The 56,574-nt window shown below is 68.9% G+C and carries 51 protein-coding genes, 1 tRNA gene and 4 pseudogenes; 29 read left to right on the top strand and 27 right to left on the bottom strand.

Features of this window, described 5'->3' with window-relative positions; translation table 11 throughout:
- Nucleotides 1-51 precede the first annotated feature (51 nt).
- On the bottom strand, nucleotides 52-696 hold the full coding sequence (locus tag QQM67_RS28250; protein ID WP_314177850.1) for an RraA family protein: 645 nt from the start codon (nucleotides 694-696) through the stop codon (nucleotides 52-54).
- Between the two features lie 452 nt (nucleotides 697-1,148).
- On the opposite strand from QQM67_RS28250, the gene QQM67_RS28245 reads away from it, so the two are divergent.
- Both QQM67_RS28245 and QQM67_RS28240 read left to right on the top strand, forming a co-directional pair.
- Nucleotides 1,149-1,991, top strand: coding sequence for a class I SAM-dependent methyltransferase (locus QQM67_RS28245; protein ID WP_314177848.1), 843 nt, complete (start codon nucleotides 1,149-1,151; stop codon nucleotides 1,989-1,991).
- A 105-nt stretch (nucleotides 1,992-2,096) separates the two neighbouring features.
- Nucleotides 2,097-3,377 carry an MFS transporter gene (locus tag QQM67_RS28240; protein ID WP_314177846.1) on the top strand — a complete coding sequence of 427 codons (1,281 nt, stop codon included), beginning with the start codon at nucleotides 2,097-2,099 and terminating at the stop codon, nucleotides 3,375-3,377.
- 10 nt (nucleotides 3,378-3,387) lie between these two features.
- Here the strand turns inward: QQM67_RS28240 and QQM67_RS28235 are convergent, their stop codons facing one another.
- On the bottom strand, nucleotides 3,388-3,798 hold the full coding sequence (locus tag QQM67_RS28235; protein ID WP_314177844.1) for a cytidine deaminase family protein: 411 nt from the start codon (nucleotides 3,796-3,798) through the stop codon (nucleotides 3,388-3,390).
- Between the two features lie 195 nt (nucleotides 3,799-3,993).
- Here QQM67_RS28235 and QQM67_RS28230 point away from each other — a divergent pair, with 195 nt between their 5' ends.
- From QQM67_RS28230 to QQM67_RS28220, 3 genes and pseudogenes are all read left to right on the top strand, one after another.
- On the top strand, nucleotides 3,994-4,380 hold the full coding sequence (locus QQM67_RS28230) for a GntR family transcriptional regulator (protein ID WP_314177842.1): 387 nt from the start codon (nucleotides 3,994-3,996) through the stop codon (nucleotides 4,378-4,380).
- 230 nt (nucleotides 4,381-4,610) lie between these two features.
- Nucleotides 4,611-5,381 (top strand): annotated as a pseudogene (locus QQM67_RS28225) (ABC transporter ATP-binding protein); the annotation flags it as partial.
- A gap of 281 nt (nucleotides 5,382-5,662) precedes the next feature.
- The gene (locus QQM67_RS28220) at nucleotides 5,663-6,661 is read left to right on the top strand and encodes a hypothetical protein (protein ID WP_314177841.1); all 999 of its coding nucleotides are present in this window, start codon (nucleotides 5,663-5,665) and stop codon (nucleotides 6,659-6,661) included.
- A gap of 99 nt (nucleotides 6,662-6,760) precedes the next feature.
- On the opposite strand, the gene QQM67_RS28215 is transcribed toward QQM67_RS28220, so the two are convergent.
- From QQM67_RS28215 to QQM67_RS28205, 3 genes are all read right to left on the bottom strand, one after another.
- Entirely contained in the window at nucleotides 6,761-8,191 is a 1,431-nt protein-coding gene (locus QQM67_RS28215) for a hypothetical protein (RefSeq protein WP_314177838.1), read from the bottom strand.
- Between the two features lie 136 nt (nucleotides 8,192-8,327).
- Nucleotides 8,328-8,948: a hypothetical protein gene (locus tag QQM67_RS28210; RefSeq protein WP_314177836.1), complete on the bottom strand. Its 621-nt coding sequence runs from the start codon at nucleotides 8,946-8,948 to the stop codon at nucleotides 8,328-8,330.
- A 65-nt stretch (nucleotides 8,949-9,013) separates the two neighbouring features.
- A complete protein-coding gene (locus QQM67_RS28205) occupies nucleotides 9,014-9,649 on the bottom strand; it encodes a hypothetical protein (RefSeq protein ID WP_314177835.1) in 636 nt (211 codons plus the stop codon).
- Nucleotides 9,650-11,363: 1,714 nt separating this feature from the next.
- On the opposite strand from QQM67_RS28205, the gene QQM67_RS28200 reads away from it, so the two are divergent.
- Together QQM67_RS28200 and QQM67_RS28195 are read left to right on the top strand one after the other, a co-directional pair.
- On the top strand, nucleotides 11,364-12,800 hold the full coding sequence (locus tag QQM67_RS28200) for an FAD-dependent oxidoreductase (protein ID WP_314177834.1): 1,437 nt from the start codon (nucleotides 11,364-11,366) through the stop codon (nucleotides 12,798-12,800).
- 102 nt (nucleotides 12,801-12,902) lie between these two features.
- Nucleotides 12,903-13,214 (top strand): hypothetical protein, encoded by a 312-nt coding sequence (locus QQM67_RS28195; RefSeq protein WP_314177832.1) that lies wholly within the window; start codon nucleotides 12,903-12,905, stop codon nucleotides 13,212-13,214.
- Between the two features lie 102 nt (nucleotides 13,215-13,316).
- Here the strand turns inward: QQM67_RS28195 and QQM67_RS28190 are convergent, their stop codons facing one another.
- On the bottom strand, nucleotides 13,317-14,030 hold the full coding sequence (locus QQM67_RS28190) for a cation transporter (RefSeq protein WP_314177831.1): 714 nt from the start codon (nucleotides 14,028-14,030) through the stop codon (nucleotides 13,317-13,319).
- Nucleotides 14,031-14,366 carry an ArsR/SmtB family transcription factor gene (locus QQM67_RS28185; RefSeq protein WP_314177830.1) on the bottom strand — a complete coding sequence of 112 codons (336 nt, stop codon included), beginning with the start codon at nucleotides 14,364-14,366 and terminating at the stop codon, nucleotides 14,031-14,033.
- Nucleotides 14,367-14,574: 208 nt separating this feature from the next.
- Here QQM67_RS28185 and QQM67_RS28180 point away from each other — a divergent pair, with 208 nt between their 5' ends.
- From QQM67_RS28180 to QQM67_RS28155, 6 genes are all read left to right on the top strand, one after another.
- Nucleotides 14,575-15,822: a PP2C family protein-serine/threonine phosphatase gene (locus QQM67_RS28180; protein WP_314177828.1), complete on the top strand. Its 1,248-nt coding sequence runs from the start codon at nucleotides 14,575-14,577 to the stop codon at nucleotides 15,820-15,822.
- A gap of 834 nt (nucleotides 15,823-16,656) precedes the next feature.
- Nucleotides 16,657-17,256, top strand: coding sequence for a sulfite oxidase-like oxidoreductase (locus QQM67_RS28175; RefSeq protein WP_314177826.1), 600 nt, complete (start codon nucleotides 16,657-16,659; stop codon nucleotides 17,254-17,256).
- Entirely contained in the window at nucleotides 17,226-17,987 is a 762-nt protein-coding gene (locus QQM67_RS28170) for a ferredoxin reductase (RefSeq protein WP_314177824.1), read from the top strand. Before QQM67_RS28175 ends, QQM67_RS28170 begins: the two co-directional genes overlap by 31 nt.
- A 1-nt stretch (nucleotide 17,988) precedes the next feature.
- Nucleotides 17,989-18,294 (top strand): DUF6510 family protein, encoded by a 306-nt coding sequence (locus QQM67_RS28165; RefSeq protein ID WP_314177822.1) that lies wholly within the window; start codon nucleotides 17,989-17,991, stop codon nucleotides 18,292-18,294.
- Nucleotides 18,295-18,485: 191 nt separating this feature from the next.
- On the top strand, nucleotides 18,486-19,403 hold the full coding sequence (locus QQM67_RS28160; protein WP_314177821.1) for an NADP-dependent oxidoreductase: 918 nt from the start codon (nucleotides 18,486-18,488) through the stop codon (nucleotides 19,401-19,403).
- A gap of 352 nt (nucleotides 19,404-19,755) precedes the next feature.
- The gene (locus QQM67_RS28155; protein ID WP_314177819.1) at nucleotides 19,756-19,938 is read left to right on the top strand and encodes a hypothetical protein; all 183 of its coding nucleotides are present in this window, start codon (nucleotides 19,756-19,758) and stop codon (nucleotides 19,936-19,938) included.
- 382 nt (nucleotides 19,939-20,320) lie between these two features.
- On the opposite strand, the gene QQM67_RS28150 is transcribed toward QQM67_RS28155, so the two are convergent.
- Complete coding sequence (locus QQM67_RS28150) at nucleotides 20,321-21,163, bottom strand: alpha/beta fold hydrolase (RefSeq protein ID WP_314177816.1); 843 nt, start codon at nucleotides 21,161-21,163, stop codon at nucleotides 20,321-20,323.
- 14 nt (nucleotides 21,164-21,177) lie between these two features.
- A pseudogene (locus tag QQM67_RS28145) lies at nucleotides 21,178-21,305 on the bottom strand (dihydrofolate reductase family protein); the annotation flags it as partial.
- A gap of 580 nt (nucleotides 21,306-21,885) precedes the next feature.
- On the opposite strand from QQM67_RS28145, the gene QQM67_RS28140 reads away from it, so the two are divergent.
- The gene (locus QQM67_RS28140) at nucleotides 21,886-22,290 is read left to right on the top strand and encodes an MmcQ/YjbR family DNA-binding protein (RefSeq protein ID WP_314177814.1); all 405 of its coding nucleotides are present in this window, start codon (nucleotides 21,886-21,888) and stop codon (nucleotides 22,288-22,290) included.
- Nucleotides 22,291-22,409: 119 nt separating this feature from the next.
- On the opposite strand, the gene QQM67_RS28135 is transcribed toward QQM67_RS28140, so the two are convergent.
- From QQM67_RS28135 to QQM67_RS28125, 3 genes are read right to left on the bottom strand one after another with little or no spacing between them, the layout of a single operon-like run.
- On the bottom strand, nucleotides 22,410-25,556 hold the full coding sequence (locus QQM67_RS28135; RefSeq protein WP_314177812.1) for an error-prone DNA polymerase: 3,147 nt from the start codon (nucleotides 25,554-25,556) through the stop codon (nucleotides 22,410-22,412).
- Entirely contained in the window at nucleotides 25,549-27,090 is a 1,542-nt protein-coding gene (locus tag QQM67_RS28130; protein WP_314177810.1) for a DNA polymerase Y family protein, read from the bottom strand. Before QQM67_RS28130 ends, QQM67_RS28135 begins: the two co-directional genes overlap by 8 nt.
- A 5-nt stretch (nucleotides 27,091-27,095) precedes the next feature.
- A complete protein-coding gene (locus QQM67_RS28125; RefSeq protein ID WP_314177809.1) occupies nucleotides 27,096-27,779 on the bottom strand; it encodes a hypothetical protein in 684 nt (227 codons plus the stop codon).
- 132 nt (nucleotides 27,780-27,911) lie between these two features.
- Here QQM67_RS28125 and QQM67_RS28120 point away from each other — a divergent pair, with 132 nt between their 5' ends.
- The 4 genes from QQM67_RS28120 to QQM67_RS28105 all read left to right on the top strand — a co-directional run bounded on the left by QQM67_RS28120 (nucleotide 27,912) and on the right by QQM67_RS28105 (nucleotide 30,244).
- On the top strand, nucleotides 27,912-28,061 hold the full coding sequence (locus tag QQM67_RS28120) for a hypothetical protein (RefSeq protein WP_314177807.1): 150 nt from the start codon (nucleotides 27,912-27,914) through the stop codon (nucleotides 28,059-28,061).
- 3 nt (nucleotides 28,062-28,064) lie between these two features.
- On the top strand, nucleotides 28,065-28,310 hold the full coding sequence (locus tag QQM67_RS28115; RefSeq protein WP_314177805.1) for a hypothetical protein: 246 nt from the start codon (nucleotides 28,065-28,067) through the stop codon (nucleotides 28,308-28,310).
- Nucleotides 28,311-28,442: 132 nt separating this feature from the next.
- Nucleotides 28,443-28,853 (top strand): RidA family protein, encoded by a 411-nt coding sequence (locus QQM67_RS28110; protein ID WP_314177803.1) that lies wholly within the window; start codon nucleotides 28,443-28,445, stop codon nucleotides 28,851-28,853.
- A gap of 458 nt (nucleotides 28,854-29,311) precedes the next feature.
- Nucleotides 29,312-30,244: an MBL fold metallo-hydrolase gene (locus QQM67_RS28105; RefSeq protein WP_314177802.1), complete on the top strand. Its 933-nt coding sequence runs from the start codon at nucleotides 29,312-29,314 to the stop codon at nucleotides 30,242-30,244.
- A gap of 187 nt (nucleotides 30,245-30,431) precedes the next feature.
- On the opposite strand, the gene QQM67_RS28100 is transcribed toward QQM67_RS28105, so the two are convergent.
- The 3 genes and pseudogenes from QQM67_RS28100 to QQM67_RS28090 form a co-directional block, all read right to left on the bottom strand.
- On the bottom strand, nucleotides 30,432-30,980 hold the full coding sequence (locus QQM67_RS28100; RefSeq protein ID WP_314177800.1) for a GNAT family N-acetyltransferase: 549 nt from the start codon (nucleotides 30,978-30,980) through the stop codon (nucleotides 30,432-30,434).
- A 172-nt stretch (nucleotides 30,981-31,152) separates the two neighbouring features.
- Nucleotides 31,153-31,818, bottom strand: coding sequence for a class I SAM-dependent methyltransferase (locus tag QQM67_RS28095; RefSeq protein WP_314177799.1), 666 nt, complete (start codon nucleotides 31,816-31,818; stop codon nucleotides 31,153-31,155).
- Nucleotides 31,819-31,914: 96 nt separating this feature from the next.
- Nucleotides 31,915-32,028, bottom strand: a pseudogene (locus tag QQM67_RS28090) (IS630 family transposase); the annotation flags it as partial.
- A gap of 1,007 nt (nucleotides 32,029-33,035) precedes the next feature.
- On the opposite strand from QQM67_RS28090, the gene QQM67_RS28085 reads away from it, so the two are divergent.
- On the top strand, nucleotides 33,036-33,908 hold the full coding sequence (locus QQM67_RS28085) for a LysR family transcriptional regulator (protein WP_314177798.1): 873 nt from the start codon (nucleotides 33,036-33,038) through the stop codon (nucleotides 33,906-33,908).
- A 7-nt stretch (nucleotides 33,909-33,915) separates the two neighbouring features.
- On the opposite strand, the gene QQM67_RS28080 is transcribed toward QQM67_RS28085, so the two are convergent.
- From QQM67_RS28080 to QQM67_RS28050, 7 genes are all read right to left on the bottom strand, one after another.
- On the bottom strand, nucleotides 33,916-34,500 hold the full coding sequence (locus QQM67_RS28080) for a CGNR zinc finger domain-containing protein (RefSeq protein ID WP_314177797.1): 585 nt from the start codon (nucleotides 34,498-34,500) through the stop codon (nucleotides 33,916-33,918).
- A 3-nt stretch (nucleotides 34,501-34,503) separates the two neighbouring features.
- The gene (locus QQM67_RS28075) at nucleotides 34,504-35,766 is read right to left on the bottom strand and encodes an MFS transporter (protein WP_314177795.1); all 1,263 of its coding nucleotides are present in this window, start codon (nucleotides 35,764-35,766) and stop codon (nucleotides 34,504-34,506) included.
- Between the two features lie 168 nt (nucleotides 35,767-35,934).
- Entirely contained in the window at nucleotides 35,935-36,324 is a 390-nt protein-coding gene (locus tag QQM67_RS28070) for a cupin domain-containing protein (RefSeq protein ID WP_314177794.1), read from the bottom strand.
- Nucleotides 36,325-36,334: 10 nt separating this feature from the next.
- A complete protein-coding gene (locus QQM67_RS28065) occupies nucleotides 36,335-37,981 on the bottom strand; it encodes an acyl-CoA synthetase (protein ID WP_314177793.1) in 1,647 nt (548 codons plus the stop codon).
- The gene (locus QQM67_RS28060) at nucleotides 37,981-41,166 is read right to left on the bottom strand and encodes an FAD/NAD(P)-binding protein (protein ID WP_314177791.1); all 3,186 of its coding nucleotides are present in this window, start codon (nucleotides 41,164-41,166) and stop codon (nucleotides 37,981-37,983) included. The genes QQM67_RS28065 and QQM67_RS28060 overlap by 1 nt, the downstream gene beginning before the upstream one ends.
- Nucleotides 41,163-41,630 (bottom strand): cobalamin B12-binding domain-containing protein, encoded by a 468-nt coding sequence (locus QQM67_RS28055; RefSeq protein ID WP_314177789.1) that lies wholly within the window; start codon nucleotides 41,628-41,630, stop codon nucleotides 41,163-41,165. The genes QQM67_RS28060 and QQM67_RS28055 overlap by 4 nt, the downstream gene beginning before the upstream one ends.
- A 757-nt stretch (nucleotides 41,631-42,387) precedes the next feature.
- Entirely contained in the window at nucleotides 42,388-43,119 is a 732-nt protein-coding gene (locus QQM67_RS28050) for a MerR family transcriptional regulator (RefSeq protein WP_314177788.1), read from the bottom strand.
- A gap of 54 nt (nucleotides 43,120-43,173) precedes the next feature.
- On the opposite strand from QQM67_RS28050, the gene QQM67_RS28045 reads away from it, so the two are divergent.
- Nucleotides 43,174-43,461: a hypothetical protein gene (locus tag QQM67_RS28045; RefSeq protein WP_314177787.1), complete on the top strand. Its 288-nt coding sequence runs from the start codon at nucleotides 43,174-43,176 to the stop codon at nucleotides 43,459-43,461.
- 530 nt (nucleotides 43,462-43,991) lie between these two features.
- Here the strand turns inward: QQM67_RS28045 and QQM67_RS28040 are convergent.
- A tRNA-Ile gene (locus QQM67_RS28040) sits at nucleotides 43,992-44,106 on the bottom strand.
- 497 nt (nucleotides 44,107-44,603) lie between these two features.
- On the opposite strand from QQM67_RS28040, the gene QQM67_RS28035 reads away from it, so the two are divergent.
- Nucleotides 44,604-45,800 (top strand): IS110 family RNA-guided transposase, encoded by a 1,197-nt coding sequence (locus QQM67_RS28035; protein ID WP_314177785.1) that lies wholly within the window; start codon nucleotides 44,604-44,606, stop codon nucleotides 45,798-45,800.
- A gap of 191 nt (nucleotides 45,801-45,991) precedes the next feature.
- On the opposite strand, the gene QQM67_RS28030 is transcribed toward QQM67_RS28035, so the two are convergent.
- From QQM67_RS28030 to QQM67_RS28020, 3 genes are all read right to left on the bottom strand, one after another.
- Nucleotides 45,992-46,222, bottom strand: coding sequence for a hypothetical protein (locus QQM67_RS28030; RefSeq protein ID WP_314177783.1), 231 nt, complete (start codon nucleotides 46,220-46,222; stop codon nucleotides 45,992-45,994).
- The gene (locus QQM67_RS28025; RefSeq protein ID WP_314177780.1) at nucleotides 46,219-47,058 is read right to left on the bottom strand and encodes a nucleotidyltransferase family protein; all 840 of its coding nucleotides are present in this window, start codon (nucleotides 47,056-47,058) and stop codon (nucleotides 46,219-46,221) included. The genes QQM67_RS28030 and QQM67_RS28025 overlap by 4 nt, the downstream gene beginning before the upstream one ends.
- Nucleotides 47,059-47,300: 242 nt before the next feature.
- Nucleotides 47,301-47,777 (bottom strand): GNAT family N-acetyltransferase, encoded by a 477-nt coding sequence (locus QQM67_RS28020; RefSeq protein WP_314177778.1) that lies wholly within the window; start codon nucleotides 47,775-47,777, stop codon nucleotides 47,301-47,303.
- A gap of 482 nt (nucleotides 47,778-48,259) precedes the next feature.
- Between QQM67_RS28020 and istB the strand changes: the two genes are divergently transcribed.
- The 8 genes and pseudogenes from istB to QQM67_RS27980 all read left to right on the top strand — a co-directional run bounded on the left by istB (nucleotide 48,260) and on the right by QQM67_RS27980 (nucleotide 55,262).
- Entirely contained in the window at nucleotides 48,260-49,075 is an 816-nt protein-coding gene (istB, locus tag QQM67_RS28015; RefSeq protein ID WP_314177775.1) for an IS21-like element helper ATPase IstB, read from the top strand.
- 72 nt (nucleotides 49,076-49,147) lie between these two features.
- The gene (locus QQM67_RS28010) at nucleotides 49,148-49,660 is read left to right on the top strand and encodes a MarR family winged helix-turn-helix transcriptional regulator (protein WP_314177773.1); all 513 of its coding nucleotides are present in this window, start codon (nucleotides 49,148-49,150) and stop codon (nucleotides 49,658-49,660) included.
- The gene (locus tag QQM67_RS28005; protein ID WP_314177771.1) at nucleotides 49,657-50,919 is read left to right on the top strand and encodes a multidrug effflux MFS transporter; all 1,263 of its coding nucleotides are present in this window, start codon (nucleotides 49,657-49,659) and stop codon (nucleotides 50,917-50,919) included. The genes QQM67_RS28010 and QQM67_RS28005 overlap by 4 nt, the downstream gene beginning before the upstream one ends.
- Before the next feature lie 294 nt (nucleotides 50,920-51,213).
- Nucleotides 51,214-51,881: pseudogene (locus tag QQM67_RS28000) on the top strand (TnsA-like heteromeric transposase endonuclease subunit); the annotation flags it as partial.
- Between the two features lie 80 nt (nucleotides 51,882-51,961).
- Entirely contained in the window at nucleotides 51,962-52,996 is a 1,035-nt protein-coding gene (locus QQM67_RS27995; protein WP_314177769.1) for a hypothetical protein, read from the top strand.
- Nucleotides 52,997-53,010: 14 nt separating this feature from the next.
- Complete coding sequence (locus tag QQM67_RS27990) at nucleotides 53,011-53,277, top strand: hypothetical protein (RefSeq protein ID WP_314177767.1); 267 nt, start codon at nucleotides 53,011-53,013, stop codon at nucleotides 53,275-53,277.
- A 347-nt stretch (nucleotides 53,278-53,624) separates the two neighbouring features.
- Nucleotides 53,625-53,813: a helix-turn-helix transcriptional regulator gene (locus tag QQM67_RS27985; RefSeq protein WP_314171476.1), complete on the top strand. Its 189-nt coding sequence runs from the start codon at nucleotides 53,625-53,627 to the stop codon at nucleotides 53,811-53,813.
- A 60-nt stretch (nucleotides 53,814-53,873) separates the two neighbouring features.
- Entirely contained in the window at nucleotides 53,874-55,262 is a 1,389-nt protein-coding gene (locus QQM67_RS27980; protein WP_314177765.1) for a tyrosine-type recombinase/integrase, read from the top strand.
- A gap of 124 nt (nucleotides 55,263-55,386) precedes the next feature.
- Here the strand turns inward: QQM67_RS27980 and QQM67_RS27975 are convergent.
- On the bottom strand, nucleotides 55,387-56,574 hold a 1,188-nt coding region (locus tag QQM67_RS27975), incomplete at its 5' end, for a WD40 repeat domain-containing protein (protein ID WP_314177763.1).

The following is a 56,574-nucleotide window of genomic DNA, read 5'->3' as shown; positions in this document are numbered from 1 at the left end:
GCGAGCACGCCTCAGCGCGCCAGCGCGCCAGCGCGCCAGCGCGCCAACGCCTCAGCGCGGCAGCCGCTCCTCGCGGATTCGCGACGCCGACTCCGCGTCCTCCGCCTCGATTTCGGCCGCGACCCGGAGCACCCGGTCCAGGCTCGCCTTCGGGATCACCACGGCTCCGGCCGCGTCGGCGAAGACGTAGTCGCCGGGGATCACGCACACCCCCGCGACCTCGACGGCGACGCCGGCCGCGTAGGGCATCACCGTGTCGCCGCCCCAGCGGGTCGCCTCTCCCCGGCACCATGTCGCGAACCCGTGGTCGCGCAGTTCGCCGAAGTCGCGCAGGCGCCCGTCCGCGAGCACACCGGCCAGGCCGTGGTGCGCCACCCGGGACAGCTTCGTACCGCCCCCATGCGACGCGTCGGGGTAGCCGCCGCTGGAGAGCACCAGCACGTGACCGGACGGCGACGGCCCGATCGCCTCGTAGAACAGCTCCGTGAAGCCCTCCGTGGACTGCGGCAGATCGTCCCGGTAGGGCAGATACGCGAGCGTGACCGCAGGACCGAAGAGCGGCCGGGCGGGGTCGGGGCTGGCCAGAGCCAGCACGTGGGCGCGGTGACCGTGGACGCGGCCCATCGCGTCGACGAGGTTCGCGGAGCCCAGCCGAGCAGCCCTCGCCGCGAGGTCCACGTCGTTCTCGCTGCTCATCTCTCCTCCAGAGGCCTGACTGCCCCGCATTGTGCCCGCCGCCCCGGCCGCACGCGCGGAAAGCGGCGAGCCGCGGGTCGGCTCGACGGCCCCCTCCGTACGGCGCCGTGCGCGCGGGCCGGCCCCGCGCCACGCGCCCCCCGTGTCCCCGTTGTCCCCCGTGTCCCCCGTCACAAGTAGCGATTGCTCAAGGCGCCGGATGACGGCGCGGCTAGCGTCGGACCGCCGGAACCGGCCGAAGCCCATGAGCCAGCCCGCTCCCCGCGCACCCCCACCTGTGCCGACGTGCCTGGCCGGGGAGCGGGCCTCCCTGAACCCGAACGCTCACCGCGCGCCGAAAAACGGCTCCCTCGCCGAGAGGACCGCTCCCTAAGCTGTCGTCCGGCCGCCGGCCGACCGCGCGCCGACCGGCCGACGGACCGAGTGGGACCGAGTTGGACAGGTAGGTACGGGTGGACGCCGACTGGGAGTGGGACGACAGCCTGTTCTCGGGTACGGCCGCCTACTACGAGCGCGGCAGGCTCCCTTACGCCCCCGGCCTCGCCGACGTCCTCGCCGGAATACTCCGCCTCGACGGGCGCGGGCGCCTCCTGGACGTGGGCTGCGGACCGGGCACCCTCGCCCTGAGGCTCGCGCACGTCTTCGGGGAGGTCGTCGGCGTGGACCCCGACGCGGGGATGATCGCCGAAGCCGGGCGCCGGGCCACCGAGGCAGGCGTGACAGGCAAAGCGCGGTGGGTGCGGGCCCGGGCGGAGGAACTGCCGCTCGGTCTCGGCACGTTCACCACGGCGACCTTCGGCCAGTCCTTCCACTGGATGGACCGCGACCTGGTGGCCGCCACCGTGCGGGGCATGCTCCGGCCCGGCGGCGCGCTCGTACACATCTCGGATCTGAAGGACGAGGACCTCTCGGTCGACGGCCTTCCGCACCCCGCGGTCCCCTACGTGGCGATCGACGAGCTGGTCAAGCGCCGGCTGGGCGCCGTCCGGCGGGCGGGCCGGCGAGTGCTGCCGCAGGGGACGCCCGGCGGCGAGGCCGCGGTGCTCGCCCGGACGGGGTTCTCCGGTCCCGAGCGCTTCGTCGTGCCCGCGGGGCAGGCACTGGAGCGCACATGTGACGACGTCGTCGCGTGGGTGTTCTCGATGTCGTACTCGGCGCCACATCTGTTCGGCGAGCACCGTGACGACTTCGAGTCGGACCTGCGCCGCCTGCTCGCCGAGGTCTCCCCCTCGGGCCGCTTCTCCGAACGGCGCCCGAGCACCGAGGGTTTCGTCTGGTGGACGGACCCCCGCTGACCCGCGCAGTGTGCGGACGGCGCGGGCATCGGGCACGTCACGTACGGGAACCGAAGAGGACCACCGCGGACCTGTTCGCTTCCCCCGGAGCGAAGGGTGGTCGAGTTGTCCGCAGCGGCGTCCCGCCACCGCTACCGCGACCTGATGACCCGTGACGTGCGGCTGTGGGGCCTCGTCGCGCTCGGCGCCAAGGTCCCGGTGGCGATGGCACCGCTGGCCCTGGTGTTTCTGAGCCGGGGGAGCCCGTCCGGATACGCGCTGGGGGCGAGTTCGGCCTCCGCGTATGTACTGGGAGAGGTGGCCGGTGCGTCCGTGCTCGGGGCACGGCTCGGCCGCGGCCGGACGAGGCCGCAGCTGGCGGTCGGGCTGGCGGTGGGCGCGCTCGCCTTCTGCGCCCTGCCGCTCGCCGCGTCCGCCCCCTCCGCCGTACTGATCGGCCTCGCCTTCGTCGCCGGTGCGGCACCGGGCGCCTGTCCCGGCGGCATCCGCGCCATGCTGACCGGGATGGTGGGCGAGGACGCGGTCCCCCGCGCCCTGAGCGCCGAGGCCACCCTGACCCAGATCGTCTGGGCCGCGGCTCCCGGCCTGGTGGTCACGCTGGCTCTCCAGATCCACCCTGGAGCGCCGCTGATGCTGGGCGCGTTGCTCGCGGCCGCCGCGTCGGTCCTGATTCTCAGGCTCCCTGAACCCCCGGAACTCCGGGAACCCCGGGAACTCCTTGAACTCCGGGAACCCCGCTCCGCCTCGCCCTCCGAGGCGTCCCTGACCCGGACCCTGCTCTCCGGCTGGCCCGTCTACCTCACCAGCGCCGCCGCCATGGCGATGCTGGCCACGGCGGAGCTGGTTCTTCCCGCCCTCCTCGACGAGCGGCGCATCGCCGTCGGGTGGTCGGGGCCGCTGCTTGCCGGATTCGCGCTCGCCGGCGCCGCCGGCGCGTTCTGCTACGGCCTGCGGACGTGGCCCGGCTCCGTACGGGTCCAGAGCCTGTCGCTCCTGGCCGTCACCGCCGGGTGCCTCTGCCTGGTCGCCGTCTCACCCGGAGTCCCGGGCGTCGCCGCCGGCCTGCTGCTCGCGGGCGTCTTCCAGTCCGGCGTCATGGTCACCCGCAACCTCAGCCTCCGCGAGCGCCTGCCCCGGCACGCCCACGCCGCCGCGTACTCGGTGATGTACGCGACCGGGGCCGTGGGCTACAGCCTCACCGCGTCCCTGTCCGCCGCCGCGCTGGAACTGGCCGGCCCCTCGGCCGCGATTCTCGGCGGTGTCGCCGTCACCCTTCTCGTCACCGCCGTGAGCGCCATGGCCGAGACGCGCTCGACGATGCGAACTCGGTCCGGTCTTCCGGCTGTTGCCGACGCGGACCACGGCCGGCCCTCGGCGGGTCACTGATCCTCGCGGGTCAATCCAGCGGATCGGGCCACTCGTTGGCGGGCAGCAGGTCGCGCAGCCTGGCCGACCGGTCGCGGCCCAGCACGACTTCGGTGCCCAGGTTCGCCGGATCGATCTGGCGCATGAACTCCCGGCACCGGCCGCACGGCGGCAGTACGTACAGAACGCCACGCTCGTCGCGCCACACGGCGACCACCTTCGCGATCCTGTACTCGCGGGCGGTGACCATGGCGGCTATGGCGGCGTGCTCGGCGCAGAAGCCCGTGCCCGAACCGGTGTCGATGCACACCCCCGAGTACAGGTTGCCCGCATCGGTCACCAGCGTGGACCCCACGTCGCCGAACAGCCGATCGCCCACCCGCCTCGGGTTCACGACCGCCTCGGCGGCGGCGATCAGTTCATCGCTGGACGTGGTGGTCACCCGGCGGACTGTATCGGCGCGACCTCACCGGGGCCATCCATTACCTGGCTGCCCGCGTACGTACGAGGCCCCGCCGACGGGTCCGGTTGAGCCTTCCGCGGGCTCCAAATGGCGTGCGGCGTCAGGTGGTTGACACCGGCCCCATGTCCAACCACCCTTTCACTACTTGATTGGTGAAAGGGTGGTGGAGGTTGCGTGCTCACGTTCCGGATCGACCGGCGCAGCGGAGTCGCCACGTACCTCCAGATCGTCCAGCAGACCAAGCAGGCACTGCGGCTCGGTCTGCTGGATCCCGGCGACCGGCTGCCCACCGCCCGCGAGGTCGTCGAGGCGACGGCCGTCAATCCGAACACCGTCCTCAAGGCGTACCGCGAGCTGGAACGCGAGGGGCTCGTCGAGGCGCGCCGCGGCCTCGGCACATTCGTACGGAAGTCACTGGACGGCGCACCGGCCGGCTCACCGCTCGGCACGGAGCTGGCCGAATGGCTGCGGCGGGCGCACGAGGCGGGACTCGACCGCGACGTCGTGACGGCGCTGTTCAACTCTGCACTCGACCAGGAGTTTCCCGAGGGGGATCGATGACCGAGGCCGAAGACGCCGAAGAGAACGGGAACACCGGAGCCCGGCGGCCCGCCGAAGGCGATGCCGAACCGGCCGCCGGAGAGCGGGAGTTCGACGAGACCGGCGGGATCGACCGGTTCGACGAGACCGACCGGTTCGACGGGTTCGACGAGGCCGACGGGATCGACGAGGCCGGTGAGTCGGACGAGGCCGGGACGGAGACAGCCGCGCTCGAAGCGGTCGGCCTCGGCATGGGGTACGCGAGCACCCGCGAACACGTACTGCGCGACTGCACGTTCCGGCTGCCCGCGGGCCGCATCTGCGGACTCGTCGGGCCGAACGGTGCGGGCAAGTCGACCCTGCTCGCCATCGCGGCCGGGCTGATGCGGCCGACCGACGGGACCGTACGGCTGCTGGGCACGACCCCGGCGGCGGCACGCGAGCGCGTCGCGTACGTCGCCCAGCACAAGCCGCTCTATCCGCAGTTGACCGTCGAGGCGACGCTGCGGCTCGGCGCGGAGCTCAACCCCGGCCGCTGGGACCAGGACGCCGCCGAGCGCATCGCGTACGGCGGCGGGCTCGATCCCCGCGCGAAGATCCGGACGCTCTCGGGCGGCCTGCGCACCCGGGTCTCGCTCGCCCTCGCCTTCGGCAAGCGCGCCGAACTGCTGCTGCTGGACGAGCCGATGGCCGACATCGACCCGGTGGCACGGCACGAGCTGAGCGGAGCCCTGATGGCGGAAGCGGCCGAGCGTGACACCACGATCGTGATGTCCTCGCACGTCGTCGCGGAGCTGGAGGGCGCCTGCGACTACCTGCTGCTGCTCGGCTCCGGGCGGATACGGCTGGCGGGCGACTGCGACGGCATTCTGGCCGCCCACCGCCTGCTCACCGGGCTCCGTGGGGACTTCGGCCCCTATCCGGTGGTCGAGGAGTACGAAGCGGGGCGCGGGCGTATGGCGCTGGTCCGTACGGACGGCGAACTCCCCGCCGCGGCGCATGCGGACGAGCCCGGCGCCGAGTACGACGCCGAGTACGACGTCGACACCGACGCCGAGTACGACGTCGACACCGAAGCCGAACCTGGTGACGAACCCGGAGCCGAGTCCGCGCCCAAGTCCGAGGCCGGGCCCGGTGACCGGCCGGAGGCCGAGACGCACGCCACGGACGAGTGGGCCGTGGACGAGCCGAGCCTGGAGCACCTGCTCCTTGCGTATCTGCGCAACCCGGACGTCCCGGATCTCCTGCTCCCCGAAGGCCTGCCCGTCGGCGCCGGGTCCGCCGCCCACGGGGAGGTGGCCGCGTGACCACCCCGGACGCCACCCTTCACGGCACCTCGGACGAGATCTCGCACGACGCCTTGCACGGCGCCTCCCCCGAACCCGCGGGCCGCCTCCGGCCCCGTGGCACCGTCTGGGCGGTGCTGCGAGTGCACCGCGCCGCGCTGTGGGTGTGGACGGCGTTCGTGGCCGTCACCCTCGCCGGGATCGTCCGACTCCACATCAGGGGCCTGGAGATACGCGAGGCCGCCGCGGAGTGCGCGAACCCGGCGCCGGGGAGGGAGTGCGTCGAGAGTTCCTACCTCCTGACCCCGGACTGGGACTACACGGGCCTCGTCGATCTGGCGGCCTTCTTCGTCGCGGCCGTGCCGTTCGCCGTCGCGGCCTACGCCGGCGGCGTGCTCATCGGGCGCGAGTTCGAGACGGGCACCGTCGACCTCGTATGGACCCAGTCGGTCAGCCCTCTGCGCTGGCTCGCCGTCAAGCTCGGCGTCGCCGCGCTGCTGGTCACGGCTGGCACGGCGGCGATGGCGATCGCCTTCCGCCTGATGTGGCTCGCGGGCGAGAAGAGGCTGCTCGACCCCTGGTACGCATCCGACGCCTTCAACGCCATGGGGCCGGCCGTTCTCGCCTACGCCCTCTTCGGACTGGCCGTCGGCACGCTCGCGGCCCTGCTCACCGGCCGCGCGCTGCCGGGCCTCGCCGCGGGGTTCGGCATCACTCTGCTCGTACGGCTGCTGGGCGACGTCTTCCGCTCCGAGCTGTGGCCGAAGGTCCGCTGGGACTGGAGCGGCCAAATGCCTCCGGACGCCGAGCAGTTCCGGTACGAGGTGCCGAGCGTCGCGGGCCGGTTGCCCGACGGGCGGTCATCCGACGCCACGGACGCCACACGCGAGATCATGGACATCCATCCCGCCTCGCACTTCTGGCCCATCCAGCTCGTCGAGACCGCGCTCGTACTCGGCATGGCAGGACTCGCGGTCGCCGCCACATTCTGGGCGCTGCGAAGCCGCATGCCATGACCGCGGTCTGCGCACAACGGTCCCCAACCGCCTGGCGGGGCCCGCCGGTTGGGGACACCGGCGGGGGCACCCGTGGGCACAGGGTGTCAGGACCGGGTCTCAGGACCGGGCCGGAACCCTGCCTTCGGCGACAGGCCACTCACGGGTGTGGACCGGGAAGACGAGGCGCTTCGACGGGCGGATGCCGATGATCGCGAACGGCAGCCGTGCGAAGAGGGAGTTCTCCAGGGTCACGCCGCGGTACAGCTTCCAGGCGCCGCGCTTCCGGTCGCCGCTCTCCGTGGCCGCATCCGGGTGCCGGGCGGTCGCCCGCAGATACGGGCCGAAGAACGCGTCGACGCCCACCGTGTCGTAGAGGCCGATGCTCGCCTCGGGGCCGAGCATGGTGCGCAGTTGACCGTCGCCCGCGACCTCTGCCCGGCCTCCCGGAAGCCTCCGGCCGTCGGCGTGGGAGTCGGACTTCCAGCCCGACGCCTCGGCGTACCGCGTGCCGATCTTCATCGTCCCGCCCTGGGCCTGCTCGATGTCGGCCTTCATCCGGCCGTCCGCCCGCACCTCCAGGACCAGCGTGAGCTTCAGCGAGACCACGACCGGCACCGGACCGACCATGATCACGGGATACGCCGCGATCTCGGCGAGGGGGATGCGGGGCGCGATGCGGGGAGTCGCGACGGGTCCCTTGATGCGCCAGCCCGTCTTGTAGTCGCCTTCGACTCCGATGGAGGCGGTCGCGTTCGCGGGGCGGTCCGAGCCACGCCCGTCGTAGGAGAAGGTCACCTCGGGTGCCATCTCCAGGAACCCGCCCACCTCGGTCTCGCGCTTCAGGCCCGACTTGCCCTTGAACATGGGCAGTTCGGTGTCGAAGTCGAAGCGCAGGCTCCTGTCCCGGGCCCTGTCCCCGGTCTTGTCCCCGGCCTCGCGCCCTGCCTTGCCGGAGGCGGCCGCGCCGCCCGCGACGCCCCTGGCCACGTCGAGCCCCTCGACCAGCGGGTGGACCTTCCACGCGGAGGGCGAGACCGGGATCCTCCCCCGGGCCTTCGCGCCGCCGAAGACCTCCGCGAGGCTGGCGCGGGACGTACGTACCTCGGTGGTCGGGCCGTCGCCGGACCGCACCTCCCTGACCTTGACGAGCGCGCCCGCGGGAGCCGTCTTCGTGGGCGGGCTGGTGATCAGGTCGCCCTTGCGGACGTCGGCGCCGCCCTTCTTGCCGTCCCGGTCTCCGAGGCTGAGGACGGCACGGCCCGCCGCTGCGTCATAGGAGGAGAGTGTGATGGCCCGGTCCGTCAGAGTGCCGGGGCCGCCGCCGTCCGACGGACGGCTGATCCTCGCGGACTCGGACCGGCCGGGGGTGACGGAGAGCCGGGGCCCGCTCGTGCCGCCGTCCCCACCCGGACCGCTGCTCTCCCGCCCTTCGCTTCCGGGCTCCGCGGTGCTGCCGGCCGCGTGCCAGGACGCGGTGCCGAGGGCCCCGGCCAGGATCGCGGATATGCAGACCACGGAGAGCCAGGCAGGGCTCGTAACCCGCTTCACGTAGAACCTCTTCAGTCACGCGGGCACGCGGCCCGTGGGTGTGTGGCGGATCGGCCCGGCCTCGCATGCACGGGAGGCGGGGCCGGGCCGATCCTGTGGGGGGTGGCCCGGAGAAACCGGAGAGCCGCGGCCCGGATCAGCCGCAGTGCTCCTTCTTCTCCTTCTTGGTCATCTTCCGCGTGTGCTGCGTCTTGGTGCTGGGCGCGTCGGCCTTCGGGCCCTTCGCGGTGAAGGGGACATACCAGATCTCGCGGCCGTGGAACTCGCCGTCGAAGTGCATCTCGTAGATGCCGTTGATCTCCTGCATGGCGGCCTCGCGCGTGATCCAGCCGACCTCGCCGGGCTTGACCTCGACGTTGGTCTGCTGCTCCTCGGTGTGCGAGCTCTCCCAGGAGTGCTGGTAGCTCGTCTGGACGGTCGTCTTGAACTTCTTGGTGAAGCCGTAGTCGGCACCCATGGAGACGCCGACGGTGTTGGACTCCCCGGTGGTGTCCGACCAGCCGACCGCCGAACGCTGAAGGTCCTGGGTGCAGTTGAAGGCGCTGTCACCGACCTGGTGCGCCTTGCCCATGGAGGCGACGGGCGAACCGGAAGGGTGGAATACGCACTTCTCCGTCCCGTTGTCGCACTGCTCCAGCAACTCTCTTGTGGTGGGCTGCCCTTCGTCGTCGGCCTGCGCGGCGGACGGGATCATCACGGTGGCGCTCATGGTCGCGATCGCGATCACGAGCATGGACAGCTTCTTGCGGCGGGTCATCATGCCTCCGACGGGCGGTGGGGGTAAGGGGGTCGGACCGGCGTGGTCTCTGTCTGCACTGCTGCTCAGCTGAAGCTGACGGACTGGGTGCGGTTGTCCATCACGTCGCCGATGTCAGGCGTGAGTTGGTCGAAGGGCCCGTCGCGTTCGCCCTTCTCTCCCGGCTTCGAGTAGAGGTTGAGCGTGCAGTCGCCCCAGGGCTGGACGGAGGAGATCTTGTTCGTCCAGGACTTGCCGAGGTCGATGGCGAAGTCCACGTCTTCGGCGTCGTCCGCGTCGCCGTCGCAGAGCTCGGTGTTCTTGATCGTCAGCGAGGCGCCGCCGTACCTGGTCTTGTCGAAGAGGGTCGCGCTGATGATGCCGCCCTCGCCCTGAGAGGGCTCTCCGGACGAGGCGATCGGCTCATCGCCGGGACGCGTCTCGCCGGTGGCCTTCGCCTTGCCGGCCGAGGCGTCGAGGAGGCGCTCGCTGCCCGGGATGCCGGTCGCGGCGTCCAGGCTCTTGAAGCAACGGGTCTCGCCGCTCTCGGCGTTGAGCGTGCAGTGCTTCCCCTGCCCCTGGGCGCCCGCCTCCCCTCCGGAGACCGCGCCGTTCGCCACCGGTACGGCGATGACGCCTGCCAGCAGCAGCACAGCGGTGACGGTGATGCGGGTGCGCCGTCGTGTGTCGGTGGCCATATGGAATTCCAGCTCCTCGTTCACGACTGGCCTTTTCGGTCCAGTCCGCTTCCGTCGGAAAGGATGTTACTCGCGGAAAACAGAGCGTTCCTTCGCAAGCCGCCGCCGGCGCGGAAAACCCGAGGTCGCCGCCTGCGAATGTGGCAGACATCTCACCGAAGCGGAGGCGGGACGGGGACGGAATTGCAGTACGTCCGAATTCGGTCAGTGCGTCCGCACGTCGGAGGTTTGCAGAGACTGTCGCGGCGACGAGGTTTGCGCGATTCACATTCACGCTCACTCGTCTGACCTGGTGTTTCGTCATGTGACTCCCGAGCCTGTCGAGGCATTCACCGAGAAAGCTCAGGGGAACCTCAAATGAATCCTGAGACCTCGCGAGGGCAGGGCCGTGCCGCGCGGACACGGAAAAGAAAGGGCTTCCGCGAAAGATCAGAAACGGTCCGTGCTTTCGGATTCGCGAGTACGCGCGCGAGCGGGACCGCGGAATGCGGGAAAGAAACCGGACCGGCCGCCGGTGCCGTCTCATCTGGTGGACCGGCGATGCGGGCAGGCAGAATTCGACGACCCGACGGACAAGCGTCCGGGCGCCTTACGGGCTCGGCCTCCGGGCCTTTATGCCCTCACGCAGCCGCCGCGGCGCTTGCAGCGCGACGAGCACGGCGTCTACAAGCTCGGAGCGGCCGCACTCAACCTCGGGGTGTCCTACCTGGACTCACTCGACCTTCGGCGTACGTCGCTGCCGCGACTCGGCGCGATCCTCGAAGCCCCGATCGGCTTCGCCTCGCTCGCGGTCCTCAGCGGCCGGCGACGCGACCATCCTGGGAGCCGAGGCGTCGGAGACTTCACCCCGCGGCGGCTGACGTCTCCACCTCCGGCCGGTGCACGGTGCGCGTGCGGCTAATCCCGCTCGTACGGCCGCCCCTTGCCGCGGGGTTCGGGACCGGTGGCGTAGTGCAGCTGCCCGGTCCCTCTGCAACCCTGGCACCGCTCGACGTACACGCCCTTGCCCGTCACGACGATCTGACCCTGACCCGATCCTCCACACACGCGACATCGTCGAGGCAGTGGTCTGCCGTACAACACGAGGGGCACCTCCCGGTGTGAGCACTTCTGCTTCGCACGGCTGCACCCGGATCGATCCGGGCCAAGGGACCGGTGACCGGCCTCAGATGACTGCCGCGCCTAGGGACCGTCCTGGGCACCGCATGTGCACGCCGGTATGCCGGAAGGATTGCTCGCGGCATCCACCCAGCGCCGCCTGAGGCGCTCGTACTGGGCGAGATCCGCTGTATCCCACGCGCTCCGTCCCCGTAGGAAGCTGCGGAGCGACTCGTTCACGGCCGCGGCCGTGTCACCGCAGATGCACGGTTTGTCTGGCATGGACACAGCTTGAGCCTACTGCCCGACTCCGCCCGCTACCGGCTAACCGCGGGGCGTCATCCGTCGGGGGACCCACGAAGGTCATCACATTCGGTGTACGACGCCTCAGGTGTGCCCTCGGGTGTTGCCCTGATGTCTCTGTGGGGGACTCGTCGAACCCAAGACCCCATGCCGTACGGCAAGTTGCGCGTGCGGTCGGGCCCTCGCGCGGACGCCCGTTCCATTGACGTCCAAGTCCCTTCCCCGGCAAGGCATTCGGGGCTGTCCGTGTCGCGGCCCGTCCCGTGCCAGTAGCATGAGCCGCCTTAAAAGTCCGTACCAATCTTGAGGAGGGGTCATGCTGGGCGCGGAGCATCCCTTGAGGCGTCGATCGGTCCTGCGGAACGGAGTTCTGGGGATCGCCTCCCTGGGGCTGCTCAAGCCCGGAATCCTTCCCGCGAGCCGGCCGGAACGGAAGAAAGGGGGCGCGCCGGGCAAGCGGCTCGCGGTCGTCGGTGCGGGCGCATCGGGCATCGCCTCCGCCTACTTCTGCGATTCGGCATGGCAGGTCGACCTCTTCGAGTCGCGCGACAAGATCGGCGGCCACGCCGACACCGTGTCAGTCACGGAAGGGGACAAGCGCTACGCCGTCGACATCGGGGCCGAGTTCTTCCACCCCGACACCCATCCGCTGTACTGGTCGTTCCTGGCCGAGATCGGCGCACGTACCGACGACCCCGCGACGAACAAGGTGATCGAGGGACCGGCGAGCCTCACGATCTTCGACGCCGCCACCGGCAAGGCCCGCTTCGGCTCGGACCACGTGCTGGACGACCTCCCCGGAGCGCTCCGCTTCCTCACCTTCACCGGGGAGGCCCGGAAGATGACCGAGCCCGACGCCCCGTGGGAGACCTCCATGGGCGAGTGGCTCGACGGGCTCGACATCGACGCCGACTACAAGCGCGACATCCTCACCCCCTGGCTGTCCTCACTGACCTGCGGTGACACCGAACTCGTCCGCACCCAGTCGGCGCGTGCCCATCTGTCGTCCTTCGCGAAGACCTTTCCCGCGACGATCTTCGAGCCCGTCCACACCTACAACTCCACGGTGGGCCTTGAGGGTTATCTGCGGATGCTCCTCGACACCTGCGAGAACACGACCGTCCTCACCCGTGCCGCGGTAGAGGGTCTGGAGGAGCGGTCCGGCACATGGCACGTACGCACCGCCTCCGGCCGCCACGGGCCGTACGACGCCGTCGTCGTGAGCGCCCCGCCGCCCGTCTCCAAGGGCTTCTTCGCCGACGTCCCCGACCTCGGGCACATCGCCGAGTACCTCGGGCAGCACGAGTACCACCCCGCGCGTCTCGTCATCCACCGCGATCCCCACTACATGCCCGCCGACAAGGGCTACTGGTCCGTCCAGAACGCCGCCGCGGCCGGCCGGCACTGTGAGACCTCGATCTGGATCGGCGCCTACCACGGCTCCCAGGACCCCGCCTCCAAACCCAGCATCTTCAAGAGCTGGGCCGCGCACCGCGACACCGACCCGGCCGACGTCCTGGCCGAACGCCGCTTCCGGCACCCCCTGTCCACGCCGCGCAGCCTCCGCGCGGCACGCGACATGATGGCCCACCAGGGCGAGCGGAACCTCTACTTCGCGGGCAGCTTCACCACGATCACCGACCTCCAGGAGAGCTCCCTGTACTCCGGGCTGAAGGTCGCCGAGAGCCTCAACCCCGAGGGACCACAGCTCACTTCCTTCAAGCAGCGCCTCGCAGACGACGATCTCCTCGACACCTCGTACGACATCCCCTGACCGGCCGGACCCCGCCGGATCAAATCCCGGAGCCGGCGAACCTCCGGCACCGGCGCCCGCGTCCTCCCCGGCGAACGTCACTCCACGCACAGGAGAACGGCCATGACCGACAAGAACGTTGAGCAGACCGGCGAGCAGCACCCCCAGGCTCCCTGGTGGGCGGGGCTCGGCACGGGAGGAGCCGTCACGCTGATCGTCCTCGGCGCGGTCGCGGCAGCCTGGACGTTCCTCGCCCCCGCCGCAGGGCTGTCGTGGCTGCCCTTCACCCCGGAGGAACCGGCGACCGGCTACTACCAGGCCGCCAAGGTCGTCGCCATCGGCCTGGTCATCCTGGGCACCACCCTGCTCGGCCGCCGCGGCCGGACGGCGGCCGCCGAGGAGGGCGGCTCCCAGGGCCGGCCTCAACGCGACTGACACGCAGCGCAGTCGGCGACTCCGGTGACCGCACGCACAGACAGAGTGCGGTCCCGGAGGAGCCGTCCAGTGGCGCAGGGCGTCATGGCGCGTAGCGCCGCTTCAAGGGCAGCACGCACAGCCGGGACCGCAGCCGCGGGCATCGACCTCCGCGGCGGTGGCCGGCGCCGCGGAGGGGATCACGGGCGCACAGCAGCTCCTGCCTTGCCAGGCGTCCCGGCCTTCCTTGAGCGCGACGGCAGCGATGACCACGGCCGCGACGGGGTCGGCCCAGCCCCAGCCGAGCAGCCAGTTGGCCAGCAGCCCCGACAGCAGAACCCCGGAGAGACAGGTGCACAGCAGGGTCTGCTTGGAGTCGGCGACCGCTGTGGCGGAGCCGAGCTCGCGCCCCGCCCGGCGCTGGGCGGCGGAGAGAAACGGCATGACCGCCAGGGAGAGGGCGGCGAGCACGACGCCGGGCATCGAGTGATCGGCCTCGCCGCTGCCGGCCAGCGTACGGACGGAGTCGGCGGTGACGTACAGCGCGAGGGCGAAGAACGACAACGCGATGATCCGCAGCGCCGTCTTCTCACGGGCCTCGCGGACGGCGTGGTCACGGGCGGAGAACTGCCAGGCGACCGCGGCGGCGGAGGAGACCTCGACCACCGAGTCGAGACCGAAACCGATCAGTGCCGTGGAGGAGGCGCGGGTGCCGGCAGTGATCGCGACGACGGCCTCGATGACGTTGTAGGTGATGGTGGCGGCGACCAGCAGACGTACGCGGCGGGTCAGCACTTCGCGCCGCACACGGCTGGGACCGAGGGATACCGCGGTCATTCAGCAGCATCCCTTCCCGTCGGCCTCGGCGCAGGTGCGATCGGCCGTGACGGCGACCACCGCGGTGCGCAGGTCGTCCAGGGCGTGGCCGAGGCGTTCGTCGGCCAACTCGTAGCGGGTGCGGCGGCCTTGGGGGGCGGTGACGACCAGACCGCAGTCGCGCAGACAGGCCAGATGATTCGACAGCCGGGTACGCGAGACGCCGAGGGTCTCGGCGAGATCGGCGGGGTAGGCCGGGGACTCGCGCAGGGCGAGCAGGACGCGGCAGCGAATCGGGTCGGCGAGAGCGTGCCCGAACCGGGCCAGCACTTCGATGTCAGCGGCGAGTGTCAGCACGCCACAAAAGTACAGGGGACGCTGAATTCACGAAACCGTGGATAGTCTGACGCGGGCAGCAGGCCCATCTGCGGCGTGCTGCTCAGATGTACGTACATGCGGGCTGGCCATGGCTGTGCCAGGGGCTGTCCGCTTACGCCGGTCGGCTGCCTGCCGTGGCCCCCACAGGCGCGTTGTCCGAGGCTTGAGGCCGTGGGAGAGGAGCGCGATGAGTGATGCCCGGCGCCGGGACCCTCGCAGAGTTGCGGTGAACCTGTCGGAGGGCTTCGGCGAACGTCTGCTGGGAAAGCTCCTGGACCGCGCCCACGAGATGCCGCCGCAACTGATCGCCCCGCTGGTCGCGGAGGAGATCCAGAGGGTCGGTGGCCGGGATGTCTCGATCTTTCTTCAGGACTATGAGCAGGCCGAACTGGTGCCGCTGCCCGGCCGGGGGCTGGTCGTCGGCCAAGCCTTGCCGATCGACGGCTCGATGGCGGGTGACGCCTTTCTCCGGAAGACCGCGGTCGAGGACGTGCAGCCCGGTGGCGTACGGATATACCTGCCGCTTCTGGACGGCAGCGACGAGGTCGGCGTCATGACCGTCACCCTCGATTCCGTGGACGACGACGACCGGCGGCTGTTGCGGCGGCTGGCCGGCCTGGTGGCAGACATGCTGGTCACGAAGAACGCCTACACCGACCAGTTCTTTCAAGCGCGCAGGCGCATGCCCATGTCGCTGTCGGCGGAGGTCCAGTGGGCTCTACTGCCCCCGCTGTCGATGGAGACTCCGCAAGTCGCACTCGCCGGAGCCCTGGAGCCGGCCTACGACGTCGCCGGTGACAGCCTGGACTACGCCCTCAACGACGACCTCCTGAACATGGCCGTCATCGACGCGATGGGCCACGGTCTGAACGCCTCCCTGCTGGCGACCCTGGCTGTCACTGCCTACAGGCACGCCCGGCGCCAGAACGTCGGGCTCGACGGACTGTATGCGTTCATGGACCGGGCGATCGACGAGCAGTTCGGCCCCGACCAGTTCGTCACGGCACAGATGATGCAATTGCACATCGGAACCGGGCACTTGGAGTGGGTCAACGCCGGTCACCCCACACCCCTGTTGATCCGGGGTCACCGGGTGATCGAGGAACTGCACAGCCCGGGCACCCTGCCCGTCGGCTTCGGAGGCGCGACCCCCCTGGTCTCCTCAACACGACTCCGTCCCGGCGACAGGGTGCTGTTCTACACCGACGGACTCGTGGAGGAGCACAAGGTGGGCGGAGCCCAGTTCGGCGAGGAGCGCCTGATCGAAATCGTGGAGCGCGTGGGCCCTCTCAACGGCGGCGTGCAGTCGATGGTGCGCCACCTCTCCCAGACGCTGAAGCTGGAACGCGAGGGAATCACCAGCGACGACGCGACGCTCCTCCTCATGGAATGGCGCGGCGGCAGTGCCGACCACCTGGCCACCGTGGACTTCTGACGCCGCTCGCTCGCCGCGGCGGGCCCTGGGCAACGGTTGCCCCTGTGGGTCCGGGAGGCCATTCCGACAGAGCCACAGGAGCGTGTCAGTTCGCAGACTGACACCCGGGCCGGAGGCTCGCGCCCGGTCAAGCACGTACGTCAAGCAGGCTGAGTCTTCGGGACACCGGTACCGCTCGGGGAACCGCCGTTCCCTTCTACGGATGCTAGTCCCCAACTTGACCCAGTAGTCGTGGAGTTGACGGGTTCACGCATATGAGTGGTTTTGAGCGCACACTCTGGCACATGTAGGCGAAGAGGCGACGTAAGCGGTAGGGCAAGGCATCCAAGGCGCAGGATGACGATCAACCGTCCCGCACCCTTGCACAAGCCGCAGGGCTCGATGTACTTGCGCAGGCCCGTCATGACGGTCTGGCCGTCACCGCTACCGAGGCATGCGGGACAACGGATCGGGGCCGAGCCTTGGTGCATGAGCCAACACCTCCTGGCAAACCCGTGTCGCGGGTGAGGTGTTCAACGACTGCCGGGTAACCTTGGTTACGGGTGTATCGCGTCTGGTTGCCCTGTCGTACCCCGAAATGCCCGGCACGGAGCGCTGACCACAGCGACGACAGAGGGCTGGAGCCCGCCGGCTTACGGGCACGCGTGGCCGGAGTCGGCCGGTGCTGAGCCTGGTGCTGAGCCTTGTGGTTGCGCCGAACGGCTCCTCCGGTCGCGTCCTTGATCGCCGGGCCGTACGTTCCTGGAAGCTCGACGATTCGTCCCCGCCCGTAGCAGGCGCCGCGGGGCACGCTGCGTCCCGTTCCCTTCGGGGACAGAGGAGAAGGAGTCGCGGATGGGTGTGGTCTCCCCCGGTTTCCGGGGCCGGCCGCGGGAGTCCTCCCGCCGGCTGCCGCCGGGGCAGTACGAGACGCACGACTTCCCCGTGCTTTCGGCCGGTCCGACGCCGCGGATCGCCCGGGAGGACTGGGAGTTCACCGTGGAGACGGAGACGGGGGACCGCCGTTCCTGGAGCTGGGCCGAGTTGACGTCGCTGCCCAGTGAGAGCCCCACGCTCGACCTGCACTGCGTGACCAAGTGGTCGAAATTCGACACCTCGTGGCAGGGCGTCTCCCTGGACGTGCTCCTGGCGGACGTGGAGACGGCCGCGGACTTCGCCTTGGTCAGCTCCTACGGCGGCTACACGACGAACGTGCCGCTGGAGGACCTGATGGAGGGCCAGGCGTGGATCGCCTACGGCTACGAAGGCGACGACATTCCTCCAGAGCACGGCGGCCCGGCCCGGCTGCTCGTCCCCCACCTCTACTTCTGGAAGTCGGCGAAGTGGGTGCACGGCATGCGCCTGCTCACCCGGGACGAGCCCGGCTTCTGGGAGAGCCTCGGCTACCACGACTACGGAGACCCATGGCGCGAACAGCGGTATCAGGGCGACTAGGCACCCGCCCCCGCCTGCGCTGGCGGGTCGCCACGCTCATCGAAAGGCGCACGGAGAACGCGACCGCGAGCACTCTCGTACTGGACGTGCCGGACTGGCCCGGTCACCTGGCCGGACAGCACGTGGACGTGCGGCTGACCGCTCAGGACGGTTACAGCGCCCAGCGCAGCTACTCGCTCGCGTCGGCGCCGGGCGGGCAGCACGTCGAGATCACCGTGCAGAAGGTCGCCGACGGCGAGGTCTCCCCGTACCTGATCGATCAACTCGCGGCGGGAGACCCCGTGGAGCTGCGCGGACCGGTCGGCGGCTGGTTCGTGTGGTCGCCGGACGGAACCCGCCCGGTGCTGCTGATCGGCGGCGGCTCCGGCGTCGTACCCCTCATGGCGATGATCCGCGCCCGCCGCGAGACCGCCGACCCCACACCCTTCCGGCTGCTGCACTCGGTCCGCAGCCCGGCCGAGGGCTACTACGGCGCAGAACTGATGCGCGGCGACCCCGGCCTGGAGACGGAACTCCTCTACACGCGGACCTCTCCCGACGGCTGGCCACGTCCACCCGGCCGGATCACCAGGCAGGACATGACCTCCTTCGCCTGGCCGCCGGAAACCTCACCGATGTGCTACGTCTGCGGCCCCACCGGATTCGTCGAGACCGCGGCGGACCTGCTCGTCGACCTGGGTTACGGCCCCGACCGCATCCGAACCGAACGATTCGGCCCCAGTGGAGGCTGAGATGGCTGACATGAACCAACCCGACGGCTACAGACAGAACGGCGACGAGTACGAGGACGGCAACGCCCTCGCCGGTCCCCTCTCCGAGATCTTCGCCGTCGACCTCACCGGCGCCCTCGGCCGCTGCGCGAACTGCGGCGTCACCGAACCGGTGGCCCGGCTGCACGTCTACACCCGAGCACCCGGCCTGGTCGGGCGCTGCCCGCACTGCGGCCACGTGACGCTCCGCCTGATGCGCTCCCCGGACAACGCATGGCTCGACCTGCGCGGCACCATGACCCTGCGCATCCCACTGACAACCACCTGACCCGACTGCCGAACAGAACCGCGTCGCACAGGGCCCCGCCAGCGGCGGGAGCGTGCGGGCGCGAACGGCCCCGGTCTGCTGGGCCGCCACGATGTCGGTGCCTCGCCCGCCGGCCGTCAGTGGTCTGGATGACCGTCCACAGAACCGTGCACAGGGTGCGGGGGCGAGGACTGGATACAGGGAGGTGCCTGATGAGAGCGATTGTGGTGACGGACCAGGCCGCGGGAACGGCCGGGATGACGCTGGTGGAGCGGCCCGAGCCCGAACCGGCGACAAACGACGCCGTCGTCGAGGTTCATGCGTCGGGATTCGTCCCGACTGAGCTGGCGTGGCCCTCGACCTGGACCGATCGCGCCAACCGTGACCGAACACCGTCGATCCCGGGGCACGAGCTGGCCGGAGTGGTCACCGCCCTCGGCTATGGCACGACGGGCGTGTCAGTGGGACAGCGGGTGTTCGGCCTCACGGACTGGCATCGCGACGGCACCCTGGCGGAGTATGTGGCCGTCGAGGCACGCAACCTCGCGCCGCTCCCGGGCGACGTCGACTTCACGGTGGGCGCGAGCCTGCCGATTTCGGGGCTGACCGCGTGGCAGGGACTGTTCGAGCACGGCCGCCTTCAGTCGGGGCAGAGCGTGCTCGTGCACGGCGCGGCCGGCTCAGTCGGCTCGATGGTGACGCAGCTGGCACGTGAGTTCGGCGCGTACGTCATCGGCACCGGACGCGCTGCGGACCGCCAGAAGACGCTTGATTTCGGCGCGCGGGAGTTCGTCGACCTTGAGAACGGCGCGCTGGAGGACGTCGGCGGCGTCGACCTTGTCTTCGATGTCATCGGCGGCGACGTTCAGAAGCGGTCCGCGAGCCTGGTTCGGGCCGGAGGAACCCTGGTGTCCATCGTCGGGCCGCCCGAGGCGCGGCCTGCGAACGGCCTGGCGGTCGACTTCGTTGTCGAGGCCGATCGTGCCCAACTGCGTGAGGTCGTCCGTCGTGTGCGTGACGGACGGCTGCGGACCAACATCGGCAACGTCTCGGCCCTCGATCAGGCCGTCGCCGCCTTCAACCCGACCGAGCGGATCAAAGGGAAGACCATCATCAACGTTCATCCGTAAGGACTCGGGAACAGCGACGGGCACGTCGTTTACGCAGTCGATTTCGGGGTTTGCACCCGCTTCGTCGTCGGGATGGCCAGAGCCTCCACCAGCAATTGACCGCCGCAGCAATCCGGTTGATCACGGGCACGCACAGTTCGGCTCGGCTCGCCGCCCCCGCTTGAGCATTGAAGCCTCGCTGAACACCTGCTGATGCAAGCCGAGTTGGGCGTCAGGGCCACGGCCACTCTTTCCAGAGATGCCGAGGCGTCTCCCACCAAGGGATGACTGAGTACCCGTCCGTCGACGGATTGTCAGAGTCGTGTGCACAGCGTGTACTTGGGCTGCTTGAACGACGAAAGGGAAAAGAATGATGCGCAAGGTCAAGAAGATTGCCGTCGCGGCGGCTGTCGCGGTAATCGCCGTTGCCGGGGCTGGTACGGCAACGGCTGGAGAAGTGGGCACCAAGTCTTCTGCAGCTGATGTGAGCGCCAAGAGCAAGTGCTCCGCAAAGCCCTGGGACTGGGACGACTGCGCCAAGGACTGGGTCTTCTGATCAGCGGAACTGCCCCGCTGCTGCCGATCGTGGTCAATTCGGCCACTGCACGGCCGCCGGCCCCTCACTCACCCCTGTCCTGACCGCGATCGGCGGCCTGCTCCGGCAGTTGGTGCCGATGGTGAGCAGTTCGCAACCGCGATGGGGAGCACGCCCCAGCATCAAGTCCGCAGCGCCGGCCACAGGTTGGCCACACCGCCATTGTCAACGACCCCGGCGGCCCCGTGATATCGGAGCCAGCCCGTTCTCCGGCAACGTTCTACTCGAAGGGGGCGTCCAGGATGTCGCGGGGACTACGGGTGCTGCCGTCCAGTAGGTCCTTCTTCCGTGTCTCCGACGGCACTGCTGAGCAGAGGCCAGACCCGCGCGGCACCGCCGCCGTCTATCCGAGCGTGAGCATCGCCTCGGTGACCTCGCCGATCGCCGCATCGGGGATCGCAGTGGCGGCCTCCTTGAGGACGAGCAGCCGTGCCCCGGGGATCTCGCGCGCGATCGCCTCGCCGTTGCCGACGGGGAAGAACCGGTCGCGGCGGCCGTGGACGACGAGCGTGGGGACCTCGATCTCGGGCAGCCGCTCGCGCCAGCGGGGTTGGCAGTCGAGCCTGGAGAACACCATGCCCATCTGGTTGGCCATCTGGACCGCGGGGGCGGTGCCGGGAGTGCGGTCCCAGATGCGCGCTGCGGTTGCGCGCGCGGCGACGGGATCGTCTCCGAGGATCTCCGCGCCTCCGGCGGCGAACTCCGCAACCGCCTCGCGGTCCGTCCAATCGGGCATCGGACGCGCGAAGAGCCGGCTCATCGCCGCCTGGTCATGGTCGGGGAGGTCATCGTCGGGCGGGCCAGGGGCAACAGCGCGGGTGCCGACCAGGGTGAGTGCCGAGAACGCGCCCGGATGGTCGAGCACGGCCACCTGGGCGACCATCCCGCCGACGCCGATCCCCGCGAGGTGCGCAGGCCCCCCGCCGAGCGCGTCAGCAAGAGCTGCCGCGTCGGCGGCGAGGCTGCGCAGGGTGTAGGCGGGCGCCTCCGGATCCGCCGTCGTCGACTCCCCGCTATCGCGCAGGTCGTAGCGCACCACCCGGCGCCCGCCGGCGGCGAGGCGCTCGCACAGCGCGTCGGGCCAGGAGAGCATCGTCGTGCCGCCCGCGAGCAGGACGAGTGGCGCGTCGTCGTCACCGAACGACTCGATACCCAAGGCGATCTCATTGGCGTTGACAGTGGTCATCGGATCACCGGGGAACGTCGTAGGTCAGGTGCGTCGCGGTCGACGTCCTCGCGGCCGGTACCCAGACCGTTGCCCGGGCTGGGGGCGGCCCGGTGACGAAGCCGTCGAGAGAGACCGAGATGTCAGCGAAGATTCGAGTCATGCCAGGGCAGACCCGGCCCGCCGCCCAGACTCATCGCTCACGGCATGAAGCGTGTCGCGGATGCGAACTCGACCGCACGACGCGCGAAGCGGCACGTCGGACGTACAGCGACGATCGCCCCCGAGCACGTTAGAGGCGCATTCTCGTGATGCCTACGACGTTCCACCTGGAGCGCTGCCACAACCACTTGGAGCGCTCGATGCAAGCGCCCGGCGACAGAGGGCCACCGATGCGTGTGGCCCGCCGTCCTCCGTAGAACTACGAGAGAACTACGAGCCGCCCCACGCGTGTTTGAAGTCCCGAACACGGTCCGCAACTTGCCCGCACCGGAGATCTCAGCCGTCCCGACTCTGCTGCCTGCGCGGCCAGTTCCTCCACGCGTCGTCCCGCGCGGGCGGGGCGTCGTACAGTTCCGTCAGGGCGGCCGCGCCGCGGTGGAGCCCGGGGCGGCATGCCGGGAGCGATCGGTATGGCCGCCCGGTTCCGGGGAGCCGTGGAGACGTCGCTGTCGGGCCGGGCGGCAGCCAGGGCAGAAGGTGCCGCTCCCGTCAGGTGGGCCGGGTGAGCGAGAGGCAGGCGCATGAACTCCCCTCCGCAGACCGAGGATCTGCTCGTCCACGTGCGGGCGCTCTGCATGAAGCTGCCCGAGGTGACGGAGAATCTGACCCACGGTGCGCCGACCTGGTTCGTGCGTGGCAGGCGGTCCTTCCTCAAGTTCGTCGACCCCGCTGCCCACAACCTCGACGAGACCCACGTCGCCTTCTGGGCGGCGGCTGCGCCGGGCGTGCGCCACGAACTGGCCGCCGCCGACCCGTACACCTTCTTCACACCGCGGTTCGGCGGCAGCGACTGGGTCGGCATGCGGCTGGATCTGGAGGCGGACGGTCCCGACTGGGAGGAGGTGCGCGAGATCGTGCTGGACGCCTACCGCTGCGTCGCCCCCAAGACCCTCGTCGCACGCCTCGACGCGGACCCGGGACTCTGAAGCGGCTGGACACGGCTGCGGTCTCCAATACCGCTTTCCCTGCCGCTGAGCTGCCTGCCACCGCCGGTGACCTCGGCGACGCGGAGGTGCCGGGTGACAGGTGGCACCGTTCGCTCTGGCTATCGGCGGTGCGTGGGTGTGTCGACGGTGAGGGGTTCGAGGTGGCGGGCGATGACGTTGACGGCGCTGCCGGTGCGTTCGATGCGGCCGTGGATGAGGAGTGCGGCGTGGTCGACGGCGGTCTTCATGTGGGTGTCCGCGACGGGTGGGGGGACGATGACGTTGATCATGCCGGTCTCGTCCTCGATGTTGAGGAAGCAGGTGCCCTTGGCGGTGGGCGGGCGCTGCCGGTGGGTGACGAGGCCGCCCAGGAGCAGCGCGGTGCCGTCCGGCAGTTCGCGTACGGCGGCGGCGGGGAGCACTCCCCGGGCGTCCAGCTGAGCCCGGAGGTGCTGGACGGGGTGGCTGTCGGGACTGGCGCCGGTGGCCCACAGGTCGGCGAAGGTCTCCTCGATGACGGTCATGGCGGGAAGCGCGGGCGGGGCGGGTGCCGCGGTGGTGCCGGGCAGCAGGGTCTCGTCGACAGGGGCGAGGGCCCCGGCGGCCCACAGGGCATCGCGGCGGCTGATGCCGAAGCCGGCGAAGGCGCCCGCGGTGGCGAGGTTCTCCAGCACTTTCGTCGGCAGCCGGGTGCGCCGGGCGAAGTCCTCGAGGCCGGTGTAGGGGCGGCCGTCGGCGACGGCCTGCGCGGTCTCGCTCGACAGACCGCGGACGCCGGTCAGGCCCAGCCTGATGGCCCGGCCGCCCGTTGAGGCCTCGTCAGGTTCGAGGTCGGCGTACGGGCCGGAGTGGGTGACGTCGATGCCGCGGACGGTGATGCCGCGGCGGCGGGCGTCGCCGATCAGGGTCAACGGGCTGTAGAAGCCCATGGGTTGGTTGGCCAGGATGCCGGCGATGTAGGCGGCCGGGTAGTGCAGCTTGATCCAGGCGGAGGCGTAGACGATGTAGGCCAGGGACTGGGAGTGGCTCTCGGGGAAGCCGTATCCGGAGAAGGCCTGGATCATCGTGTAGAGCTCCTCGGCTGCTTCGGGCGGGATGCCGCGGGCGGCCATGCCTGTCATCAGCCGCTCGCGCATCTTCGCGACCCGCTCGGGGGCGTGCTTGGCGGCCAGGGCTTTGCGCAGCTGGTCGGCCTCGCCGGGGCCGAAGCCGGCGCAGTCCATGGCGAGCCGCATCATCTGCTCCTGGTAGAGCGGCACGCCGAGGGTGCGCTCCAGGGCGGGCTGGGCGAGCGGGTGGGGGTAGGTGACCTTCTCGCGCCCGGCGCGGCGGCGCAGGTAGGGGTGGACGGAGCCGCCCTGGATCGGACCTGGCCGGATCAGCGAGACCGCCACCACCAAGTCCTGGAATGTCGCCGGACGCAGGCGGGGCAGGGTGGACATCTGGGCGCGGGATTCGACCTGGAAGAGGCCCACGGTGTCCGCGTCGGAGATCATGGCGTACACGCCCGGGTCGTCGGGCGGTATGGACGTCAGGTCCAAGGTGCGGCCGTGGTGGCGGGCGATGAGGTCACAGGCGGTGTGCAGGGCGGAGAGCATGCCCAGCCCGAGCAGGTCGATCTTGACCAGTCCGGCTTCCTCGACGTCGTCCTTGTCGCCCTGGAGGACGCTGCGTCCCTCGGCGGTGGCCCATTCGACGGGCATGATCTCGCCAACCGGTTGCCGGGTGAGGACCATGCCTCCGACGTGTACGCCCAAATGCCGGGGCAGACCGTCCAGTTGGGCGGCGAGTTCGCGTACGTCGTGCGGTGTGCCGGCGTCTTCGCCCGGGGGTTGGTGGTGCTGGATGTGCCGGGTCATCTCGTCGATGTGGCCGGTGGCGTAGCCGAGCGCGCGGGCGGCGTCGCGCACGGCGAGCCGGGGCCGGTAGGTGATGACGTTGGCGACCTGTGCCGCGTGGGTGCGGCCCCAGCGCCGGTAGACGTACTGGATGACCTCCTCGCGGCGGGCGTTCTCGAAGTCGATGTCGATGTCGGGGGCTTCGGCCCGCTCGACGGACAGGAAGCGTTCGAAGAGCAGCTTGTGCTTGATCGGGTCGACGGCGGTGATGCCGAGTACGTAGCAGATGACGGAGTTGGCGGCCGAGCCGCGGCCCTGGCACCAGATGCCGGTGGCGGTGGAGAACTGCACGATGTCGTGGACGATGAGGAAGTAGCCGGCCATGTCGAGCTGTTCGATGACGTCGAGCTCGCGGTCCAGCTGCCGCCACGCCACCTGCGCCGCGGAGGTCTCGCGGGGGCCGTAGGTGTGGGCCGCGGCGCGCGTGGCCAGGTGCCGCAGGAAGCTGGTCTCGGTATGCCCGTCGGGGACGGGGAAGCCGGGCAGCTGCGGTGTGAGCGCGGCCAGGTCGATCACACAATCGCGGCCCAGTTGAAGGGTGCTGGCCTGGACGCCGGGGTAGCGCGCCAGACGGCGGGCCATCTCGGCGGGCGAGCGCAGATGCGCTGTGGGAGCGGGCGGCAGGTGCCCGGCCGCCTTCCCGAGGTCCTCGCGGCGGCGCAGCGCGGCCAGCGCCTGGCCGAGGCGGGCCTGGGCGGGGGCGGCGTAGTGCACGGCGTTGGAGGCCACGACGGACAGGCCGAGACGGCTGGCGGCGGCATGGAGAGTGTCGTTGCGTGGCGAGTCGGCAGGGAGTGCGTGGTCGATCAGTTCGACGTGCAGCGCGTCCGGGCCGACGAGATCGGTCAGCTGCTCCAAGTACCGGGTGGCCGCGTTCACATCGTCCAGTTCCGCGGCGGTGTCCGCAGAGGTCTCTTCGGGGGAAGCGGGGCAGCCGGTCAGGACGGCCCAGTGACCGCCGCGGGCCGCCGCGGCCAGTTGCTGGAGGTCGTAGACGGGAGCGCCCTTGGATCCGGCCAGTTGCGCTGCGGAGAGGGCCGCGGCGAGCTGCCGGAAGCCGGTCAGGTCGCGGGTGAGGATCACCAACGGCCCGTACGGGGACGGCAGTTGGAGCTCGGCGCCGTAGACGGTGCCCAGCTCCCGGTCGCGGGCGGCGGCGGCCAGTCGGCGCGCGGCGTACAGACCGTCCCGGTCGGTGACCGCCAGCACCTCGACGCCCAACTCGACTGCCTGCGCGGCCAACTCCTCGGCCTCGCTCGCGCCTTGCAGGAACGAGAAGGAGGAGTGGACGTGCAACTCCGCCCACCCGTCGGGTCTTCGCCCCCTGGTGGGCAGGCGCAGCAGCCGCCCCTTCCCCCTCTCAGCCATAGCAGGCCTCCGCCCACCACTGACCTTCTTCCAGGACCAGCAGCCAGGCCGGGCCGCCTGCGGTGACGACCTGCATGCGCACCAGCCGGCGGGCCGCCGCCTTCTCCCACCACTGCTCCACGGCGGGCCACGGGCCCGTCCAGCCCGAGACGTCGGCGGCCGGACACCCGCGAACGGCGAGCCGGGCCGGGGGCGCCGACAGCTCCAGACGGGCCGAGACCCCGACCAACTCACCGCCGTCGTCGAGGAGTCGGGCCTTTTCCGGTTGGAGCGGCACCCACGCCGGGTGCGGCGCGGGCAGGCGACCGGGCCACGGCCCGTCGGGAAGGCCGTCCTCGGGCGGCAGATCACCGAAGGCGACGCGCACCGCGCGCTCGGCCGGGCCCCTGCCCCCGCCCAGCCGTACGCGCGTGACCGCTCCGTGCCCGAGCATCGCCTGCAACCGCGCGGCTGCGGCCTCCATTTCGGCGTTCGCCGTACGCCCGCCGAACAGCAGCCCTTGACTGCCGGTCGCGGGGCTCAGCGCCTCCGGACGCAACGCCAGCCGCACGATCCCGTCGCCACCAGCGCTTCCTTCGCCGTGCTGCGCGAGGGCGCCGGACTCCTGCCAGGCGGTCAGCTGCCAGCGGACCCGTTCCGCGACGGCCAGCTCCGACAGCCGCCCCTCGTGCCGCCACAACCGCGAAAGCCGCCTGCCGCCGGCGAGGTCGACCGCGACCTCGACACGGGCACACGCCGCACCAGCCGCGGCAAGCCGCTCGTGCAGCTCCATCGCGAGCTGCTTCGCGGCGAACGCCACGGGATCCAACAGGACTTCGGCGGGCTCGAAGTCGTGGGTGACGGTGAGGTCCTGGCCCGGCGTACGGGTGCTCAGGCCCCTCGCCTCCAGGCCGCGGGCGGTGCGGTGGGCCGCCTCGCCGTCGACGCCGAAACGCTCCAGCACCCTGTCACCGGGCATCCCGGCGAAGTCGCCCAGGGTGGGAAGTCCCAGCCGGATCAACAGAGTTGCCAGGTGCGTACGGTCCAGCACGCCGACCGGGTACGGAGCCAGGAACTCGCGCGTCTTCCCTTCCGGCACCAACACGCCGCGGCGCGCCGCCAGCGCCGCCGCGAAGACGGTGTCCGCGACACCGAGGCGCGCGGTGCGGCCCACGGCGGCGAAGGTCGCCACGACCCGGTCGGCCAGGGCCTGTTCACCACCGAAGTACCCCGACGGTCCGCGCGCCGGGAGCACCACCAGCCCGGGCCGTATCACCTCCAGGCGCGGCGCGATCTCTGCTTCGAGAAGTTGAAGGACGGGCTCGAAGTGCCGCATCTCGCCCTCCACGTCGCGCGCGATCACCTCCAGTTCGGGAGCGCGGCTGGTGGCCTGCCGCAGCCGCATGCCGCGGCGCACACCCACCGCCCGGGCAGCGGCCGAGCAGGCCACCACCCTCCCCCCGGCCACAACAGCCGTCTGGCGCAGGCCCTCTGGATTGGTGCCGTCGGCCACGACGGGCCAGTCCGGCAGCCACACGCACGCGACCCGTTCCACCGCCCTCACCGCACCACACGCAGCGGACCGTGCTGTGCCACCGGTTCGTCGTCCGCCCAGTCCGCGGAACCGGCGGCGGCGAGGGACGCGGCCCGCCCGTTCGGGCCAGGCAGCCACAACCGAGCCGTCCGCGGGGCACCTCCGGCAGCCCCGCGACCGGACGCCGTCACCTCCACCCTCCGGGCCCGCAGCAGCCCATGCCCGACTCCGACCCCATCCCAACGCGCCTGCGTCACCGCCAGGCGTACATCGGCCCCCTCCCACGCACCGGAGGTCAGCAGGACGGCGCCGGTGCGCCGCTGCACGGCAGCAAGACGCTGCGCCGTACGGCCTGTTGCAGGACCGCATGCGCCGAGCAGAAGCACCGGAACCGCCTCAGCGAGCATGGTCACCACCTCGGGCCAGCGCCGGTCCGGGTGGTCGACGAACATGCCCAGGCCCACATCCAGGCCCATCGACTCCGCAGCCAGTACCCCCAGCTCCGGCAGGCCGATCACGGCCCACGCGCCTGCTTCTGCCGCGGCCTCAGCTGCCAGTGCCAGCAGCAGCGGAATGTCGCCGCCCGTGCTGACCGTGGTGCCAGGGCGCAGGCGCCCGCCGGGCAGCAGCGAACTGAGCTCAGCAGCCAGGGAGAATCCAGAAGCCTCCCGCCGAGGCGACGGCTTGTCGATGACTCGCGCTGCGCTCACACTCAGAGAATATCGAACACGCGACCGATTACATACGAGGTCTTCGACTGCGCTCACGGTTCGGCCCGTGAGGCCGGTGCGGGTGTGTCATGCGCCGTGTTCGGGCAGTGGGTCGCACAGCCGAGTCCGAACGTGCCGCGTTTGCGCTCCTTCGACGGCGAGGTCGGGATCGAGCAGCACCTGGATCAGCAGGCAGTGGACGAGGGCCAGCACCAGCCCGGCGGCGTCCCGACCGGCCTGGTCGTCCCCAAGTTCCAGAAGCGCAGCGACCGTTGGGCGTGAACGATGGAACCCTTCCGCGAGCGCTTCCCTGATCCGCCCCTCGTGCTGCCCGCGAGCCAGCGCGGCGAGATAGTTCCTGAGCAGCCCGACGTGCCGCGCTGGTACGAGATCGAGGCGAGGTTCGCCCCCGACTCCTCGCCGATGGCCCGAGCCGCGATCCGTTCAGGCGGTCACCGCAGCTACTGTCATGACGGCTTTGTCGATCTCTGGGGACAGCGTTTGCCGACGGGGTTCGGAGTCAGTTGGTGATCACTCGACTCGTGATGTCCAGGAGAAGTGACGGGCCTGCCGTGGGAGCGGCGAAAAGGAAAGGTGGGACTGACGAGGCGTTGGCAGGATGTCCGTCCTGCTCGACACCCGACGGGAGAGGACCCGACGACCATGCCTCGCGCCATCACTTTGATCCGCTCCGCCGCCCTGTCCGACGTTGCTGAGTATGCCTACGCGGCCACGGCGCCCGCCGAGTCACGCCTGATCTTCCTCGCCGGGGCCTGTCCGCTGAACGATGACGGCTCCACTGCCGCGATCGGGGACTACGCGGGTCAGGCGATGAAGGCCATCGAGAACATGCAGGCGGCTCTCGCTGCTTCCGGTGCGTCACTCCAGGACGTCATCAGTACCAGGGTCCTCGTCGCATCGGACCGGCAGGAAGACCTGGTGGCTGCCTGGGAGGTGGTCCGGGACTCGTTCGCTGACCATGACGTCCCCAGCACCTTGATAGGCGTCACCGTGCTCGGATACGAGAACCAACTCGTCGAGATCGAGGCCGTCGCCGCCGTACTCGATTCTTGAGCCCACTGCCACGCTGTGGCCGCATGACCAGCGCCCCTCCGCCAAGAGCTCCCCGCTGCTGCCTTGGCAAGAGGCCCAGTGCCTCCAGAACTGATCAACACGGCCCCCTCCGTGATGAGGGCGCCTGCGAAACCCAGCGACAAGTGACTTCACAATTGCGGTTCTGACTCAACTTCCGTGATGCCGCGACGGTTAGTGACGCGGGGCTTCGGGAAGCGGGCAGCCCTCAACTCGTCGAGCTTCACGGCCCTGTCCTCCGCTGACAGGGTCAGCGGAGGGTGCACGTAGGGCAACTTCTCGTATCCGATCACTTACCTACTGTGACTGCTGGAGCGGGCGCCAGAGTCTCATCCCCGGTGAAGAACAAGATAAGGACCCCCTTCTGCTTTTCGCTCCCATCGCGATACCCATGAAGGCGATCAACGAGCCGCCTCACCACTGAAGAGGACAGCCGCGCTATGCACGACACTCCACCCGCTCCGACCGGCCAGGTACGTTCCGAGACCGGGCAGCCCGGTGCCGCACACGGCTGGTATGTGGACAGCCGCTGCACGAACTGCGACGTCGCCAGGCAGCTCGCGCCGGCGTTGATCAGCGAGGTGGACGGTCATTCCCAAGTGCTGCGCCAGCCGCAGAACGCAAGCGAGCTGCGGCAGATGTACGCCGCCGCGTACGCCTGCCACACCCGCTCGATCCGCCGTGCCGACCAACGGCTCGAATCGGAGCTCGACCCCTTCCCGATGCTTCTGGAAGGCGATGTCCACCTCTGCGGACACAACTCGCCGCACACGGCAGGGGCCAACTCGTACCTGCTGCGGCGTCCGTCCGGGAGCATGCTGATCGACACTCCCCGGTACAGCGCCGAACTGGCAGCGCGCTACGAGGCGAAGGCTGCTCCGGTGACCGACGTCCTGCTCACCCACCGGGACCATGCTGCGCACGGCCGCCAGTACGCCGACCACTTCGGAGCCCGTCTGTGGATACACGAGGGCGACCTCGACGCCGCCCCGGAGGCCGATCGCGTACTGCGCGGCACAGGCCCGTCCCCGGTGGGCGAAGGAGTCGTGGCACACCCGCTGCCCGGACACACGCGCGGGAGCGTGCTGTACGTCGCCGATGAGCGGTACTGCTTCAGCGGCGACAGCTTCTACTGGTCCCGTACAACGGGGGACATCGAGGTGTCGGAAAGCGTCACCTGGTACTCCATCGAGGAGTTGGGCGCATCGCTGACCCGTACAGCCGCAGATCTCCGGTTCACATGGCTGCTGCCGGGACACGGTGGCCGCAAGTGGCTTCCCGAGGCCGACATGTCACGCCGACTGCTGGGACTCGCGGCGCGAACCCGCCAACTCCGGCCGCAACCCCTCGACTTCACCGCCGTGCGCTGGTGATCCGCGGCCCCTCCCCTGCAAGCGTCCGCTCCTCGTCGTCACCCTGCCCCGGCGCCCCCTCTGCGCATGCGCTGCCGCCGCTCCCGCGATTCGCGACTGAGCCGAAGAACCGAGCAGGGCGGGCGGAGCTCCGCGCTTCACCAAGACGTGGTCCTGTCGACCTGGACAGCAGGCAGGGCCAGCGGCATCACAGCTCGCCGTCGAGCAGCGAGTACATGAACATGTCCCGGCGCTCGGACCCCACTTGCTGCCACCCCCGCAGCACCCCTTCACGTTGGAACCCTGCGCGCTCGGCAGTGCGCACGGAAGCGGTGTTCCACGGCTCCACATATAGCTCAAGCCTAGGAATCCGCAGCTCGCCCAAGGCCCAGCTCGCAACGGCACCGACCGCGGCCACGGCCACCCCCTGACCGCGCGCCGACCTGACGACCCAGTAGCCCAGTGATGCACGGCCCTGTCCCAGGTCTTTCAGCCACAGGCCCACATTGCCGACGGGCCGTCCCTCAGCGTTCACGATGACGAACGGATACCCGGCCCTGGTGGTCGCCCGACTCCACTGCCGCTCGACGAACGCGACACCTGCCGGCTCGGAACACGGTGAGGGCACCGTGGTGATCAGCGGAATGTAATCGTCTTCGGATGCCTCACGGACAAGCTGAAGGTCCGAAAGGCGCCACGACCGAAGCGTGAGGCCTGCACCAGCAGTAAGTTCAGGCACGTCGAGCGGCTGCTCCATCCGCTCATCCTGTCGCGAGCCGAGACCAGGCGCACTCAGAATTCGAGCACGCTCCACGCTCGTCACTCTGCCAATCCGGGGGCAACGAGCAACGCTGGTTCCGGTGACGTCATTTCACTGCTCGGTAAAGCCAGTCATGACTGGCTCCGGTCGTGATCGCAGAGGCCACTGTCTAGCGAGACTCCCCAGCCCGGTTTCCGGCGCCCCAGAAGAACGGGCCGGCTGTCGGCGTAACCGTGATGTCCCAGCCGAGCTCGCGAAGCTCCCCCTCCAGCTCCGCTGGCTCGTAGGGGACTTTCACGATCTGGTAGGTCGTCCCATCAGGGGTGCGCCGCTGGATGGTGGAAGATGACGGGCCCTCGACGAGCTCCTCCGGCGTTCGGTAGCGGTCGTCGACGAAGAACACGCGGCCCTGCGGTGCGAGGGCGGCGGCCACCAGCGACCAGAAGGACTCGAATCGCCGGGCCGGCACGTGTGAGAGCCAGAACCCCATGAAGACGACGTCGTAACGGCGGTCAGGTTCCCAGGTGAACAGGTCAGCTTCGACGAACCTCACTGGGGCGTCGTCAGCGACCCTGCTTGCGGCGATCGCAAGCATTTCCGGGGATGCATCGACGGCGGTGACGTCGCCGGCGTGGCGGCGCAGCTGAGAGGTCCAAGTGCCGGGGCCGCAGGCTAGTTCCAGGACGCTGCCCAGCGGCCGGAACGCGTCGAGCGCTTCAGTCAGCTCGGCGCCGCCGGGAAGATCGAGGAGTTGGTCAAGGTAGTCCGGAGCAAGGGCACTGTAGTAAGCACGCTGTTCGGACAGCAGCTGTTCCTGAGCTGATTCGGGGTTCATAGCTTCACGATGGGACTTGCCCCAAGGACAAGGTCAACCCACAGAAATCGGGGCCATGCACTGACCCACCGATCGTGATCGGAGAGAGGGTGCCAAGTTCCTTGCCGACCACCGGCGGATCTTGCTGCCCTCGTGGGCGGAGAGGTTATCGAGGATGACGGAGACAGGGGCACCGTCCGGGCGGGCCGCCTGGATACTCCTGAACGCGGCGAGGCAAGGTCGGACGTCGAGTTGCGGATGGAGGTCGGCTGGCCGATGACCCGCCGAATGCCGACCGTCGATCCGTGCCGGAGTCGTCCATCGACGACGTCCCGTCGGCCGGTGGAGACATGTTCGCCCCCATGCGCCCAGCAGGTCCCGTGAGTTCAGGCCGTCGCCTATACCGCGCTGCGCTACGTAGACGGTGCCCGTGAATGCGGCGCCAGCCCTGTACCGGATCAGCTCTTCCGAGTCGGAGCACGCCTGATCGCGGTGGGTCAGCCCGCGCGTTGCTCGCTTAGCCGGCTTCGCAGGCTCTGGTCGAAGTCGCGGACCACGCCCGCGCCACGACGCCGGTACGGCGCCAGCGCTTCTCGCGTCACCATCGAGATCACCGGCATCCCCAGCCACCTGATCGCCGATGCCCTCGACGTCGTTTTCGGCACCGGCTGGTTCGCAGGCGGCGGTGAACCGCTCCGCGAGATCCCAGGACAGCACGGCTACGACGACGACTCACCCACGCCGAGTACGACATCACCCTCCGCCGCGGCGGTCCCGGCAGCGCCTACGTGGCGTACATCCCCATGCCCGACGCTACGGCGGGCGCGTCGCGGCGAGTTCAACCTGTCGCAGCGGAGCCGTTGTTGTGCGTTCTCGCTTTGGTCAAGGCATGCAAGGCATAAACGCATATCCTCCGGGGGACAGACACCTTCCGGAGGCCGCCGGCGGCTCGCGCGCCGTCCCGGCAGCAGCGCACAGGCGCGTGAATAGTCCCGCACTTGTGAAGCTGGGACGGACCACGACTGGCGCGCATATGCCAGTCGGCACGCCCCGGGAGGGGGCGGCGAACGAGAGGCACCACCGGTGGATTGTCAACAGCGCCTCTGCCACCGGCCTTTGCAAACGTCGAATAAAGAAGTGTTCGTATCTGCACGGCAGTCGGTACATTCCTGACTTTGTGAGTCTGTTTATTTTTCGTTTGCCCGGAGCAAGCGGAACAGCCAGAAGGGCACGGGGGTATGGAAGTTCGCTGGCTAGAGACGTTCACCGCGGTGGCCAAAGAGGGCAGCATGGCAGCGGCCGCGGACTCCCTGGGGTACGCCCGTTCCACCGTGACGGGACATGTGCAGTCGCTGGAACGCCACTTGGGGGCGAGACTGTTCGACCGCGGGCGCACCGGGCAGCCGCTCTCGACCGCGGGCGCCGCACTGCTCGACCATGCCGAGGCCGTACTGGACCGCCTCTACCAGGCCCGGCTGGCCGTGACCAACGTGCTTCAGGGAAGCCTTCCGGCATTACCGCTCGGTGCTACTGATTCGCTGGCCGAATACCGCCTGCCGGTCTTTCTGCGGATGCTGTCACGATTTCTTCCCGACCTGAAGGTCGAAGTCAGTACAGCAGCAGCCAGGCAACTGGTGGAAGGCATAGAGAAGGGAACTCTGCCCATCGCACTGGTCAATGGGCTTTCCGATGAGCCGCCGCCCGACGGTCGGGGGTTGGTCGGGCGACGGCGTCTGTGGGAGGAGAACGCCGTGCTTGTCTGCTCCCCCGTCCGGGCCCAGGATCCGCGCAGGATCCTGGTCACCGCTCAGGGGTGCGTGTACCGGCAGCTGGTGGAGGAGGAGTTCCTCGACCGGCTGCCGCAGCCGGACATCCTCCAGGTCGGGTCCTTGTCGGGGGTGAAGTCGTCGGCGCTGTCCGGGCTCGGTGTCGGCCTGCTGCCGATGGTGGCAGCCAAGCCGTACCTGAACGCCGGACAGTTGGTCGAGCTACCCCTGCGAACGGCCCGGACCGTGGTGACCGATGTGCTGTGGCACCAGGAGACCTGCCCGTCCAAAGTGGTCGAGCACCTGCGGCGGTTGCGGCCGACGCCGGGAACCGACCTCGGGTAGGAGACGATCAGGCGGGGTGCGTCCGCCGTGCGCGGTGCTCCGCGACGTAGTGGCGGTTGCCGCACGCCGAGGCCGAACACCAGCGGCGCCGCCGCCCCCGCGAGGTGTCCACGTAGACCAGGTCGCACGTGGGGCCCTCGCACTCGCGGAGCAGCCATCGGTCGGAGGAGCCGAGCAGCCGGATGGCGTCGTCGGCCACCGCGGCGAGCAACTGCTCGCATCTCACCGGCGGTACGAGTCGCCGGTGCAGACCGCCCTCAACCTCCCGTTCCAGCATGGCGGGCGGCGCGCCCGCGGCCGCCGCCCGGTTCAGCTCGCGCAGGTCCTCGGCGGAGGCCGCCTCACCGTCCAGCTCAGTGTGGATGACGCGGTGCAGCCGGCCCCGCAGCGACGTGAACGCCTCAAGCCACGTCGCGTCGGCGTCGAGTTCGTCCCGGCTGGAGACCAGCCCGGTGCCGCGCAGCCACTCCACCAGCCGGGCCTCGCCGTCCATCCGTTCAACCGGGGCGGGCGAATGGCGTGCCCCAACCGTGGCGAGCAGGTCCAGGCAGATGCGTCCTGCGTCGAACCGCAGCTGGTTCTTCGCGGTCATGTGCTACTTCCTTCCGGGCGCCAAGGGCACGGCCAGCAGCGTCGCCACGGCGCACGTGGCCCACACCAGGGCCCATGATGCGTGCGACAAGAGCGGGACCATCAGGGGTGCGAGGAATCCGGCGACGAACACGGTGGTGTTCTCCAGCCCTAATGCCGTGCCCGCGCGCTGGGCGCCTGCCATGTGGGCGATCTCGGTGTACGCCACACCGTGCCACGCGTTGGCCAGGATGCCGCCGACCACGAGCGCCGTGACGACCGCGTACGTGGGTGCCTCGGCCAGCAGTGCCGCGGCGGCCATGGCAAGGGTGGCGGCCGCTCCCACAGCGCGTACGTAGGGGCGCCGGCTGCCCGGGTGCTTGTCGGTCCACCGTCCGGAGGCGACGCGCGCGGCGGCACCGCCGCACTGGACGACGACGATCGCGGTGGCTCCGACCGCCAGAGCGGAGTGGTGGGTGTCGTGCAGGAAGACCGCGACGAAGGTGAGGATGGCGAACTGCGGGATGGTCAGCAGGCCCGACGCAAGCGCGAGGCGCCACACGTTCAGGTCCCGCATGGGCGAAGCAACCGTCGCCCCCTGCCCGGCCCCCGAAGCGGCCTCCTGATCGTCCGGGGAGTGCATCCACCGGAAGGTGGCGGCGGCCGCGGTGAAGCAGAACAGTGCGAGCACTCCGTACACGGCCCGGAACCCGAAGCCGATCGCGAGCCACGGCAGCAGCGCGGAGCCGAGCGCCCCGCCGGCCGGGATGGCGGTCTGCCGCAGGCTCATCGCCAGCCCGCGCTGGCCGTCCTTGAACCAGGCCATCACGGCGCGCCCGGAGGAGCCGTTGACGCTGCCGCCGAGAATGCCGACGAGAAGCAGCGCCGCACTGAGGACGCCGACCGCGGGCACTGTCGAGCCTGCGGGTACCACGGCCGCGGCCATGACGCTCAGCACGGAGCCGGTGGCCAGAAGCCCGGTCAGCAGGATGCGGCGTTCGCCGAACTTGTCGGTCCAGATGCCCCAGACCACTTCCGAGACGGCGATCCCCAGCGAGATCGCCGACAGGGCGATGCCGAGTGTGCCGTTGCTCAGGTGGTAGTCGCTTCGCATGGCGGTGGACGTCGTCGGAATGCCCTGGAACGCAGCGGAGAAGGCCGCCTGCGAGGCGATGCCGATGCCGAGGATCACCCAGCGGTGGCGCGGGCCGAAGCGCCTGCCGGGCGTCGGGGCCCGCGGCTCGGGCCGTGCGTCGGCCGATGGTGCTCCGGGCTTGGTGAGAGACATCGTCACTTCCCTACGTAATGAGTTGGAACCCTTACAGCATCGGAGGCGCAGTAAGGGTTTTGAATACTTACTTGCACGATGATGACTGCCGCCCGCCGAAGGCACAACCTGGGAGACGGCGGGCGGCAACATCCGTTCGGTTCAGCCGAATCGGACTTGCGGCGGGTGTCAGATGGTGTTAACCGGCTTCTCCCACACGACCAGCAGCACGGCTCCCGTCGCGGAGCGCGGAGCATGCACGGAGCCGGGTTCCATCACGAGCAGGCTGCCGGCCGGGAACTCGCCCGCATCGGTCTCCAGGCTCCCCTCGAAGACGTAGATGATCTCGTAGCCCTCGTGGCGGTGCGGGACAGTCGTCGCGCCCGGCTCGTAGCGGACTATCCCGGCAGCCGGGCCCTGTTCGCCGGTCTGCTCGGTGGTGTAGAGGCGGTGTATTCCGACACCGCTGCGGCCGTCGGAGGTCAGCGGCTCGAAGACCAGCTCTTCGGCCTTCATGCCGCGTTCGTCGACGCTGCGCAGAATGCCGGGCAGGGTGGCAGTGAAAGTGTCGGCAGACACAGATGTCCTCCTAGAGGGAGCAGTTGAAGGCCGGGGCCGCTTCGGGTCGCACCGCGGCGCGGCGGATCTTTCCCGAGACGGTTCTCGGCAGGCGGTCGGTGAATCGGACGGTGTGGACGCGCAGCGCCGGTGTGACCAGGTCGTCGACGTGGGCGAGCAGCTCTTCCGCCGTCGCGGTGCCGCCGGGCGACAACTCGACGACCGCGTGCGGGGCCTGACCGAGCGTCGGGTGCTCGGCCGGGACGACGGCGGCCTCGCGGACGGCGGGGTGCGAGCGCAGCAGCGCTTCCAGTTCGTACGGGGAGACGCGGTGGCCGCCGGACTTGAACACGTCGTCCGACCTGCCGAGGATCCGGATGTAGCCGTCGGAGTCGGCTTCCGCCATGTCCCCCGTGCGGTAGAGCCCGCCGCCGAGCGCCGCACGGGTGCGCTCCTCGTCGCCGTCGTAGCCCCTCATGATGCCGGCCGGCCGGTCCGCCAGGTCCACGCAGACCTGGCCGTCCTCGATGCGGATGCCCCACCCGGGCAGTGGCTTGCCCAGCCGGCCGGGCTTGCGGCGCATTCCCGGGGTGGTGCCGATCAGGGCGGTCGTCTCGGTCTGCCCGTACCCGTCGCGTACCTGGACGCCCCAAGCCTCCGCGACGGCGTCCGCCAGCGGCACCGGGAGGGGTTCGCCGGCGCTGGTGGCCTCGCGCAGCCTGGGCCTGCCATCCGCGAGGTGCGGTACGACCTGCGACCAGACGGAGGGCGGAGCGCACATGCTGGTGACGTTGCGCTCCTCCAGGAACCGGGGAAGGCGGGCGGGGTCCGGTCCGCCGTCGGCGAGCACGATCAGCGTGGCCTCGGCGCTGAACGGCACGAACAAGCTCGACCAGGAGTGCTTCGCCCACCCCGGGGCGGAGATGTTCATGTGCCGGTCGCCGGGCAGCAGGCCGTTGAAGTACATCGATGAGAGGTGGCCGATGGGATAGCTCGCGTGGGTGTGGGTGACGAGCTTGGGGGCCGAGGTGGTGCCGGAGGTGAAGTAGGCGAAGGCCATGTCGGCGGCAGGCGTGGGGCGGTCGGGCACGAACCTGTCGGGCGCCGCGCAGGAATCCTGGTAGGCGGTCCACCCGGCGACGGCCTCCCCCACCGCGATCCGTTTCTCGACGTCGACTCCGGCGAACCTGGCGGCGATGTCGCTGCGGCTGACCACCACCTGTACGCGGCCGCGCCCGACCCGGTCGGCTGCTTCGGCGGGCGTGAGCGAGGTGTAGCAGGGGATCACGACGGCGCCGAGCTTCAAGCAGGCCAGCAGCGTCTCCCACAGTTCCCGCTGCTGCCCGAGCACGACCAGCACCCGGCACCCCCTGCGGACGCCCAGCCCGGTCAGCCAGTTGGCCACCTGGTCGGAACGGGAGGAGAGTTCCTCGTACGTCACCTCCGTCGCCGAGCCGTCGGCCGCGTTCAGCTCCAGGGCGGGCCGGCTGTTGCCCGCCGCGACGACGTCGAACCACTCGAGGGCCCAGTTGAAAGTCTCCGGCCTGGGCCAGGTGAACGCGGAGCGTGCCGCTGCCAGATCGCTGCGCAGATCGAGCAGCAGGTCGCGCCGTGCGGCGAAGAGCTCGTGCGAGTCCGTCCGGCGGAAGGTGTCGTAGGAGCGATCAGTTCCGGACATCAGCGTGCTCCTTCGAGTGACTGGATCTCCCAGGGGGGCGCGGTGACGGTGAGCGCGGCCTCCGCGATGGCGTCGGCGTCCTTGGTGAACTCGGTCCACGGCCCGGGCCGGGCGGAGCCGACCTGCATGAACCAGCGCTGTCCCTCGGTGGGAATGCCGAGCACGTACATGCCCTCCACGCACTCGCCGTCGGCGGCGACCGGACGGTAGGGAGCCGCCGACACGGCCACGCCCTGCGTGTCGAAGTCGGCGCCGCCCCCCGTGTTGATCCACGGAGTCCACATGCCGGCACCGGTCAGTTGCCGGGTCAGCGGGGCCGGGTCGCGGCTGAGGTCGGGCGCCGGTATGCGCGCGTCGATCAGCACCTCGCACAGCCGTCGGGAGCCCGCAACCTGCGCCGAGGCGACCGCGAACCGGCCGCTGTCCGCGTCGGTGGTGAACTGCGCCGCCGGACCGGCCACTTCGAGGACCCCGGCGTCCATCAGGGCGCGGGTCTGCTTCAGCCGCTCCACGGGCGGACCCGCGGCCAGGAACGAGCTGAGCGGAACGAACCAGCCCAGGAAGCCGTCCCGGTGCGAGAGCGCGGTCAGACCCCCGTCGTCGACGGCGCGCCGGATGGTGCCGCGCACGTCACGCAGCACGTCCAGGGCCGCCTTCGCAGGCCCGTGGAAGTTACCCGAGCCGGCCTGTGCGATGTCGGCCTCGATCAGTTCCGCCAGCGCGGCGGTGTACTCCGCGGGACCTGCGAAACGCCGCTTCCCGAACGGCCGGGCCAGCGCGGGCACGTCGAGCGGAGCGAGGTGGTCCAGGCCGAGCTGCCGCGCCCGCCGCCGGGCCGTCCGTTCGGCCGTGTGCGGACCGGCCGCGTCGACCTCGGCCGCCACGGCACGGATATAGGCGTCCTCCGCCTCGGTACCGTGCCTGCCGCGCACCGCGGTCGCGTAGTAGACGAGCTGGATCTCGGCGTTCAGCCAGGGCCACACGTCGGTGACGAAATCGAGCGGTCCCTTCGCACGCAACCTGTTGATGCGTTCGGCGGTGAACAGGCGCGCCCGGTATCTCCAGTCCGGCGCCTTCTGGTTGAGCCCCCGTGCCGGCAGGGGCACCCCGGAGCGCGAGCCCGCGATCAGCCGCGGCTCGCGCCCGGATGCGATGTAGCGCAGGCCGCCCTGGCCGTCGTCCTCGAACCGTCCGCCCCTGCCGGTGGTGAGTGCCGCGGTGACGTCGTAGAACGAAAGGCCCATGCCGAGGACGGCCACATTCGCCCCGGGCCGGATGCTCTCCAACGGCATGTCGGCGGCGCTGTCTCCCCGGATGTACCGGATCCGCGCATTGCCGTCGGCGAAGGCGGCGAGGCCCGCCTGGTCGCCGGAGAGGCCGGTCACCGGGTGGCCGGTCGCCAATACCAGCCGGTCGGCGTCGATCCGCTCCCCGTCCGCGAAGGTCAGCCGCCAGGTGCCGTTCTTCTCGCGGTCGGCGCCGGTCACCTCGCCGGTCACCCGCCGCAGGGTCACCCATGCGGGCAGGGAGGTCTCGACGGCGTCCAGGTAGAAGTGGAGGTATTCGCCGTACCGTGCCCGCGGTGCGTACGCGCCCGGTCCTGGGAAGTCCGGGTCGACGGAGGCCCACCACTGCCCGAGAGACGGACCGGCAGCAGCGCGCGCCGGACCCTCGTCCTCCGGGCCGGAGAACATCGTGACCTCGCCGCACGCCGTGTTCATCAGGTACGTCTGGTCCTGGTCGGTACGCCACACCCGCCCCGCACCGACCTGCACCTTGTCGACGAGGGTAATCTCCACGGGCTGTTCGGACGGACCGGCGGCGAGCCGCGCGGCCAGACGCTCGGCCACGGCCAGGCCGCGCGGACCCGAGCCGACGATCGCGATCCGGTGCCGCCCGCTGCCGCCGGTCAGTTCGCCGGCCACCCGGTCGTGCGTCTCCGCGGTGTAGCGCAGCATGCCCAGCAGACGGGCGGAGGTGACGGCGCTGGTCTTCGCATGGGACGAGGACAGCGGCATCGCACCGGTCTTCGCCCACACCAGCCGTCCGTCGTCGCCGATCGCCCCCTGCGTGGCGCCGGCGTTGTCGCGGTGCAGGCAGAACGGGACGTCCAGTACACCGGCTGCGAAGGCCTTCCGCAGGCCGGTGCCGATGTCCGCGTCCAGTCCCAGTACCGCCTCGACCAGTGCCAGGGCCTCCATGTACACGGCCTCGTAGTCGGCCTGACGGGCCCACGGCAGTTCGCACTCGTCGGACAGCGCCGCGCGTCCGACACGCGCCGCCCGTTCGAGAGCCGCGATGTTCTCCTCGACGGTGGGTATGCGGTGGGCCTCCGCCACGGTCTTGACGATGAGCCGCTGGGCGCCGCCGCGCATCGCTATCTGGGACGAGGCGTCCAGCAGCAGTTCCGCGCCCGCCTCGGTGTGCGGGAAGACGCCCATGTACGTGTACAGCACCACGTGCCGGGCGACGTCCGCCGGCAGGAACTCCTCCGCGAGGTGGTGCAGCGCCGCCAGCGCCTCGATGTCCTGCACCGGGTTGGTCTGCTGCGCGTAAGAGAGGGAGACCGACCGCACGCCGCACTGTGCGAAGAACAGCGCTTCCAGCACGCTGAGCGCGATCAGCAGCGACGGCGGGCACATCTGGCCGACCATGCAGCCGCCGAACGTCTCCAGGTGGGCCCGCCGTCCCCGTGCCGCACTGCCTTCGGCAAACCGGCGGGATGCGTCCGCCCACGCCGGGGCGGCCTCCGCCAGCGGCAGACGCGAGTAGGGCAGGCAGTAGGAGACGGGGCCTCCCTCGGAGGCAGAGAGCCCCGCCGCGACCATCGCGTCGAATATGTGTCCCGGACGGGCCGAACCGTGCCGCACCTGTACGGGGATCCGGTATCCCGTTGCCGCCACCACGCGCTCGGTGACCTGCCGGCCGTGGCTGACGATGGGGAAGCCGTTGAGGCTCTTCCCCGCGGCCAGTGCGGCCCGCGCCCCGGCGACGTCCTCGACGCGGGTGTAGGAGTCGATGGTGAGCGTGCCGAGTGTGCGGGCACGGGCCGCGGTCACGGCCCGCAGGCCGTCGGCCATCTGTTTCGGGTCCGACATCCCCATGCGTGGCTGGACGACCAACTGTCCGGCGGCGGCGGCCTCTTCGACATAGGTCTGCATGTCGGGCCGAACTGCGGCGGTCATGCGGACACCGCCTCGAGGGCCGCGGGCACACCGGCGCCGGCCAACTGCCGCATGGCGCGGCCCAGCTCGGCCGGGTCGGCGCCGTCGGTGAACACGGCGTCGAATCCGGCGGTCATCAGCTCACCGGCCAGACCGGTGTCTGCGCCGCCGGCGATGCCCAGCTTTCCGCCGATCAGAACCGGCACCTGCGCCACGGCCCGGTCGCCGGACGCCCGGAGCCTGCCGATCAGACGGGCCCCGTCGATGTGACCGTGGCCGTTGACCGACGAGATCACCACGACGTCCGGCCGGTGGGCGCGGACTTCGTCGATCAGTACGTCGTCGGGTACGCACGCTCCGAGATTGACCACCTCGTACCCGAGCTCCTCCAGCAGAAGCTGGAGGAACACCAGATTCCAGGTATGGGAATCGGACGAGACGGTCGACAGGACGACGCGACGTTTGAGGCGAACTAACGCGGACAAGGATCCCCCAGTGACTGCAGCGTTGCTGCTTTTCGATCAAGTCCTCCGTACAGTCACATCCACTCACGCCTGTTTCATAATTACTTTCGGGAAGCGCGAACTCTCATTCGAGATGTCCGACAAACCCGCACACGTCGCCACTGTGTCCCCTATTGACACGAACCCCGGGCCGCGACGGGCCCCGCACCGCAGCGGACAGACACCCACGGGATCGCCTCGACGGCCGGACTGGGCACGGCGAACAGAGGAGATGGGACAGCCTGGGGCAGCGTCGCCTCACGAGCGGTGTCGCCTCACATGACGGGAGGGGGAGCCGCGAGCACCGGAGGCAACACGTTTGCAGGCGGAACCATAACGTCCGACCGGTTGGCCGCGACGGGCGGGCCACTGCGGCACCCGCGAATTCCGGTTTCCCGCACGGCACTCGAACGGTCTGTGAGATTTCATCCGGCTGCCCGCGCATCCCGCAGAGCCGGCCGGATGCGCCCGCCACCGGCCGCGGAAGAAGCCGGAACGGCTCCGGCCTCCGCTGTCCCGTCCGCGCATGACTGCCCTTGACGGGCATGGCCGCTTCCCCTGATCCCTCCGGGCGCGCTCCGGACGGACGGTACGCCTCGTCCCACACAGGTCGGCAGGCCGGCGGGCGGCCACCGCGTCTCAGCCACCCCATCCGTCCCGGCGAAGGGTATCCGCGGCGTTTGTTTCCTCCGCATTTGTCCCTGGGGTGACTCGGGGACGGTGTGTCCGCGACGTCGAGTCAGGTGTCGAGTTGCTCACGGATGAGCATGTCGAGTCGCTGCCATGCACGGGACGAGGCGTTGACTGTGCCCTGGATGAGCGCGGGGATCTCGGATGCTGCGTCCAGCTGGGGCAGTTCGTCGGGTCCGTAGCGTTCTCGGGTCGCCTCAGCGATCCGGCTGGCGAGATCATCGACGCGGGGATCGCCGGGGTCGAAGTCGTGCGCACGGTCGTAATCGAGGAAGAGCTGCCGCTGCGCAGGGTCGGCCAGGATCTCGTTTTGGTCCTGAAACAGTGTGACCGCCTGGTCCGGGTGGGCGGCGAACACGAGGATCCACAAGTCGCGTTGCAGGTCCACCCATCGAGGAGTGAATCCCCAGCGCGCCAGGCGCTCCAGATACATGCCAACCTCGGCGGGCAGCGGTGCCAGCTGCCCGGCGGCGAGCTGCCGCAGGCGCCTTTGCGTCGCCCGCAAGCCGCGGATGCGAGCGGTGACCTCGTCGTCGATCTCGCGCAGCACCCGCTGGAACTCTTCGTCGGGCGCCGATCGCAGGCCCCGGATGCGGGCCAGAGGGACGCCGGCTTCGGCAAGCGTCCGGATCTTGATCAACTCGATGGCGTCGTGCGCGCCGTAGCGACGGTACCCCGACGCATCACGGTCGGGTTCGGGGAGCAGACCCTTGTCGTGATAGACGCGAATGGTCTTGATCGACACCCCGACATACCTGGCCAGCTGCCCGATGGTGATCACCCGGCCATCGTCCCACTTGACCTTTCCCCTAGGGCAGGGTTGCACCCTGGCGTTATGGCGAACACGAACATCGATCGGGAGACCTTGCGCGAGCTGGCCGATGCGGGCAACGAGACCGCCTTGGACCAACTGGCCGACCTCGCCGACGCGGCGGGCGACCTCGGCGAGCTGAACGAGCTACTGGACGAGGGATCCATGCGCGCCGGGTTCCTGCTCACTCGACGCGCGGCCGCCACCGGCGATCTGCGCGAGCTGCAACGGATCTGCGACGCCGGATACGACGACGCCGAGGACGAGCTGAACCGACTCCTGAAAGCACCGGCCGACGGGTCAGGGGACTGAGGATCCGATCGGTCGCAGTTGCCGTCCAGGCTGCAGCCATCGAGTTCGGCCCAATTCGGCACGGCCGAACCAGTGCGTGCGCGAGAGCCACGATGGGCGCCTCGCTGTCACCGAGGGCGCGCTACCGGCGCTGCTTCGCCGTCGCCATGGCTCCATGCTCGCCGAATTTCAATGCCTGCCTCGCTTGGGACAGAGTCGGTCTCGTTTCGCCAATGTCGCTCCGGCATCATGCGCTCCACGATCCCCACAGCCGCGGCCTGCCGACCGACCGTCCAGCCCAAATGAGACGAGCTCCAAGCCCAGACGCAGAACGCGTTTTGGCTCCCGGCAAGAGCCGGGGGCCGTGCTGCATGTCATGGTGCTGACCTCGTGATTCGCGCACGGATGATGCCTCGAATCTGGTCCACGCCTGGTCCACACAGCGTGATCCAAAGCGAGATTCAGGCGAATCAGGGTGAGACAGCCTCAACGCCGAAGGGCCGCCCGTCCAGGACGAGCGACCCTGTGAACTGCTGCTTCTCTCACCTCGGCGGAGGCGGTGGGATTCGAACCCACGGTGAGGGATCACCTCACGACGGTTTTCAAGACCGCCAAGCTTGAAGCTCTAAGACGCCCCACCACCTGCGACGAAGCGCTGTCGCCTTCACGCAGATCAGGTCGTTGGCCCACACGTAGCCCACAGAGTCGGCCACGCGCCGCCAGAGCGCGGTGCCAACCGCCGGCCGCCTCAGGCGGTGAGTAGCAACCTTCTTTGCTACTTCAAGTGCTCGCTCCGCTCGCCGCGCGGCCCGGCTTGCCGCCGGGCCGACGCTCCTGTCTCCGCCCCGCTCCGGCCCGGCCGCCGGCCCGCGCGCGAAGACGAGCTTGAGGTATTGGGCACCGGCGTGGCTGGGGCGGTCGGCTCCACGGCTTTAGGCCCTACGTTCTTGATGGGTCTGGTCCGGCCATTCGTAGGGTCGGTGGGCCCGAGGGGCGTCGGGTGTGGCTCGCTTTAGGCTGCCGATCATGGCTTTGGCTGCTTGGCCGCCCGGCGCCCTGTGACGACTCGGCCGCTGATTAGGACGTGCGAGTTCATCGCTGTGTAGGGCCAGGCCGGCGACGTCGTCTCACGGGACCACCGAGCGTCGAGTATGGAGGTCGCCATGCCCCAGGTCTGGGCCGGAGTAGACGCGGGAAAGCTTCACCATCACTGCGTCGCGATCGACAGCGAGGGCAGCAGGCTGCTCTCCCGCCGCGTGGCCAACGACGAACCAGAGCTACTGCAGCTGCTGAGCGATGTCATTGCCCTTGCCGAGGAGCAACCGGTCACCTGGGCCATCGATCTGGCCGACGGCCCAGCAACACTGCTGATCGGTCTGCTCACCGAACACGACCAGCATCTGCTCTATCTCCCGGGTCTGAGCGTCAATCGTGCGGCCAGCAGCTACCGCGGCAGCGCCAAGACCGATGCCCGTGACGCAGCCGTCATCGCCGACCAGGCCCGCATGCGGCGCGACCTGCACTCCTTGCGCAACGGCGACGAGGTCACCGCCGAGTTGAAGATCCTCACCGCCCACCGAGCCGACCTGGTCGCCGACCGCACCCGCAACACCAACCGCCTGCGCTCCCTGCTCACCAGCGTCTTCCCCACCCTGGAACGCGCGTTGGACCTGACCACCATCGGCCCGCTGACACTGCTGACCGGCCACCAAACCCCCGACGCCGTGCGCCGAACAGACCACAGCTCGCTGACCAGTTGGCTGCATTCACGCAAGGTCCGCAATGCGGCACGGCTCGCCACTACCGCGATCGAAGCCGCCGAAAAGCAGCACATCACGCTGCCCGGACAGCAGTTGAGCGCCCGCATCATCCAACGCCTCGCCGAGGGGGTCCTCGAGCTCAGCAAGCAGATCAAGGAAGCCGACGACCTCATCGCGGACCGCTACCGCCGCCACAGGCATGCCGAGATCATCACCAGCCTGCCCGGTATCAGCACCCAGCTCGCCGCCGAATTCCTCGCAGCCACCGGCGGCGACATGACTGCCTTCGAGACAGCCGACCGACTGGCGGGCTTCGCCGGCCTCGCTCCCGTACCGCGAGACTCCAGCCGCATCCGCGGAAACCTGCACCGACCCCACCGCTACCACCGCGGACTCCAGCGCGTCTTCTACCTCTCCGCGCAGATCAGCATCCAGCACTGCCCGGAATCACGACGCTTCTACGAGCGCAAACGCGCCGAAGGCAAACGCCACCCCCAGGCCGTCCTCGCCCTTGCCCGGCGACGCGTCAATGTCCTGTGGGCCCTCCTCCGCGACCACCGCTGCTACGAACCCCCACAACCCGTCAGCCTCGCCGCCTGACCGACCATCCACTTGACCAACGACATTAGGAAGCAGCCACCTTGGGGCGAGCCTCGAAGATCAGGGGCTCACTTCGGGCTATTGCGGGCAGGCGAGGTGCTGCCCGAGTCGCGGGGAAGCTTACGAGCCCCTGACCTCTCGCCCCAAGGTGGCTCCAGCCCAAAGCCGCTCCACCAACCTTTGAGCCCGCGTCAGGCCATACGAGCCGCAAGCTCGTCCAAGCTCAGGAAGTATCGAGCGTGGGTACGCAGCAGGTCATCACGACTCTTCGCGCTAAGTACCACGACCTCTACGTTTGCGTGACCGCGATACTCCTTCTCGGTGTCAAAGCGAGCGGCGAATGCCTCTCGTCGGTGCTCAAACTCCTGCTGATGCAGCAGCCGACCAGCCGAGCGGTCGTACACGACGAGTACATTAGTCATGAGCCCACGTTACCAAGATCGCCCCTCTGTGAGACAGGTGTCATACCGCCCATCTCCTCTCGGAGGTTGGCCAACCCCTCGCGCACCTTCTCCCAGTAGTCCCGCACCTCCTCGTCATGCTCACCATCGTCGTCTGGCTCTGCGACCTCTACCTCCTCTAGCGCGTCGATTAGGTCACCAAGGACGATGGCGCTGCGAGTCATTAGGACATGTAGGCGGTAAGAGGTGTCGTAGAGTTTGCGGAGTGCAACTACCTGCTCGGGTGTTTTGTCATCCCTCAAGTCCTCCAACCGATCCCACCAGTGGGCGGGCGGCTCGCCATAGCGAATCTCACGCCCAATGAGGTCCGCTAACTTCTCGAACATGTCGGCCCACTCGTGCTGCCACTTTGTCCTGACTTGGATCTCGACCGGGATGCCTTCCGGGTACGCGATCACGTGCACAGCTCGATAGCCCTGGCTCGGCTGCACCCGACGATCAATCGTTTTTGGTTGTCGCTCTCCAGACGCGAAGGCTTCGGTGATCACGCGAACGGCTTCGTTCTGCGCATTCCTGTCACCATCAAGCACGATGCGCATGCCTGCGAGATCTTGAATGCTCTTCAGCCAAGAACCGCCGTGTCGCGCGAGCTTCTCCAAGATCGTCCCAGTGTTCTTCACGCGACTCGTAGGTTCGAACCCGAGGCTTCGAACAACGTCCAGGGCCGAGTCCAGTGCATCGTCATATGCAAGGAGAAGTTGACTTAGTGCAGCAAGATCCTCTTCGTTCGGCTCACCCTCTTTAACCAGGCGCTCTCCGAGCCGAGTGATGCGTGACTTACTGAAGGGCAACGGCATGCTGAGGTTTTTAGCACCTTTGAGGCTAGATTGCTCCGAAACAAAGGTTCAGCCGGGCGAAGTTCGGACTATCGTCTTGCGACGCAGCCTGCCAACGGCCCTGACACCAACAGGGGCGGACACAGGCGGTCGACAGTGAACGACGACGGACCTCTCATCGAGGTCAGAAGCGAGTTGACCGAGGTTCACGACCCCACGTAGTCGACCTGATAAGGATGCGGCCACAGCGGAATGCAGCAGACTCACCCCGCGCGACTTGGCATGACATCGGTTTGGAGCAGGAGCGGGGACAGGGCAAACCCGTGGCGGGAGTACGCCGAAACCGCCCGCTCACTCGAGTGGACGGTCACCCGCTCAAGCCCGAGATCACGCGCGAGCACCAGGACCGCGTCGATCAGCTGACCTCCCAAACCGCCGTCGCGTACGTCCGGCACGACGTACACGCACTGCACATCGCCGGATGCCCGCTCGAACGCGCGCGGATGCGGCACACGCCGCGTGATCGCCAACCACGCCATGCCGATTACCAGGTCGTCGCGGACTATGACCAGGCACCGATGCGAGGACTCGTTCTCCAACGCCCACGTGACGAAGCGAGGGGTGAACTCCTCCAGCGTGGTGTCAGGCGCCCCGTGAATCTCCCGCGCCCACCGCCAACGCAACTCTGCGACAGTTCCCAACTCATCGGGCCGGACAGGACGAATAGCGATACCGTTCACGGCTTCATCTTGACGCAGACTCGCCGACGTGACGGCCGCTTCCGCCCATAGCTCGCATGGAGTGGGCCCAAGGCACGTCCGCGGGCCGTGCCACTCTCGTGCCAGAACGGACGGGTGCTCACGAGGAACCAGGGTCCGCAGGGGTGAGTTCGGCCAGACTCTGCCCACGGTACGGAATCTGCAGGTCACACGTCCCACGAGCACGTCGTCGCCGGCCTGGCCGCAGCCCTGCGGGCCGGGGCTTTGACCGCAGACGCCGTCGCGCTGGAAGCCCGCAAGGCCGCTCAGACCGAGGCCGAACCAGACCCCGGCAGTGCCGAAGTCGATCCCGGCACGCCGTCCGCGACAGTGACGTCCCTCCATGAGTGGCGCCTCGCGCACCTGCCCCCGGACACCAGGCCGCTGCCCTCGGTGACCCCCTATGACCAGTTGCTCCGACACCGCCGCGACAGCGGCGGTGACCACCATGAGGGAGAAGCACAGTGACCCTGCCCCGCCAGCGAGGCTTGACCGAACAGGCCGCCGACGCCGCCATCGACACCTCCTGTCGCATGCTGCGGCTGCCGTCGATCCGCAAGGAGTTCACCGACATCGTCGACCGGGCGCTGAAGGAGCAGATGACCTACCGGGGCTTCCTCGCCGAGCTGCTGATGGCTGAATGCGACGATCGGGCCCGCCGCCGATCGGAGCGACGCATCAAGGCGGCGAACTTCCCCCGGGAGAAGTCCCTTCGGGCGTTCGACTTCGACGCCAACCCCAACATCGACGCGGCAACCGTCCACACACTCGCCAGCTGCGACTGGATCAAGGACGGGAAACCCCTGTGCCTGATCGGCGACTCCGGTACCGGCAAGTCACACATGCTCATCGCACTGGGCACAGAGGCAGCCATGAAGGGCTACCGAGTGCGCTACACACTCGCCACGAAACTGGTCAACGAGCTGGTCGAAGCCGCCGACGAGAAGCAGCTGAACAAGACCATTGCCCGCTATGGCCGCGTCGACCTGCTCTGCATCGATGAGCTGGGATACATGGAACTCGACCGCCACGGCGCCGAACTGCTCTTCCAGGTCTTGACCGAACGCGAGGAGAAGAACAGTGTCGCCATCGCCTCCAACGAGTCCTTCGGCGGCTGGACCAAGACGTTCACAGACCCTCGGCTCTGCGCAGCCATCGTCGACCGCCTCACCTTCAACGGCACCATCATCGAGACCGGCACCGACTCCTACCGTCTGGCCAGCACTCGGAAACGAGCCGAGGAACCCGCGGCCCTGGTTGACCGCCGCCGCGCTCAATAGGACTCGAACACTTACCACCTCCCTCGCTAGTGAGCCTCTTGCTTGAGTTTTGCGAAGTGTTAGCTTAGTAGTGTGGGCGATTCAGGCGAAGTGAATGAGACTGCGGAGATGCTGCGTTGGGGGGTCTCACGCCTGGCCTCCCGGTTGCGGGCTGAGCAGTCGGGAAGCGGACCGGGACTGTCGCGTCTTGCCGTCTCGGTGCTGGCGAACCTGCGACACGATGGTCCGCTGACCCCGACGATGTTGGCTGCCATCGAGGGGCTACAGCCGCAGTCATTGACTCGTGTACTGAACGACCTGGAGGAGCAGGGCCGGATCGTGCGCTCACCCAGCCGGCGAGATGGGCGCAGCCACGACGTCGACATCACCAAGGCCGGTCACGAGGCGCTGCGCGAACATGTGACGGACGGCAATGCCTGGCTGGCGGCAGCGTTGCGTCAGACTCTCACGCCTGCTGAACGCGACCTTGTGCGCATCGCTGCCGGACTGTTGCAGCAACTGGCCGCAGCGGGCGGAGATACGGGCGGCAGAGGCTTGATCGACGGGGAGGCCGCAAGCGACCCCGGGGCGGCACCACCGCTATGACAGCCGAGCATGCGGAGGCACAACATCCCCGCCTCAACCGCTCAAGGCAAGATCGGGGCGGCATACGCCTTCTCGTCGTGTTGGCAGGCTTGAGCGCAGCCAGCCCGCTCGCCACCGACATGTACGTGCCCGGGCTTCCGGAAGTAGCACGCTCCCTCCAAACCGACAGCGCCGGCGCCCAGGTCTCCTTAACGGGCTTTCTCATCGGCATCATCGTGGGCCAGTTCGTACTGGGACCGCTCAGCGACGGCATCGGCAGGCGCCCCGTACTGCTGGGCGGGACGTTGCTATTCGCGGTCTTCTCCGTCCTCTGCGGCTTCGCTCCCACCGCAGTGGTCCTGGACGTCGCACGCGTGGGTCAAGGCATCGCAGGCGCGGCAGGAATCGTCGTAGCCCGTGCGGTGATGACTGATCTGTTCAGCGGTATTCAACTCGCCAAGAAAATCGCCGCGTTAGGCGCCATCACCGCCCTCGGCCCAGTGGTGGCCCCCCTGTTCGGCGGAGCGGTACTTGCTGTGGCCCCGTGGCGCGTCGTCTTCTTCCTGCTTGCGCTGTTCGGCCTGGTGCTACTGGTGGGGGTGCTGCGGTGGGTGCCGGAGTCTCTTGCCCGACAGGACCGCACATCCGGTGGCATAACCGGTGGCCTCCGGTCCGTTGGCCGGGTAGCCACCCGGCGTTCGGTACTGGCGCCGGTGCTGTCCCTGTCGTTCGGAGGCGCCGCCGTCTTCGCCTACATCGCGGGCACCTCGTTCGTCTTCCAGGACATCTACCATCAGACCCCCGAGGTCTCCAGCCTCGTCTACGGTCTCAACGCCGTGGGCAACATGACCGGGAGCCTTGCATACGGTCGACTCGTAACTCGGTGGCCCGCGGAGAAATTGCAGGCCACCTCAGCTGCCGTCGCGCTGACCGCTTCGATGCTCTTGCTCGGCGTGCAAGCGACAGTAGGCAGCAGCGCGTTCATCACGTGGGGCTCTCTCTTCGTCTCGATCACAGCGTTCGGCGTCTTCTTCCCCGCCGTCACCACAGTCGCGCAGAGCCGAGGCCGCGACGCTCCTGGGGCAACGTCCGCCCTGCTCGGCAGTGGGCAGTTCACCCTCGGCGCAGCGGCTTCACCCGCTGTCGGACTCTTCGGAATTCACAGCCCAGCACCCATGGCAGCCATCATGACGGCCTGCCTTGGACTGACAGTCATGACCAGCCTCTCCCGCCTCGCACCCACCAACCAGTCCAAGGGCTCCACGGAAAAGACCATCTGATCTCCGCCGCCGTGAATCCTTGCGCGGACGTCCATCGGTGCGCCGGCCGGCTCTTGCACCATCAACATCGCGAGGAGCGCTCTCCACTCATCGACGGGCTGCCCTGGTCACTCACTCGACCTTCGTCCCCTGCCCCCTGCCGTCACTTCTCGTCGACACTCACGAGCCCAGTGACCACCAACTGCCTCCGGAAAGTGTCCGCTCTCATCCAATCGAGGCGTTTACTCATCGAACCCAGTCGTTTCGCCTTCTGTCTCAGCGAACCTAGTCCGGTGATCGAACTGGGGGTGTTGGGTGGCCGTACCGGCTGGGGTGGGACTTGCAGGGCCGTACGTCGAGTTGTCATACGTGGACGCTGTACGCGAGCGTCGGCGGCGTCCGCTGCTGGACTGTGTGACGGCCCGGTTCGAGGACGCGTCGCCAGTACGGCCGTTTCGCTGGTCGCGGGGTGAGCGTCACTTCGCGGGTTGGTACTGGTCGGCGACGACCGGGCAGCACGTCGGTTTCGAGTCGTGGCTGGAGCGCGACCGACTTGTGCTGATGGACTTCGACCCGGACCTCGTGGGAATCGCCTCGCAGCCATTCTGGCTGCACTGGCACGACGGCGAGCGGGAGCGTCGGCACGCGCCGGACTACTTCGTGCGCCATACGGACGGCTCGGCGGTGGTCGTCGATGTCCGGGCGGATGAACGGATCGAGTTGAGGGACGCCGAAGCGTTCGAGGTGACGCGGCTGGTTGTGCGCAAGCCGGGTGGGGCTTCGAGCGGGTTGGGGTGCCAGAGGCGGTGCTGTTGGCGAATGTCCGGTGGCTGTCGCGTTACCGGCACCCGCGTTGCATGCGCGATTCAGTCGCGGGCCGGCTCCGAGAAGTCTTCGCGGTCCCACGGCCGTTGATGGCCGGGGCGGATGCGGCCGGGGATCGACTGGCGACGCTGCCAACGCTGTTCCACTTGCTCTGGCTCCAGGAACTGACCGCTGCGGGGATGACGGTCGAATTGCTGGGGCCGCGCTCAGTGGTGCGTCTTGCTGGTGAGGGGCCGGGGTGATCGGAGAGAGGAAGGTGCCGGCGACGGCCCGGATCGCCGAGTTCCCCAAGACGGCTGCTGAACAGGCCCGTTGGTGGGAAGGGCACATTCTGGAGGTGCTGCACGGACTGCCACCGGATGCTCCGGACGGGACGTCGCCGAGACCGGAGTTCGACCCGAAACAGCGCTCGCTGGCTCAACGTGAGCGGGCCAAGGCAGCAGAGCTGACGACCGCGGGGCACAAGGTGTCGGCCAGCGGCATCAAGCAACGGCGTCAGCGCTACCAGCGAGACGGGCTGGTCGGGCTGGCGGATGGCCGGTCGGCCAAGCAGATGCCGACCTTCGGGCAGGTCGACCCGGCCGTGGTGGAAGCGATGCGGCAGGCGATCGGAGAGACGGCTGACGCGTCGTCGAGGACCATCGGGTTCATTATCTGGCGGACCAGACAGGTCTTGGCTGATCGCGAGGAGACCGCCGCAGTCGAGCTGCCGTCGCGGGCCACGCTCTACCGGTTGTTCGACAAGCTGGCCACGGGCACCCACGCCACCGGCTCGGCCCGCACTCGCCGCTCGATCAGCGCGAGACCGTCCGGGCCATTTGGTGAAGTACCGGCCAGCGCGCCAGGCGAACCGATGCAGATCGACTCCACTCCGCTGGACGTGCTGGTGCGGCTGGACGACGGGATCGCCGAGAAGGTCGAGTTGACGGCCATGGTCGACATCGCCACGAGGTCGATCACCGCGGCGGTGCTGCGGCCCACTACGAAGGCGGCGGACGCCTCCGTCCTGCTGGCCCTCAGCATCACCCCGGAGACGATGCGTCCGGGCTGGTCGGATGCTCTGCGGATGTCCCGGTCGGTGCTGCCGCACCGGCGGCTGCTGAGCATCGACAAGCGTCTGGAGCACGCAGCGGCCCGGCCGGTGATCGTGCCGGAGACGATCGTCTGTGACCCACGGCAAAGTTTTCGTCTCACGCAACTTCCGGGCGTCCTGCCGCTATCTGGGCATCGTCCGCCATCGAGATCGCGGACTACTTCGCGGACCACGCCCTGACGGTCTTCGACCTCATGGGCGCCGACGCCGCCCAAGCGAGGGCCCAGTCACTCCTTGAGGTGCTCCACGCGAACGCCTGGGAAACGGTCTCGCGCCGCGACCTGTTCGCCAAGCTCTCCCGCTCGGAGTTCCCGACGGTCGCCGACCTGGAACCAGCCGTCGCCCTCCTGGAAGAACACGGCTACCTCCGTACCCACACCCCACCCCGCACGGGCAAACGGGGCCGCCCGCCCGCCCCGCGGTACCTCATCCACCCGCAGGTGAGGGAAGGCCAGGCATGAGGGCAAACCACTCCAACTCCCGGGAGTTGGCCGCGCAAACCGCAGTATCCGCGGAAACAGTGACCACTCGCCGCTGACCAGCGAATACGCACCCCCGGGGCGGCCAGCGCCGTCCCCCGCAGAACCACGCAGAACCCCGCACAAACAGCGCCCGCTATGCGCTCGACGGCGGACGAACCGTCCGCCTCGGCCTTTGTGCGGCCCTTCCGATGGTTTCTGCGACTGCTGCCCCGGCTGCTCCAACTCCGCAGCTCAGGCAGCAAGTTCATGTCTTTCCGCGGATTGTGCGGTTTCCGCGACAGCCGGTACCGCCCCGAGACCGCGGCCCGGAACAGCAGGAGGCTCGAATGCCCCGCCAGAGACACCTCAAGTTGACCGAAGTCCTCGAAGAGATCGACATGTCCCGCGCCGCCTTCTACCGCATGCGCGCACGCGGCAAGGCACCCAAGCTCATCAAGCTCCCCAACGGCCAACTGCGCGTACGCCGCAGCGACCTGGACGCCTGGTGGACCAACTGCGAACAGCAAGCCGCCTGATAACGCCGATTCCGTGCGAGGGGCCCGCCAGACGACGGGCCCCTCGCGGCTTGGAGAGACATGCTCACCTACGACGTAGACGTCTGGTCGATCCGCAATCGCAAGGGCCGTCCAAAGCCGTTCGAACTGCGCTGGCGTGTTGGATCGCGTCCGCACTCGCGGAGTTTCAAGCTCAAGGCACAGGCGGACGGCCGACGCTCCGAGCTCATGACGGCACTCAGGAACCGCGAACAATTCGACGAGGAAACCGGACTCCCCGCCAGCGAGCTGTCGGACCTCAACACCCCCACCTGGTACGAGCACGCAACCGCGTACGTCCTGATGAAGTGGCCAAAGGCCGCGGCCAAGCACCGAGCCAGCATCGCTGAGGCACTGGCTGTGCTCACACCGGTATTCGTCTCCTCATCGCGTGGTGCGCCCGATCCGAAAGTGATGCGAACGGCCCTCTACGCGTGGGCGTTCCGAGCCGTCCCCGGCCAGGACGGGAAGCCCGTCACACGCGCAGACGTCGAGACGCCACCGGACGAGGTGGCCGACGCCCTGGCTTGGGTCGGCAAGCACTCGCTGAAGCTCACCGAGGCCGCGAGCCCCGAGAAGATAAGGGCCGCGCTGGACGCCCTATCGGTCAGGCTCGACGGGAAGCCGGCAGCGGAGAACACGGCAAACCGCAAGCGCATGGTCCTCAGCAATGCGCTTCGGTACGCCGTGGAGAGAGACCTGCTGAGCTCCAACCCCATGGCGAGCATCGACTGGACAACACCGCCAAGAGAAGACGAGGTGGACTTCCGGTACGTGCCCAACCCAGCTCAGGTTGCTGCCCTCCTCACCGCAGTACGCGAACAGGGCGAGCGGGGCAGACACCTCGCGCCGTTCTTCGGCTGCCTCTACTACGCAGCAATGCGACCGTCAGAGATCGCTTCGCTGCGAAAGTCTGACTGCCATCTGCCAGAGAAAGGGTGGGGCGAACTCGTCCTCGCCGGCAGTCAGCCGGAGGTCGGGTCGGGGTGGACAGACGATGGAGCTTCCTTCGAGCAACGCGGACTCAAGCGCCGGGCACGGCGCGCCACTCGTCCGGTACCGATCCCACCGATACTCGTCGCCCTGCTCCGCGACCATGTGACCGCGTACGGAGTCGCCGACGACGGACGACTGTTCCGAGCCGCACTAGGCGGACGAATCAGGTCCACCGAATACTGCGAGATCTGGGACGCAGCACGCGACAAGGCCCTCACACCAGAGGAAGCCGCCTCGCCGCTCGCCGACGTGCCGTACTCCCTTCGCCACGCAGGTGTCTCGCTCTGGATCAAATCCGGCGTCGATCCGGTGGAGGTCGCGAGGCGGGCCGGCCACAGCCTCACCGTGCTGTTCCGCTTCTACGCAAAGATCCTCCGCGGTGAGCAATCGCGGGCCAACCAACTCATCGAGAAGCGGCTCAACGGTGGCAAGTAAGCCGCGATTCCGCGCATACGGTTAGCCCGTGAGTCCGGTCAAGTCAGAGCACATGACAGCAGGAGCACGGTGTACGTAGGGGCACGTCTCCGAACCGGAAACGTGCCCCTCTGACCGCGAACTGCTAGGCACACGAAGTTGCGTCAAGGACAGCGCAAATAGAGTCACTGACGGATCCCGCGTCGGGAAGTGCCACCGGCGACAGTTTCACGTCGTCGTAATTGTTCGTGGCAAGGATCATGCCCTTTGGTCCCACCGCCAACCCGTTGCTGTACGCGACATCGCCGACGAATATTTTTTTGCGCTCTTGTCTACCGCTCGCCATATCCCAGAGCCGTAGAGTGCCGCCGTCAAGGACGCCTACCGACATACCGTCAGAGCCGAATGCCACCGTTTCCTCGGACCAGGTGTCGTCGTCGTCAAACAGAGTCGTGCGGACGTTGCCGCCTTCTACATTCCATAGCCGCGCTGAGTCGTTGTCGCTTGCAGCGACCAACGACTTCCCGTCTGCGCTGAAAGCAATCGAGTCGACGATATCTTCTCCCTTGAGCACCCTCCGTGCCCTACCACCTTTAGCACTCCAAAGAAATACTGAATCAAATTCCGCGGCAGCGAACCACTTGCCGTCGGGACTAAATGCAAGTGGGTCACCAAGGACGGACTCCCCGTCCTTGGTCTTCAAGGTCGTGCGTAGCTTGCCGGTCTTCACATCCCAGAGCTGCGTCCCCCTAGGGCCGCCGACGGCCAGAGATTTTCCGTCAGGGCTGACCGACACTGAATTCACTTTGTACTTATGACCTTTGAGCGTCATGCGCAGTTCGCCGCTCTCTACATTCCATAGCCGCGCCGTGCCGTCCTCGCTACCCGTCGCCAATGACCTACTATCAGCGCTGAAAGCCATCGAACCCACCCAGCCTTTGTGACCCTTGAGCGTCACACGCACCTTTCCGCTCTTCACATCCCATAGACGTACGATTTCACTGTCTTCGTACGCGATTGCCAATGACCTACCGTCGGGACTGAACGCCATGAGATCCGCCTCGTCGTCACGAGTCAGTGTGGTATTTTCCATACCTCTAAACTTGCTGCGGGCCTCAATCCTTTCCAGGTCCCATAGCCGCACCTCGCGGTCGTCACTGCCCGTCGCCAACGAGTCGCCATTAGGACTGAAAGCCACCGAACTCACCCCGTCCTTATGCCCCTTGAACGTGGCGCGTACCTTGCCGCTCTCCACACCCCACAACCTCGCCGTACCATCGTCACTGCCCGTCGCCAACGAGTCGCCATCAGGACTGAAAGCCACCGAACTCAC

The organism is Streptomyces winkii (assembly GCF_032248595.1).
In the GTDB taxonomy this organism is placed as follows: domain Bacteria; phylum Actinomycetota; class Actinomycetes; order Streptomycetales; family Streptomycetaceae; genus Streptomyces; species Streptomyces winkii.
The sequence above is the reverse complement of the archived record's forward strand: the minus strand, read 5'-3'. Positions and strand labels throughout refer to the sequence as shown.

What these genes read in the sequence shown, in the direction of transcription:
- QQM67_RS28250 (WP_314177850.1), bottom strand. Translation starts at nt 696, where the DNA reads ATGAGCAGCGAGAACGACGTGGACCTCGCGGCGAGGGCTGCTCGGCTG.
- QQM67_RS28210 (WP_314177836.1), bottom strand. Translation starts at nt 8,948, where the DNA reads ATGACCCGCCGCAAGAAGCTGTCCATGCTCGTGATCGCGATCGCGACC.
- QQM67_RS28195 (WP_314177832.1), top strand. Translation starts at nt 12,903, where the DNA reads ATGACCGACAAGAACGTTGAGCAGACCGGCGAGCAGCACCCCCAGGCT.
- QQM67_RS28190 (WP_314177831.1), bottom strand. Translation starts at nt 14,030, where the DNA reads ATGACCGCGGTATCCCTCGGTCCCAGCCGTGTGCGGCGCGAAGTGCTG.
- QQM67_RS28180 (WP_314177828.1), top strand. Translation starts at nt 14,575, where the DNA reads ATGAGTGATGCCCGGCGCCGGGACCCTCGCAGAGTTGCGGTGAACCTG.
- QQM67_RS28175 (WP_314177826.1), top strand. Translation starts at nt 16,657, where the DNA reads ATGGGTGTGGTCTCCCCCGGTTTCCGGGGCCGGCCGCGGGAGTCCTCC.
- QQM67_RS28170 (WP_314177824.1), top strand. Translation starts at nt 17,226, where the DNA reads ATGGCGCGAACAGCGGTATCAGGGCGACTAGGCACCCGCCCCCGCCTG.
- QQM67_RS28165 (WP_314177822.1), top strand. Translation starts at nt 17,989, where the DNA reads ATGGCTGACATGAACCAACCCGACGGCTACAGACAGAACGGCGACGAG.
- QQM67_RS28160 (WP_314177821.1), top strand. Translation starts at nt 18,486, where the DNA reads ATGAGAGCGATTGTGGTGACGGACCAGGCCGCGGGAACGGCCGGGATG.
- QQM67_RS28155 (WP_314177819.1), top strand. Translation starts at nt 19,756, where the DNA reads ATGCGCAAGGTCAAGAAGATTGCCGTCGCGGCGGCTGTCGCGGTAATC.
- QQM67_RS28150 (WP_314177816.1), bottom strand. Translation starts at nt 21,163, where the DNA reads ATGACCACTGTCAACGCCAATGAGATCGCCTTGGGTATCGAGTCGTTC.
- QQM67_RS28140 (WP_314177814.1), top strand. Translation starts at nt 21,886, where the DNA reads ATGAACTCCCCTCCGCAGACCGAGGATCTGCTCGTCCACGTGCGGGCG.
- QQM67_RS28135 (WP_314177812.1), bottom strand. Translation starts at nt 25,556, where the DNA reads ATGGCTGAGAGGGGGAAGGGGCGGCTGCTGCGCCTGCCCACCAGGGGG.
- QQM67_RS28115 (WP_314177805.1), top strand. Translation starts at nt 28,065, where the DNA reads ATGGAACCCTTCCGCGAGCGCTTCCCTGATCCGCCCCTCGTGCTGCCC.
- QQM67_RS28110 (WP_314177803.1), top strand. Translation starts at nt 28,443, where the DNA reads ATGCCTCGCGCCATCACTTTGATCCGCTCCGCCGCCCTGTCCGACGTT.
- QQM67_RS28105 (WP_314177802.1), top strand. Translation starts at nt 29,312, where the DNA reads ATGCACGACACTCCACCCGCTCCGACCGGCCAGGTACGTTCCGAGACC.
- QQM67_RS28100 (WP_314177800.1), bottom strand. Translation starts at nt 30,980, where the DNA reads ATGGAGCAGCCGCTCGACGTGCCTGAACTTACTGCTGGTGCAGGCCTC.
- QQM67_RS28095 (WP_314177799.1), bottom strand. Translation starts at nt 31,818, where the DNA reads ATGAACCCCGAATCAGCTCAGGAACAGCTGCTGTCCGAACAGCGTGCT.
- QQM67_RS28085 (WP_314177798.1), top strand. Translation starts at nt 33,036, where the DNA reads ATGGAAGTTCGCTGGCTAGAGACGTTCACCGCGGTGGCCAAAGAGGGC.
- QQM67_RS28080 (WP_314177797.1), bottom strand. Translation starts at nt 34,500, where the DNA reads ATGACCGCGAAGAACCAGCTGCGGTTCGACGCAGGACGCATCTGCCTG.
- QQM67_RS28075 (WP_314177795.1), bottom strand. Translation starts at nt 35,766, where the DNA reads ATGTCTCTCACCAAGCCCGGAGCACCATCGGCCGACGCACGGCCCGAG.
- QQM67_RS28065 (WP_314177793.1), bottom strand. Translation starts at nt 37,981, where the DNA reads ATGTCCGGAACTGATCGCTCCTACGACACCTTCCGCCGGACGGACTCG.
- QQM67_RS28060 (WP_314177791.1), bottom strand. Translation starts at nt 41,166, where the DNA reads ATGACCGCCGCAGTTCGGCCCGACATGCAGACCTATGTCGAAGAGGCC.
- QQM67_RS28045 (WP_314177787.1), top strand. Translation starts at nt 43,174, where the DNA reads ATGGCGAACACGAACATCGATCGGGAGACCTTGCGCGAGCTGGCCGAT.
- QQM67_RS28035 (WP_314177785.1), top strand. Translation starts at nt 44,604, where the DNA reads ATGCCCCAGGTCTGGGCCGGAGTAGACGCGGGAAAGCTTCACCATCAC.
- QQM67_RS28030 (WP_314177783.1), bottom strand. Translation starts at nt 46,222, where the DNA reads ATGACTAATGTACTCGTCGTGTACGACCGCTCGGCTGGTCGGCTGCTG.
- QQM67_RS28025 (WP_314177780.1), bottom strand. Translation starts at nt 47,058, where the DNA reads ATGCCGTTGCCCTTCAGTAAGTCACGCATCACTCGGCTCGGAGAGCGC.
- QQM67_RS28005 (WP_314177771.1), top strand. Translation starts at nt 49,657, where the DNA reads ATGACAGCCGAGCATGCGGAGGCACAACATCCCCGCCTCAACCGCTCA.
- QQM67_RS27990 (WP_314177767.1), top strand. Translation starts at nt 53,011, where the DNA reads ATGGGCGCCGACGCCGCCCAAGCGAGGGCCCAGTCACTCCTTGAGGTG.
- QQM67_RS27985 (WP_314171476.1), top strand. Translation starts at nt 53,625, where the DNA reads ATGCCCCGCCAGAGACACCTCAAGTTGACCGAAGTCCTCGAAGAGATC.
- QQM67_RS27980 (WP_314177765.1), top strand. Translation starts at nt 53,874, where the DNA reads ATGCTCACCTACGACGTAGACGTCTGGTCGATCCGCAATCGCAAGGGC.